The sequence below is a fragment of the Herbaspirillum chlorophenolicum genome (assembly GCF_001189955.1).
Classification (GTDB): domain Bacteria; phylum Pseudomonadota; class Gammaproteobacteria; order Burkholderiales; family Burkholderiaceae_D; genus Herbaspirillum; species Herbaspirillum chlorophenolicum.
The window spans coordinates 57,672-114,610 of the sequence record NZ_LFLT01000012.1; the positions used below are offsets into that span (position 1 = coordinate 57,672).

Annotated in this window: 51 protein-coding genes (2 of these 51 cut by a window edge); 26 read left to right on the top strand and 25 right to left on the bottom strand. The window is 61.6% G+C overall.

All coding sequences use genetic code 11. From position 1 onward, the window contains the following. A protein-coding gene (locus AKL28_RS09955) for a GNAT family N-acetyltransferase (RefSeq protein WP_050467974.1) crosses the window boundary here: on the top strand, positions 1-259 show its 3' end. 272 nt of this gene lie to the left of the window's left edge; 259 of the gene's 531 nt are visible here — the last part of the coding sequence; the start codon falls outside the window, past its left edge; its stop codon occupies positions 257-259. A 275-nt stretch (positions 260-534) separates the two neighbouring features. Here AKL28_RS09955 and AKL28_RS09960 read toward each other — a convergent pair whose 3' ends face one another. After that, positions 535-1,677 carry a branched-chain amino acid ABC transporter substrate-binding protein gene (locus AKL28_RS09960; RefSeq protein WP_050467975.1) on the bottom strand — a complete coding sequence of 381 codons (1,143 nt, stop codon included), beginning with the start codon at positions 1,675-1,677 and terminating at the stop codon, positions 535-537. A 204-nt stretch (positions 1,678-1,881) separates the two neighbouring features. Between AKL28_RS09960 and AKL28_RS09965 the strand changes: the two genes are divergently transcribed. The 3 genes from AKL28_RS09965 to rpiA all read left to right on the top strand — a co-directional run bounded on the left by AKL28_RS09965 (position 1,882) and on the right by rpiA (position 5,416). Next, a complete protein-coding gene (locus tag AKL28_RS09965) occupies positions 1,882-2,394 on the top strand; it encodes an Lrp/AsnC family transcriptional regulator (RefSeq protein WP_050467976.1) in 513 nt (170 codons plus the stop codon). Between the two features lie 547 nt (positions 2,395-2,941). Beyond that, positions 2,942-4,705 (top strand): cation:proton antiporter, encoded by a 1,764-nt coding sequence (locus tag AKL28_RS09970; RefSeq protein WP_050467977.1) that lies wholly within the window; start codon positions 2,942-2,944, stop codon positions 4,703-4,705. Positions 4,706-4,744: 39 nt separating this feature from the next. Further along, positions 4,745-5,416, top strand: a complete 672-nt coding sequence (gene rpiA / locus AKL28_RS09975) for a ribose-5-phosphate isomerase RpiA (protein WP_050467978.1) — start codon at positions 4,745-4,747, stop codon at positions 5,414-5,416. 78 nt (positions 5,417-5,494) lie between these two features. Here the strand turns inward: rpiA and AKL28_RS09980 are convergent, their stop codons facing one another. The 3 genes from AKL28_RS09980 to argA form a co-directional block, all read right to left on the bottom strand. After that, the gene (locus tag AKL28_RS09980; protein ID WP_156226289.1) at positions 5,495-8,239 is read right to left on the bottom strand and encodes a M16 family metallopeptidase; all 2,745 of its coding nucleotides are present in this window, start codon (positions 8,237-8,239) and stop codon (positions 5,495-5,497) included. A 222-nt stretch (positions 8,240-8,461) separates the two neighbouring features. Next, positions 8,462-8,734 carry an oxidative damage protection protein gene (locus AKL28_RS09985; protein ID WP_050467979.1) on the bottom strand — a complete coding sequence of 91 codons (273 nt, stop codon included), beginning with the start codon at positions 8,732-8,734 and terminating at the stop codon, positions 8,462-8,464. 90 nt (positions 8,735-8,824) lie between these two features. Continuing rightward, positions 8,825-10,138 (bottom strand): amino-acid N-acetyltransferase, encoded by a 1,314-nt coding sequence (argA, locus tag AKL28_RS09990; protein ID WP_050468031.1) that lies wholly within the window; start codon positions 10,136-10,138, stop codon positions 8,825-8,827. 343 nt (positions 10,139-10,481) lie between these two features. Between argA and AKL28_RS09995 the strand changes: the two genes are divergently transcribed. Together AKL28_RS09995 and AKL28_RS10000 are read left to right on the top strand one after the other, a co-directional pair. After that, positions 10,482-12,605 carry a TonB-dependent siderophore receptor gene (locus AKL28_RS09995; protein ID WP_169801801.1) on the top strand — a complete coding sequence of 708 codons (2,124 nt, stop codon included), beginning with the start codon at positions 10,482-10,484 and terminating at the stop codon, positions 12,603-12,605. A gap of 89 nt (positions 12,606-12,694) precedes the next feature. Beyond that, the gene (locus tag AKL28_RS10000) at positions 12,695-13,693 is read left to right on the top strand and encodes an alpha/beta hydrolase (protein ID WP_082221434.1); all 999 of its coding nucleotides are present in this window, start codon (positions 12,695-12,697) and stop codon (positions 13,691-13,693) included. Positions 13,694-13,831: 138 nt separating this feature from the next. Here the strand turns inward: AKL28_RS10000 and AKL28_RS10005 are convergent, their stop codons facing one another. Continuing rightward, positions 13,832-17,458 carry a hydantoinase B/oxoprolinase family protein gene (locus tag AKL28_RS10005; RefSeq protein ID WP_050467982.1) on the bottom strand — a complete coding sequence of 1,209 codons (3,627 nt, stop codon included), beginning with the start codon at positions 17,456-17,458 and terminating at the stop codon, positions 13,832-13,834. Positions 17,459-18,196: 738 nt separating this feature from the next. Between AKL28_RS10005 and AKL28_RS10010 the strand changes: the two genes are divergently transcribed. From AKL28_RS10010 to AKL28_RS10055, 10 genes are all read left to right on the top strand, one after another. Then, positions 18,197-19,483, top strand: coding sequence for an ABC transporter substrate-binding protein (locus AKL28_RS10010; protein ID WP_050467983.1), 1,287 nt, complete (start codon positions 18,197-18,199; stop codon positions 19,481-19,483). 147 nt (positions 19,484-19,630) lie between these two features. Beyond that, positions 19,631-20,497, top strand: coding sequence for a branched-chain amino acid ABC transporter permease (locus AKL28_RS10015; RefSeq protein ID WP_050467984.1), 867 nt, complete (start codon positions 19,631-19,633; stop codon positions 20,495-20,497). Between the two features lie 30 nt (positions 20,498-20,527). Next, a complete protein-coding gene (locus tag AKL28_RS10020) occupies positions 20,528-21,562 on the top strand; it encodes a branched-chain amino acid ABC transporter permease (protein ID WP_050467985.1) in 1,035 nt (344 codons plus the stop codon). Continuing rightward, positions 21,559-22,272, top strand: coding sequence for an ABC transporter ATP-binding protein (locus AKL28_RS10025; RefSeq protein ID WP_050467986.1), 714 nt, complete (start codon positions 21,559-21,561; stop codon positions 22,270-22,272). Before AKL28_RS10020 ends, AKL28_RS10025 begins: the two co-directional genes overlap by 4 nt. Further along, on the top strand, positions 22,272-22,979 hold the full coding sequence (locus AKL28_RS10030; protein WP_050467987.1) for an ABC transporter ATP-binding protein: 708 nt from the start codon (positions 22,272-22,274) through the stop codon (positions 22,977-22,979). Before AKL28_RS10025 ends, AKL28_RS10030 begins: the two co-directional genes overlap by 1 nt. 1 nt (position 22,980) lies before the next feature. Beyond that, positions 22,981-23,760, top strand: coding sequence for a putative hydro-lyase (locus tag AKL28_RS10035; protein ID WP_050467988.1), 780 nt, complete (start codon positions 22,981-22,983; stop codon positions 23,758-23,760). A 95-nt stretch (positions 23,761-23,855) separates the two neighbouring features. Continuing rightward, positions 23,856-24,449, top strand: a complete 594-nt coding sequence (locus tag AKL28_RS10040; protein WP_050467989.1) for a hypothetical protein — start codon at positions 23,856-23,858, stop codon at positions 24,447-24,449. A gap of 204 nt (positions 24,450-24,653) precedes the next feature. After that, entirely contained in the window at positions 24,654-25,766 is a 1,113-nt protein-coding gene (locus AKL28_RS10045; protein ID WP_050467990.1) for a porin, read from the top strand. Between the two features lie 196 nt (positions 25,767-25,962). After that, a complete protein-coding gene (locus tag AKL28_RS10050; protein WP_050467991.1) occupies positions 25,963-27,618 on the top strand; it encodes a methyl-accepting chemotaxis protein in 1,656 nt (551 codons plus the stop codon). Positions 27,619-27,776: 158 nt separating this feature from the next. Beyond that, a complete protein-coding gene (locus AKL28_RS10055; protein WP_050467992.1) occupies positions 27,777-28,334 on the top strand; it encodes a winged helix DNA-binding protein in 558 nt (185 codons plus the stop codon). 13 nt (positions 28,335-28,347) lie between these two features. Here the strand turns inward: AKL28_RS10055 and AKL28_RS10060 are convergent, their stop codons facing one another. Continuing rightward, on the bottom strand, positions 28,348-29,289 hold the full coding sequence (locus tag AKL28_RS10060; protein WP_156226287.1) for a LysR family transcriptional regulator: 942 nt from the start codon (positions 29,287-29,289) through the stop codon (positions 28,348-28,350). Between the two features lie 109 nt (positions 29,290-29,398). Here AKL28_RS10060 and AKL28_RS10065 point away from each other — a divergent pair, with 109 nt between their 5' ends. Together AKL28_RS10065 and AKL28_RS10070 are read left to right on the top strand one after the other, a co-directional pair. Beyond that, positions 29,399-30,214, top strand: coding sequence for a putative hydro-lyase (locus AKL28_RS10065; RefSeq protein ID WP_050467994.1), 816 nt, complete (start codon positions 29,399-29,401; stop codon positions 30,212-30,214). 4 nt (positions 30,215-30,218) lie between these two features. Further along, positions 30,219-31,109, top strand: a complete 891-nt coding sequence (locus tag AKL28_RS10070; RefSeq protein ID WP_050467995.1) for a DMT family transporter — start codon at positions 30,219-30,221, stop codon at positions 31,107-31,109. 73 nt (positions 31,110-31,182) lie between these two features. Here the strand turns inward: AKL28_RS10070 and AKL28_RS10075 are convergent, their stop codons facing one another. The 5 genes from AKL28_RS10075 to AKL28_RS10095 all read right to left on the bottom strand — a co-directional run bounded on the left by AKL28_RS10075 (position 31,183) and on the right by AKL28_RS10095 (position 37,002). Next, positions 31,183-32,730: a methyl-accepting chemotaxis protein gene (locus tag AKL28_RS10075; protein ID WP_050467996.1), complete on the bottom strand. Its 1,548-nt coding sequence runs from the start codon at positions 32,728-32,730 to the stop codon at positions 31,183-31,185. Between the two features lie 466 nt (positions 32,731-33,196). Then, positions 33,197-34,720 carry an FAD-dependent monooxygenase gene (locus AKL28_RS10080; RefSeq protein WP_050467997.1) on the bottom strand — a complete coding sequence of 508 codons (1,524 nt, stop codon included), beginning with the start codon at positions 34,718-34,720 and terminating at the stop codon, positions 33,197-33,199. A gap of 328 nt (positions 34,721-35,048) precedes the next feature. Then, positions 35,049-35,690, bottom strand: coding sequence for a DUF1109 domain-containing protein (locus tag AKL28_RS10085; RefSeq protein WP_050467998.1), 642 nt, complete (start codon positions 35,688-35,690; stop codon positions 35,049-35,051). A 3-nt stretch (positions 35,691-35,693) separates the two neighbouring features. Then, positions 35,694-36,335, bottom strand: coding sequence for a sigma-70 family RNA polymerase sigma factor (locus AKL28_RS10090; protein WP_050467999.1), 642 nt, complete (start codon positions 36,333-36,335; stop codon positions 35,694-35,696). A 16-nt stretch (positions 36,336-36,351) separates the two neighbouring features. Further along, complete coding sequence (locus AKL28_RS10095; protein WP_414735696.1) at positions 36,352-37,002, bottom strand: DUF1109 domain-containing protein; 651 nt, start codon at positions 37,000-37,002, stop codon at positions 36,352-36,354. Positions 37,003-37,229: 227 nt separating this feature from the next. Between AKL28_RS10095 and AKL28_RS10100 the strand changes: the two genes are divergently transcribed. From AKL28_RS10100 to AKL28_RS10120, 5 genes are all read left to right on the top strand, one after another. Next, positions 37,230-37,508, top strand: a complete 279-nt coding sequence (locus tag AKL28_RS10100) for a BufA1 family periplasmic bufferin-type metallophore (RefSeq protein ID WP_050468000.1) — start codon at positions 37,230-37,232, stop codon at positions 37,506-37,508. Positions 37,509-37,523: 15 nt separating this feature from the next. Then, positions 37,524-38,381 (top strand): MNIO family bufferin maturase, encoded by an 858-nt coding sequence (gene bufB / locus AKL28_RS10105; RefSeq protein ID WP_050468033.1) that lies wholly within the window; start codon positions 37,524-37,526, stop codon positions 38,379-38,381. Next, on the top strand, positions 38,378-39,127 hold the full coding sequence (locus AKL28_RS10110) for an HvfC/BufC N-terminal domain-containing protein (RefSeq protein ID WP_050468034.1): 750 nt from the start codon (positions 38,378-38,380) through the stop codon (positions 39,125-39,127). The genes bufB and AKL28_RS10110 overlap by 4 nt, the downstream gene beginning before the upstream one ends. An 11-nt stretch (positions 39,128-39,138) precedes the next feature. Continuing rightward, complete coding sequence (locus tag AKL28_RS10115) at positions 39,139-39,612, top strand: DoxX family protein (RefSeq protein WP_050468035.1); 474 nt, start codon at positions 39,139-39,141, stop codon at positions 39,610-39,612. Positions 39,613-39,994: 382 nt separating this feature from the next. Beyond that, positions 39,995-41,044, top strand: a complete 1,050-nt coding sequence (locus tag AKL28_RS10120; protein ID WP_050468036.1) for an asparaginase — start codon at positions 39,995-39,997, stop codon at positions 41,042-41,044. Between the two features lie 117 nt (positions 41,045-41,161). Here AKL28_RS10120 and AKL28_RS10125 read toward each other — a convergent pair whose 3' ends face one another. Further along, positions 41,162-41,944: an AraC family transcriptional regulator gene (locus AKL28_RS10125; protein ID WP_082221435.1), complete on the bottom strand. Its 783-nt coding sequence runs from the start codon at positions 41,942-41,944 to the stop codon at positions 41,162-41,164. An 83-nt stretch (positions 41,945-42,027) separates the two neighbouring features. Here AKL28_RS10125 and AKL28_RS10130 point away from each other — a divergent pair, with 83 nt between their 5' ends. Next, positions 42,028-42,699 (top strand): MSMEG_1061 family FMN-dependent PPOX-type flavoprotein, encoded by a 672-nt coding sequence (locus AKL28_RS10130; protein WP_082221436.1) that lies wholly within the window; start codon positions 42,028-42,030, stop codon positions 42,697-42,699. 31 nt (positions 42,700-42,730) lie between these two features. Next, positions 42,731-43,549 (top strand): SDR family NAD(P)-dependent oxidoreductase, encoded by an 819-nt coding sequence (locus AKL28_RS10135; RefSeq protein WP_050468002.1) that lies wholly within the window; start codon positions 42,731-42,733, stop codon positions 43,547-43,549. A 140-nt stretch (positions 43,550-43,689) separates the two neighbouring features. Here AKL28_RS10135 and AKL28_RS10140 read toward each other — a convergent pair whose 3' ends face one another. From AKL28_RS10140 to AKL28_RS10200, 13 genes are all read right to left on the bottom strand, one after another. Further along, positions 43,690-44,478, bottom strand: a complete 789-nt coding sequence (locus AKL28_RS10140) for an enoyl-CoA hydratase-related protein (RefSeq protein WP_050468003.1) — start codon at positions 44,476-44,478, stop codon at positions 43,690-43,692. 15 nt (positions 44,479-44,493) lie between these two features. Next, complete coding sequence (pcaF, locus tag AKL28_RS10145) at positions 44,494-45,696, bottom strand: 3-oxoadipyl-CoA thiolase (RefSeq protein WP_050468004.1); 1,203 nt, start codon at positions 45,694-45,696, stop codon at positions 44,494-44,496. A gap of 61 nt (positions 45,697-45,757) precedes the next feature. Beyond that, entirely contained in the window at positions 45,758-47,101 is a 1,344-nt protein-coding gene (gene paaK, locus AKL28_RS10150) for a phenylacetate--CoA ligase PaaK (RefSeq protein ID WP_050468005.1), read from the bottom strand. Between the two features lie 61 nt (positions 47,102-47,162). Next, positions 47,163-47,642, bottom strand: coding sequence for a hydroxyphenylacetyl-CoA thioesterase PaaI (gene paaI / locus AKL28_RS10155; protein WP_050468006.1), 480 nt, complete (start codon positions 47,640-47,642; stop codon positions 47,163-47,165). Further along, positions 47,635-49,176 (bottom strand): 3-hydroxyacyl-CoA dehydrogenase, encoded by a 1,542-nt coding sequence (locus AKL28_RS10160; RefSeq protein WP_050468039.1) that lies wholly within the window; start codon positions 49,174-49,176, stop codon positions 47,635-47,637. The genes paaI and AKL28_RS10160 overlap by 8 nt, the downstream gene beginning before the upstream one ends. 2 nt (positions 49,177-49,178) lie before the next feature. After that, complete coding sequence (paaG, locus tag AKL28_RS10165) at positions 49,179-49,970, bottom strand: 2-(1,2-epoxy-1,2-dihydrophenyl)acetyl-CoA isomerase PaaG (protein ID WP_050468007.1); 792 nt, start codon at positions 49,968-49,970, stop codon at positions 49,179-49,181. 23 nt (positions 49,971-49,993) lie between these two features. Next, positions 49,994-51,670 (bottom strand): phenylacetic acid degradation protein PaaN, encoded by a 1,677-nt coding sequence (paaN, locus tag AKL28_RS10170; protein WP_050468008.1) that lies wholly within the window; start codon positions 51,668-51,670, stop codon positions 49,994-49,996. A 44-nt stretch (positions 51,671-51,714) separates the two neighbouring features. Further along, positions 51,715-52,788 carry a 1,2-phenylacetyl-CoA epoxidase subunit PaaE gene (gene paaE / locus AKL28_RS10175; RefSeq protein WP_050468009.1) on the bottom strand — a complete coding sequence of 358 codons (1,074 nt, stop codon included), beginning with the start codon at positions 52,786-52,788 and terminating at the stop codon, positions 51,715-51,717. Between the two features lie 55 nt (positions 52,789-52,843). Next, a complete protein-coding gene (gene paaD, locus AKL28_RS10180; RefSeq protein WP_050468010.1) occupies positions 52,844-53,389 on the bottom strand; it encodes a 1,2-phenylacetyl-CoA epoxidase subunit PaaD in 546 nt (181 codons plus the stop codon). Next, positions 53,386-54,138 carry a 1,2-phenylacetyl-CoA epoxidase subunit PaaC gene (paaC, locus tag AKL28_RS10185; protein ID WP_050468011.1) on the bottom strand — a complete coding sequence of 251 codons (753 nt, stop codon included), beginning with the start codon at positions 54,136-54,138 and terminating at the stop codon, positions 53,386-53,388. The genes paaD and paaC overlap by 4 nt, the downstream gene beginning before the upstream one ends. A 21-nt stretch (positions 54,139-54,159) precedes the next feature. Continuing rightward, positions 54,160-54,444: a 1,2-phenylacetyl-CoA epoxidase subunit PaaB gene (paaB, locus tag AKL28_RS10190; RefSeq protein ID WP_050468012.1), complete on the bottom strand. Its 285-nt coding sequence runs from the start codon at positions 54,442-54,444 to the stop codon at positions 54,160-54,162. Between the two features lie 63 nt (positions 54,445-54,507). Next, the gene (gene paaA, locus AKL28_RS10195; RefSeq protein WP_050468013.1) at positions 54,508-55,497 is read right to left on the bottom strand and encodes a 1,2-phenylacetyl-CoA epoxidase subunit PaaA; all 990 of its coding nucleotides are present in this window, start codon (positions 55,495-55,497) and stop codon (positions 54,508-54,510) included. Positions 55,498-55,601: 104 nt separating this feature from the next. Then, positions 55,602-56,204, bottom strand: a complete 603-nt coding sequence (locus AKL28_RS10200) for a phenylacetic acid degradation protein PaaY (RefSeq protein WP_050468014.1) — start codon at positions 56,202-56,204, stop codon at positions 55,602-55,604. Between the two features lie 373 nt (positions 56,205-56,577). Here AKL28_RS10200 and AKL28_RS10205 point away from each other — a divergent pair, with 373 nt between their 5' ends. Then, positions 56,578-56,939, top strand: partial view of a TetR/AcrR family transcriptional regulator gene (locus tag AKL28_RS10205; RefSeq protein WP_050468015.1) — the 5' portion only. 259 nt of this gene lie beyond the right edge of the window; only the first 362 of its 621 coding nucleotides appear in the window; it begins with the start codon at positions 56,578-56,580; the stop codon falls past the right edge of the window.

A 56,939-nucleotide genomic window follows, 5' to 3' on the forward strand; every position in this document is an offset into this window, starting at 1 on the left:
CGATGATGCAGTCGAGATCGTGAATTTTGGTTTGCGTCCCAACTTCGTCGGCAGGGGAGTGGGGCGGGCCGCGTTGGAAGCGGCACTTGCGCACGGATTTTCCTTTGGCGTTAGCGAGATTTGGTTGCACACTTGTAGCTTGGATCATCCTGCAGCATTGTCGAACTATTACGCTCGCGGTTTTCGGTTAATTAAAGAAGGCGTGGATAACTTTTTGCCGCTCGATCCTATACCGGGTATTGTGCAATTGGCGGCATGAATATGTTCAGCACGTCTGCAGCACCAACTGACGTGCTGAAGTGATGTGCTGATGTGTAATCGCTGATTCCGTATCAGTTGCACTACCGATTGAGCTACATCAGCCAAGGGTCGTCTTCTATTAAAAATTTTAGTTTTTCCAATACGTCATCCGCATTCATTTTCAGCCCAGATGCTAAAACGCCCCCGGTGTGCACCGGGGGCGTTTTCATTGTTGCCTTGCAATCAGACTGGCTTGCCCGGTTCCCCCGAAGGGCGCCGGGCAAGGCCCAGTGATTACTTGGTCACAGCCAGCAGAGTACGTTGGCCGCCCTTGTAGGTGTACAGGGTCAGCGAACCGTCCTTGATGTCGCCCTTGGCGTCGAAGGCGATCACGCCGGTCACGCCCTTGTGGCTGATCTTGGCCAGTTCCGGCAGGTACTTCTTCGGATCGGCCGAGCCGGCCTTGGCCATGGCGTCAGCCACGGTCATGGTGGCGTCGTAGGCGTACGCAGCGTTGTAGACCACGTCGATGCCGAATTTCTTCTTATAGGCAGCGCGGAAGTCGTCCATGCCCTTCTTGCCGGCGTCGTCGACGCCACCGGCTTCAGCGCAGACCACTTGGTCGTCGCCCAGGCCGTCACCAGCCAGGCCCGGCAGCGAGCCGGTACAGATGCCGTCGCCGCCCATGAACTTGGCGGAGATGCCCAGTTGCTTCATCTGGCGCAGCATCGGGCCGCCGACCGCATCCATGCCGCCGAAGAACACGACGTCAGGCTTCTTGGACTTGATCGAGGTCAGGATGGCGTTGAAGTCGGTCGCCTTGTCGTTGGTGAACTGCTTGCCGACGATGGTGCCGCCGGCGGCTTGCGCGCCCTTGGCGAATTCTTCAGCCACGCCCTGGCCGTAGGCGGTGCGGTCGTCGATCACGGCGATCTGCTTGGTGCCCAGCTTCTGTACGGCATACTTGCCCAGTGCGGCGCCCAGCTGCGCATCGTTGGCCACCACGCGGAAGGCGGTCTTGAAGCCTTGTTGCGTGTACTTGGGGTTGGTGGCCGAAGGCGAAACCTGCGGGATGCCGGCGTCGCTGTAGATCTTGGAGGCAGGGATGGTGGTGCCCGAGTTCAGGTGGCCGATCACGGCGGAAACCTTCTGGTCGACCAGCTTGGTAGCGACGGCGGTAGCTTGCTTCGGATCGGAGGCGTCATCTTCGCCGACCAGTTCGAACTTGACCTTCTTGCCGCCGATGGTGAAACCCTTGGCATTCAATTCGTCCACGGCCATGCGGGCGCCGTTTTCGTTGTCTTTACCCATGTGGGCGTTGGGGCCGGAGAGCGGTCCGACGTGTGCGATCTTGACGACTTCCTGGGAGTAGGCTGCACCAGCGAACGCCAGTCCGATAGCTGCGGTTAGTGGAATAATTGCGCTCTTGAGTTTCATAAAATTCCTCTGTAGATTGAATTGACCATTTTTGATGTTTTGTCTCACTACTCAAGCTTTATTCAGATCCTTTTTGCGGGAATTGGGCGGCCCGCTTTTGCTTTCGTCCCCGACTTTCTGAATAATGCAGACGGTACAACATAAGATTCGGCTTCGCCAAGTTTTTTTTAGAGGCTTGCCTAAAAATTTCCATATCATTTGCCCATGCCCGCAAAACACCACACGCTCGACAAGGTTGATCGCAAACTGCTCAACATGCTGCAGAAAGACAATCAGATCTCGACCCGCGTGTTGGCTGAGAAGCTACATATTTCCCAGCCGACCTGCCTGCGCCGTATCCGGGAGCTGCGGGAGGCGGGAATCATCAGCGCCGAGGTGGCGATGGTTGACCCCTTCGCCCTGGGCTACGGCATGCTGGCCTTCCTCGAGATCTCGCTGAACAACCAGTCGGACCAGCACATGCAGGACTTCGAACAGCGCATGGCCAAGGAGCCGGAAGTCATGCAGTGCTACTTCGTCTCCGGCGAATACGACTATTTCCTGGCGGTGCATGTCATCGATATGGATGCCTATTACCAGTTCGTGCGGCGCGTCATTTCAGGGTCCGGCAACGTGCGCCATTTCCAGTCGCGCTTCCCGATGAAGCGCGCCAAGTTCACGACGCGTATCACTTTCGATGAAAAGGCTGCCGAAGTACTGGTGCGCGTACCAGGCTGAACCACCGTCGTGGCCGGTAGCCCGGCCCAATACGCGCGCACCCTGTTTAGCAGTTTTCATGCCTGCACGGAGCCGGTCTTTCCTGTCCAATGGTGTGACCAACATTTGAGTGCTTGCGATTCCATGCGGCAGGCAGTGCGGGATCATGCCTGCCGGGACGGTTTTCCCTGTGTAATGCGCCGTTGCGGCAGACAAGCCTCCTGTGTTATTTTCGGGGCATCCGATGGCGTTGCCGGGTAACTGTTCTGTCCGGTATTGTCATTCAGGCCATACGCACCAAGAGCGGACGCAGATCAGCAGAACCAATCGCCAGCCGCGCCGGCATCAGCCGAACCATCCAGTATCATCCACTTTGTGCGGCGCAACAGCCGTATCCCAAATTGCGTCAGGAGCCAGGCTCCAGATGCGGAGAGGGCGTTGCCCACGCAGTCAGCGGAAATACGGAGCGCAGGGCGCTCGATGGTGCAGCGCCGCTGCAAAATGGCGCACGTTCGGACCACAACAAATTTGGCAACCCTTATCCGAAACCGAAAGGAAACCCCGCACGATGCACGAAGTCGAGCTATTCATCCAGGACATGGCGATCATCATGCTGATCGCCGGCATCGTCACGGTGCTCTTCAACCAACTGAAGCAGCCGGTGGTGCTGGGATATATCGTGGCGGGCGTGATTATCGGCCCGCATACCCCGCCTTACGACCTGATCCAGGATGAGAAGACCGTGCACATCCTCTCCGAGCTCGGGGTGATCTTCCTGCTGTTCTCGCTGGGGCTGGAATTCAGCCTGAAAAAGCTGGCCAAGGTCGGCGCCACCGCCTTCATCGGCGCTGCCGCCGAGATCCTGCTCATGATCTGGATCGGCTACGAGATCGGCCTGTACTTCGGCTGGAAGCGCATGGATGCCATCTTCCTGGGCGCAATGCTGGCGGTGTCGTCCACCACCATCATCGTCAAGGCCTTGAACGAGCTGGGCATGAAGAACGAGAAGTTCGCCCAGATCATTTTCGGTATTCTGATCGTGGAAGACATCCTCGCCATCGGCATGATTGCGTTGCTGTCAGGCATCGCTACCAGCGGTTCGGTCAATTCGGGCGATGTCTTCACCACCGTGGGCAAGCTGGTGCTGTTCATGATCGTCTCGCTGGTGGTGGGCATCCTGGCGGTGCCGCGCCTGCTCAACTTCATCTCGCGCTTCAAGAGCAATGAGATGCTGCTGGTAGCGATGCTGGGCATCCTGTTCGGCTTCTGCCTCTTGGTGATGAAGCTGCAGTACAGCGTGGCGCTGGGCGCCTTCCTGGTCGGCGCGGTGATGGCCGAATCGCGCCAGCTGCACCGCATCGAGCGCCTGGTCGAACCGATCCGCGACATGTTTTCCGCCATCTTCTTCGTCGCCATCGGCCTCATGTTCGACCCCAACGTGCTGGTCAAGTACTGGCAGCCGATTACCGTCATCACGATCGCGGTGGTGTTCGGCAAGCTGATCAGTTGCGGCATGGGTACCTTCCTGGCCGGCCAGAGCGGACGCACGCCGATGCGCGTGGGCATGGGGCTGGCGCAGATCGGCGAGTTCTCCTTCATCATCGCCGCGCTGGGGGTGAGCCTGAAGGTCACCAGCGAATTCCTGTACCCGATCGTGGTGGCGGTTTCCGCCATCACCGCGCTGCTGACGCCTTACCTGATCAAGGCCGCCGACCCTTTGTCGGCCAAGGCGATCACGCTGGTGCCATCCAAGGTGTCCAATTTGCTGGGCATGTATTCGCGCTGGCTGGAAAGCCTGCAGCCGCAGGGCGACCGCGCCGAACTCTCCAAGATCATCCGCCGCATCCTGATGCAGGTGCTGGTCAACCTGGCATTGGTGATCGCGGTATTCCTGGCCGGCGCGTTCTTCGTCGATGGGCTGAGCAAGTACTTGTCGGACTGGACGCCTGACCCCGATGTGCAAAAGGCCATCATCTGGGGCTGCGCGCTGGTGATTTCGCTGCCGTTCCTGATCGCCACTTACCGCAAGCTGCAGGCCCTGGCCATGCTGCTGGCCGAGGTCGGCGTCAAGCCGGAGTTCGCGGGAGCGTATACTTCGGGGGTGCGGCGCATCATTTCCGAGATCCTGCCCATCATGTCGATCGTCGGCATCATGCTGCTGATCTTCGTGCTCTCCGCCAGTATCCTGCCGCCGCTGAACCTGCTGGCCTTTGTACTGGCGGGTGCGGCGGGCCTGCTGTGGCTGCTGTGGAGCAAGCTGGTCAAGCTGCATTCGCGCCTGCAGATCGCCCTCTTCGAGACGCTGGACGAGCAGCCCGAGGACGTGCACTGACGCCGCCATACAAAGAATTTATTACCTGACTGAAAAATCATGACGCAAGACGAACTGAAACAGGCGGTCGCCAAGGCCGCGATCGAATACGTGGTCGATGGCGAGATTATCGGCGTGGGCACCGGCTCCACGGCCAATTTCTTCATCGATGAGCTGGGCAAGATCAAAGACCGCATCAAGGGCGCCGTGGCCTCGTCGGAAGCTACGGCGGAACGCCTGCGTTCGCATGGCATCAAGGTGTTCGACCTCAATGACGTTGACACCATGCCGGTCTACATCGACGGCGCCGACGAGATCAACGCCGCCGGGGCCATGATCAAGGGCGGCGGTGCGGCCTTGACGCGCGAGAAGATCGTCGCCTCGGTGGCGCAAAAGTTTGTGTGCATCGCAGACGGTTCCAAGCTGGTGGACGTGCTGGGCAAGTTCCCGCTGCCGGTGGAAGTGATCCCGATGTCGCAGGCGGTGGTTGCCCGCAAGCTGGGTGCGCTGGGCGGCGAGCCGCGCCTGCGTATCAAGGACGGCAAGCCGGTGGTGACCGACAACGGTTGCTACATCATCGACGTGCTGGGTTTGTCCATCACCGAGCCGGCCGATATTGAAGACAAGATCAACAACATTGTCGGCGTGGTCACCAATGGCCTGTTCGCGCGCCAGGGCGCCAATGTCTGTTTGTTGGGGACTTCGGAAGGCGTGAAGAAGCTGGAGTTCTGAAGCGCTTTCTCGTCGTTGTCGGAATTAAAAAAGGCCGTGTCCTCAGGGACACGGCCTTTTTCATTGTGAAGCAGAGGCTTATTTGGGCGACGCAGCCTTGGCCTCGTCGCGCGCCACCACCACACTCATCTTCGCCGGATCGAAGTACTTGCGTGCCGCTGCATTGACCTGTTCCAGCGTCAGGCCGGCGATCTTCGAGTCCATCTGCTGCTGCCAGCCATAGGTACGCCCCAGGTTCAGCAATGAAGTCCAGCCGCTGGCGATGCCTGCATCCTGCGCGCGCTGCTGGTTGCGTTGCTGCAGGATGCCGGACTTGGCGCGCAGCAGCTCGTCCTGGGTAAAGCCCTGCGTGACTACGCGCGCGATCTCTTCGCGCACGGCGGCATCCACCTTGTCCAGGTTCTGCGGCGCGGCGATGGCGCGCACCACGACATTGCCGGCATCGCTGACGGCGCCCACGTTCAGTCCGGAACCGATACCGTAAGACAGGCCGTCCTGCTGCCGCACGCGGTCGGCCAGGCGCGACTTCAGGCTGGCGCCGCCCAGCAGGTAGTTGGCCACGGCCAGCGCCGGGTAGTCCGGATCGCTGTCGAGCAGGCGCACGTTCTGGCGCGCGTAGTACACGCCGTTTTCCTTGTCGGGGGTGTTGACCGCCTGGCGCGTGGCGGGAATGTCGGCCCAGGTCGGCAGCACGCGCGCATAGGGCGAAGCGCTGTTCCAGCCGCCGAAGCCCGCGTCGATGGCCTGGCGCGCCACGGCCGGGTCAAAGTCGCCTACCACCGCCAGCTCGCCGTTGGAGGCGCCATAGAAGTCGCGATGGAAGTCCTTGACCTGCTCCAGCGTCACGGCCTGGATGGCGGCGATGCGTTCATCCAGCGTCTGTGCAGCGCGCCAGTCGCCCGCCGGGTAGTGGTTGAAGTGCTGTGCCACCGCCTCGGCCGCGCGCGCTTCAGGTTCATTGCGCGAGGCTTCCAGCGACACCAGGGTTTCGTTCTTCAACTGGCTGAATTCGGCGGCGTCGAAGCGCGGATGGCGCAGCACATCGGCGACCAGCTTGATGGCCGGCGCCAGGTTGTCGCGCGTGGTCTGGAAGTTGTAGACACCGCCGCTGATCTTCAGGCGAGTGAATTCGTCGGCGAGCTGCTGGCGGTTGAACTGTTGGTTGCCGCGCATGAGCATGCCAGCGGTCAGCTGGGCGATGGTTTTCTTGCCGAACAGCGTTTTTTCGTCGCCAAACTCCAGGTTCAGCCGTACCGAGACCGTGGCCCCGCGCGACTTCTTCGGCAGCAAGGCCAGTTTCAGCGCGGTGTGTGGCGGGCTGCCGGGCGGCACCAGCGTGGTGCGCTGCTCGATGTTGCCGGGTGCCGGATCGAAGGCTTCGCCTGCGGCCACAGGCGGGCGCGGCTTGTACTGCGCCAGCAGCGAGTCGACCGAAGGCGCGGCCGGCACGTCGGTGCGTTCCGGCTTGTCTTCAGGCAGGTACAGGCCGACGGTGCGGTTGTCGCGGCGGAAGTACTTGGTTGTCGCAGCGGCGACTTCGGCCGGGCTTACCCGTTGCTCGTTATCGCGGTCGGCGAACAGCAGCCGCCAGTCGCCCAGCGCGATGGCGCCGGACATGGTCACCGCCAGCTGTTGCGGATTGTTCTGCAGCTTTTCGAAAGCATTGGCACTTTCGCGGCGCAGGCGTTCCATCTCTTCGGCGGTCGGCGGCGTGGCGGCGAAGGATTCGATGGAGGCGACCAGTTCCTGCTTGACCGGCTCGATATCCGCTCCGGCCTTGACCACCGCAGCGATAATCTGCAACCCCGGCGCTACGCCGTTCAATTGCATGTGGTAGACCGCGCTGGCCTTGCCGCTTTCCACCAGCGACTTGTGCAGGCGGCCATTGGGCGTGTCGGCCAGGATGGCGCCGGCGAAGGCCAGGGCGTTGGCATCCGGATGCAGGCTTGAAGGAATCTTGTAAGCCACTGCCACCAGTTGGATATCGCCCTTGCGGCGGATAGTGAACTGGCGCTCGCCATCCTGGGTCGGCTCCACCGTCCAGAATTCCGGCAGCACGCGCTTGGGTTTGGGCATGCCTCCGAAACTCTGGCTGACCCATTGCAGCACCTTGGCCGGTTCGAACTTGCCCGCCACCAGCAGCACGGCGTTATCGGGCTGGTAATAAGTGCGGTAGAACGCTTGCAGGTTCTCGATCTTCACATTCTCGATATCGCTGCGGTTGCCGATCGTGGAGCGGCCATAGCTGTGCCAGTCGTAGGCCACGCTTTGCATGCGTTTCAACATCACGCTGGTGGGCGAATTCTCGCCGCTTTCGAACTCGTTGCGCACCACGGTCATCTCGGTGTCGAGATCTTTCTTCGCAATGTTCGAATGCAGCATGCGGTCGGCTTCCATGGCGATGGCCCAACGCAGGTTGTCTTCGCCGGCCTGGAAGGTTTCGTAGTAATTGGTGCGGTCCAGCCAGGTGGTGCCGTTGAAGTTCATCCCGCGCTTGCTGAACTCCTGCGGGATCGCCGGGTAATTCGGCGATCCCTTGAACATCAGGTGCTCCAGCAGGTGCGCCATGCCGGTTTCGCCATAGTTTTCGTGGCGCGAGCCGACCAGGTAGGTGATGTTGACCGTGACGGTAGGCTTGGAGTCGTCATGGAACATCAGCAGCTTGAAGCCATTGGCGAAGCGGTATTCGGTGATGCCCTCGGCAGAAGGACCTTGCGTGACGCCGGGCGGCAGTGCCGCCGCCTGTGTGTTTTTCCCGGGTGAGGTTTGGACTACAGCCGCGTCGGCAGCATAAGAAGACGGGATGGAAAGGCCCGACAGCATGGTAGAGAGACTGAGGGCGACGATGAACATGCGCGATGCACGGAAGGGCAAATTCTTCTCCTGCGGTGAGGTGGCGGTGAAATGCTGGCAAAGCAGCCATTGTATTACCTGATAACCTGTTTCCCGGCGAGATAGTGAACAGGTTCCAAGCAAACTCGGGGCAATAAAAAACGCCGCAGCAGGCTATCCCACGGCGGCGTTTTTCCCGGAAGAAGGCGCAGCTTACTCGCTCGGGGGCACATAACCCTGTGCGGCATCGGCGCCTTCGCCGAAGAAGTGCTTCTCCATTTGCACGGCCAGGTACTTGCGCGCGCGGGCATCGGCCAGCATCAGGCGGTTTTCGTTGACCAGCATGGTCTGGTGCTTGAGCCAGGCGGCCCAGGCTTCCTTGGAGACGCTCTCATAGATACGCTTGCCCAGTTCGCCCGGGTACGGCGGGAAGTCCAAGCCTTCGGCTTCCTTGTTCAGTTTGATGCAGTGGATCATGCGTGCCATGTCGATTCCTTGTTCGGTTGGGGTTGTTGCACCGGAGGCGGCGGCTCTGCGATCTGTTGTGCGTCGAGCCTGCCCGCGTCCCGGGAAAATTCAATACAGGTTCTTGATCAGCACCTGCGACTTGCGCTGCCAGTTGTAGATCTGCTGGCGGTCTTGCGGCAGGTCGTTGACGCCCGCCAGCACGAAGCCGCGCCTTAAGAACCAGTGCGAGGTGCGGGTGGTGAGCACGAATAGCTTGGTCAGTCCGGCTTCGCGCGCACGCGTTTCGATGTGCTTCAGGATACGGTCGCCGTCGCCCTGGCCTTGCACTTCGGGATTGACGGTGAGGCAAGCCATTTCGCCCATCTTTTCCTTGGGGAACGGATAGAGCGCGGCACAGCCGAAGATCACGCTGTCGTGCTCGATCACCGAGAAGTAATGGATCTCGCGCTCGATCAATTCGCGGCCGCGCTTGACCAGGGTGCCGTCGGCCTCCAGCGGTTCGATCAGCTTGAGGATGCCGCCTACGTCCTCGATGGTAGCCTGGCGCAGGCTTTCCAGGTTTTCGTAGGTGACCATGGTGCCGATGCCGTCGTGGGTGAACAGCTCCAGCAGCACCGAGCCGTCGGTGGCGAAGGGCACGATGTGCGCGCGCGACACGCCGGCGTTGCAGGCCTTGACCACGCTGCCCAGGTAGAAGGCGGCGTCAGCCGGCAGGAAACCTGCCGACAGCACGGCCTCGGCCTGGTGTGACGACAGTTCGCGGATATCGGCGTCGCCGGCATCCTTCATCAACGGCGTTTCAGACAGGAAGATCAGCTTTTCGGCGCGCAGCGCGATGGCGGCCGACACGGCCACGTCTTCCATGGTCAGGTTGAAGGCTTCGCCGGTGGGCGAGAAACCCAGCGGCGAGAGCAGTACGATACCGCCCGCATTCATGATGGGCTGGATCACGTCGGCGGCGATTTTGCGCACCACGCCGGTCAGTTGCAGGTCGACGCCGTCGATCACGCCCATCGGGCGCGCGGTCACGAAGTTGCCTGAAATGACACGGATGGCCGAATGCGCCATCGGCGTATTGGGCAAGCCTTGGCTGAAGGCGGCCTCGATATCCAGGCGCAGTTCGCCGGCAGCTTCCTTGGCGCATTCCAGGGCCGCGCTGTCGGTGACGCGCAGGCCATTGTGGAAGTGCGCCTCGACGTTGCGCAGCGCCAACTGTTCGGCCACCTGCGGGCGCGACCCGTGTACCACCACGATACGGATGCCCAGCGCATGCAACAGCGACAGGTCCTGGGCCAGCACTTGCAGGCCACCGGCCGTCACCAATTCGCCCGGAAAGGCGACCACGAAGGTCTTGCCGCGGAAGGCGTGAACATAGGGCGCGACGGAGCGCAGCCAGTTGACGAATTCGGTCTGATTTTCCATGACGCGCATTATAACCAGCGTAGCCGCCGACTGCCGGTGGCGATGTTGCGGCCGGCGCACGCCGTACCGCAGGAAAATCGGATGGATTCTAGATACTTGAGAATAAATATCATTAATAATTGACTCCTTCGAGCGTAGGCCTCCGCGCCTGCGTACCGAACTCTTGCCCCGCGTTTGGCTATTTCCGGCTACGCCACGCACCTCCGGCATCTCGTTTCCGATCCGCCTCCCGCCAGTTTCCCGGTAACGACGTCTTGATTCCTGCACCTGTCGGCGCAGGTTCGGCACGCCATGGTCGTGGCTTGCATACGCAATGGCCTTGCTTTCTACCTGAAGGATGAAGATGGAACCTGCAGCAACAATCACACCCGGGCGGCTGCGCCGCCGCAAACGCTGCGCCGGCAGCCTGATGGCTTGCGGCCTGAGTGTGCTGGTGCCCCAGGCGATCGCGGAAAGCGGCGAAGCGGCCGGCCAGAACCTGCCGCACATTGAAGTGCTTGAAAACGGCGAATCCGATGACGTGCGAGGATTCGTGGCCCGCAAGGCAGGGCAGACGATCAGGTCGGACGCGCCGCTGGTGGAAACGCCGCGTTCGGTCAGCGTACTGACGCGGGAATTGATGGATTCACAGCAGACCACTACCGTCACCGAGGCGCTGCGCAACGTGGCCGGCGTGGCGCCGGGTTCCTACGGGCGCCGCGGCTGGGATGACATGATCATCCGCGGCCAGCGCACGACCGAATCGATCATGGTGGATGGTTTGCCGATGCTGACTTACTGGCTGGCGCAGGAACCGTTCGGTTACGAGCGCATCGACGTGCTCAAGGGCGGGGCATCGGCCATGTTCGGCAATGCCCAGGCCGGCGGCCTGGTCAACATGATCAGCAAGCGTCCCATGGCGCATGCCTTCACCGACATCGGCGCGAGCTATGGCAGCTACGACTTCAAGCAAGTCACGCTCGACATGGGGCGGCCCCTGGATGCCGAAGGATTGTCGGCCTGGCGCCTCAATGCGCTGGTGCTGGATCGCGCCGATCCTACCAATGGCGTCTACCAGCGCAATTACTGGATCGCCCCGTCGGCGCGCCTGAGACTGGGCCGCGATACCGACTTGACGCTGCTGCTAAGCCTGAACCAGCGTGAATACATACGGCAGCAAGGCCTGCCGCCGCAGGGAACAATCCTTCCCAATCGTAACGGCCAGCTTCCCTCAAGTCTTTTTACCGGCGAGCCGAGCGCACAGCCTTATCAGGGCAGCCAATTGCGATTGGGTTATGAACTGGAACACCGTTTCGGCAATGACTGGAAGCTGCTGCAGAGTTTTCGCGCCCAGCAGACTGAGCTGACGGGAACGGGCGTGTTCAACGAGAATTTGGCCACCAATCAGCGTACCCAGGGACGTAGCGCCCGTAAGCAGGATTTCAACGTGACCTCGCTTCAGGCGGATACGGCTTTGTTGCACACCTTCGAAGCCGCAGGTCGGCATGAGATGCGCGTCGGCGTCGATTTGGCGATGTCCCGTCATCGGGTTCAGCTCCGCAATTGCCGCATTGCCGCGATCGACTTGTTCCAGCCGCGCTATGGCATGCCGCTGTCCTGCACGACGATGAATCAGGACCGCCTCGTCAACAGCTACGCGAGCGGCGTTTATGTGCAGGACTATTACAAAGTCAACGATGCGTTGTTGGTGCAGGCGGGATTGCGCTACGACATCGTGCGCAGCGATCAGGATGACTATATGCGCCGCACGCAGCGGTCGCAGACCGACAGCGCATGGAGCGGCAATCTCGGACTGAGTTATCGGTTGCCTTACGGCTTCGTTCCCTATGCCAGCTATAGCACTTCCTTCTCGCCTACCGTGGATGAAGTGTCCGTCGATGGCAAGCCTTTCGTTCCCGATACCGGCCGCCAGGTCGAAGCCGGGGTGAAGTGGGCCAGTGCCGACCAGCAGATCACAGCCAATCTGGCGTTTTATGATCTGGTGCGGCGTAATGTCACTGCCAGTGACCCGCTCAACAGAGGTTACAGCCTGCAGGTCGGCGAGCAGAGAACGCGCGGTGCCGAGATCGAGACGACGGCCAGCTTTGGCCGCTGGCAATGGACTGCGGCTTATGCCAATACCCTTGGCAAAGTTACTCAAGGCCTGCCGAGCCAGATCGGCAAGCCGCTGGACAATGTTCCGCGCCAGAGCTTGAGCTTGTGGGCTACCTACCGCTTCCGGCCCGAATGGACGGCCGGCTTGGGCGGGCGTTATGAATCCGCGAAACGGGGATACAGCTATCCCTACACGATCCCAGCCTATACAGTGCTTGATGCTTCCATCAGCTATGCCAGCGGAGCATACAGGCTGGGCTTGAACGTCAAGAACCTGGCGGATCGGCGCTACTATGCAGGAGGCATCAACGACCGCGCCCTGACGGTGGGGGACCCGCGCACGGTGCTGCTGACCGCCGGCTATCAGTTCTGACGCGAGGGACGGAAAATGGCGGCGGAAGAGGGAGGCCGCCGTCATCTTGGTGTTTAACGATTTGACGTTTTCTTTGCAATTAATGAAGAATGGCGAACGCAGGCAAAAAGAATGAATGGGCCTCCCCCCTTTCCCCGTATCGCGCCGCGAACCTTCATCCGCATGCATCCTTCATTTCATCAGGGACGATGACAAGAATATTGGTCAACCTGCTCTTCAAACTGTGGTTCAAGCCGCTTTGGCGTGCCGTCCCGCCAGTTTCCAGCGTCCGTGCAAGATTCCTGTGGGCTGACCGGATGGCTTCATTGGGGCGGAAGAAAATCACGCCGCAATACCGGGACATCGGCGGCGTGCCGGTGGAGTGGATCGGCGCCGAAGGGGCAATGCAAAAGGGAGTGGTGATCTATCTGCATGGCGGCGGTTTTGCGGTGCGGGCAATATATTCAGACAGAAGGTTTTGCCGGGACATCTCGCTCCGGTCCGGTTTGCCGGTTGTTCTCGTCCCATACCGCCTCGCCCCGGAATACCCTTATCCGCACGGTCTCAACGATTGCTGCCGCGTATATGAAGGGCTGATCGGAGAGGGTGTTCCCGCTGGCAGCATCGTCATCGTCGGACACTCTGCGGGCGCCAGCTATGCGCTTGCCTTGTTGATGCGCGCACGGCAAGAAGGGCTTCCCCAGCCGGCCGCCGCCATCGTGCTGTCGGCCCCGACCGACATGACCGCCCAAAGCCCTTCCATCGTTGCCAATGCCCGGCGCGATGCCATGCTAGGGCCCAACATTTGGCCGTGGGCGCGCAAGATATACGTGGGAACCATGCCGTTGTCGCATCCCGAGATCTCGCCCCTGTTCGGGGATTGGTCGGGACTCGCGCCTATCAGTTTCCACGTGTCCGATTCGGAAATGCTCCTCGACGATAGCCGGCGCGCCGTCGAGCGGGCGCGGGAGAGCGGGACGCAAGCGGATCTCTCGATCTGGAAAGGGCTTCCCCACAACTTCTATTTCCTTGATTTCTTGCCCGAAAGCAGGCAATTCCGGGAACAGATGCTGGGTTTCATCGAGAGGGCGCTGGCGCGTACGGAATGAGCCCGGCGGGGAGGGCGCCACGGATTTTCATTCTTGAGCGGACACGAAAAAAACGGCATCGACCCCGCCACGAGGACGGAGAAGATGCCGCAAGGTCACACTACCACCAGAGAGAACTACTCTTTACATGGGAGGCGCTTAACGCGCAGGGCCGTAGCCTCCGCCTCCCGGGGTCTCGATGACGAACACTTCACCGGCCTGCATTTCGGTGCTCGCCACAAAACTCAACTGTTCCACCTTGCCGTCGTTGCGGATGGCGTAGTTGCGTCCGCACTTGCCGGGTTCGCCGCCGGCCGCGCCGAATGGCGGGATGATGCGGTTATTCGACAGGATCGACGCCGTCATCGGTTCCAGGAAGCGGATCTTGCGGACGCCGCCATTGCCGCCGTGCCATTCGCCCGTGCCGCCCGAACCCTGATTGATTTCATAGCTTTCCAGGCGAACCGGGTAGCGCCATTCCAGGATTTCGGGATCGGTCAGGCGCGAATTGGTCATGTGCGTCTGGACCACGTCGGTGCCGTTGAATCCCTTGCCTGCACCGGAGCCACCCGAGATGGTCTCGTAGTACTGGTACTGGCCGTTGCCGAACGTGAAGTTGTTCATCGTCCCCGGGGCCGAGGCCAGCACTCCGAGCGCGCCGTACAGCGCGTTGGTGATGCAGCTGGAGGTTTCCACGTTGCCCGACACCACCGCCGCCGGATAGCGCGGGTTGAGCATCGAACCTTCGGGGATGATCACGTTGAGCGGCTTCAGGCAGCCGGCATTGAGCGGGATCTCGTCGTCCACCAGGGTGCGGAAGACATACAGCACCGCCGCCATGCAGATGGCGCTGGGCGCGTTGAAGTTGTTGTTCAATTGCGCCGAGGTGCCGGTGAAATCGATGTCGGCGGTGCGTTCGGCATGGTTGACGCGGATCGCCACCTTGATCACCGCGCCGTTGTCGAGCGGGTATTCGTAGGCGCTGTCCTTGAGCAGGGTGATCACGCGGCGGACCGCTTCTTCCGCGTTGTCCTGCACGTGGCCCATGTAGGCCTGCACCACTTCGATGCCGAAATGGTCGACCATCTTCAGCAGTTCGTCGACACCCTTCTGGTTGGCGGCGATCTGCGCCTGCAGGTCGGCCAGGTTCTGGGCCACGTTGCGCGCCGGGTAGGGGCCGGAACTGAGCAGGTCGACGGTTTCCTTTTCGAGGAAACGGCCGCCGCGCACCAGCTGGAAGTTGTTGATCAGGATGCCTTCCTCTTCCACCACCGTGCTGTTGGCCGGCATCGAGCCCGGCGTGATGCCGCCGATGTCAGAGTGGTGGCCGCGCGAACCGACGTAGAACAGGATGTCCTTGCCGGCCTTGTCGAAAGCCGGGGTGATCACGGTGATGTCGGGCAGGTGCGTGCCGCCGTGGTAAGGGTCGTTGAGCATGAAGACGTCGCCCGGCTGCATCTTGCCGGCGTTCTCGCGGATGATGGTGCGGATGCTTTCGCCCATCGAACCCAGGTGCACCGGGATGTGCGGCGCGTTGGCAATCAGGTTGCCGTGGGCGTCGAACAGCGCGCAGGAGAAGTCCAGCCGTTCCTTGATGTTGACCGAGAAGGCGGTGTTTTGCAGGCGCAGGCCCATCTGTTCGGCGATGCTCATGAACAGGTTGTTGAACACTTCCAGCATCACCGGGTCGGCGCTGGTGCCGATCGCCTTGCGCTGCGGGCGCGCCAGGTAGCGCTGCATCACCAGGTGGTTCAGCGGCGTGACTTCGGCCAGCCAGCCCGGTTCGACGATGTTGGTGGCATTTTTTTCCGCGATGATGGCGGGGCCGTGCACCACGTCGCCGGGACGCATGTCTTCGCGCAAGTAGAGCACGGTCTCGTGCCACTGGCCGCCGGAGAACAGCTTGACCGTTTCGGTGGGCGTGAGCGCACCTTCGCGCAGCGGCAATTGCTCGGGCTTCTCTTCGCGGTCTGCCGAAACGCCGATCGCTTCCACCGAAATGGCTTCGATGATCATCGCCTTTTCCGGCATCAGGAAGGAATAGCGCTTTTTATAGGCGGACTCGAACTGGGCCACCATGTCGGCGATATTCCCGAATGTCACCACGATTACCGAGTCGGTGCCGTCGTAGCGCAAGTGGACGCGCTTGATCACGTCGATCTGGCTCGGCGTCACGCCTTGCGACAGCAGGTCGGCGGCGGCTTGTTCGGACAAGTTGTTGAGTTCGGCATCGAGCCGGCCGATCGATTCGCCCGACAGAAGCAGTTCCATTGCCTGCTCGCGCATTGCGGTCTGGTCGGCCAGGCCCATGCCGTAGGCCGAGAGCACGCCGGCGAACGGGTGGGCGAACACGCGCGTCATGCCCAGCGCATCCGCCACCAGGCAGGCGTGCTGGCCGCCGGCGCCGCCGAAGGTGGTCAGCGTGTAGTCGGTGACATCGTGGCCGCGCTGCACGGAAATGAACTTGATCGCGTTGGCCATGTTGCCGACGGCGATTTCGATGAAGCCCTCGGCCACTTCCTCAGGGGTGCGGCGGTTGCCGGTTTCCTGGAAGATGCGGTCGGCCAGCTCGGTGAACTTGCGCACGACGGCGCCGCGGTCGAGCGGCTCGTCAGCGGCCGGGCCGAACACTTTCGGGAAGTAGGCCGGCTGGATCTTGCCCAGCATGACGTTGCAGTCGGTGACCGCCAGTTGGCCGCCGCGCCGGTAGCTGGCCGGGCCGGGATTGGCGCCGGCGCTGTCCGGGCCGACGCGGTAGCGGGTGCCGTCGAAATGCAGGATGGAACCGCCGCCGGCCGCCACGGTGTGGATGCTCATCATCGGCGCGCGCATGCGTACGCCCGCCACCTGGGTTTCGAACTCGCGCTCGAATTCGCCGGCATAGTGCGACACGTCGGTGGAAGTGCCGCCCATGTCGAAACCGATGATCTTGTTGAACCCGGCTGTCTCGGCCGTGCGCACCATGCCGACGATGCCGCCGGCCGGGCCGGACAGGATCGAGTCCTTGCCCTGGAAGCGATGGGCGTCGGTCAGGCCGCCGTTGCTTTGCATGAACAGCAGGCGCACGCCATCCATCTCGCCGGCGACCTGGTCGACATAGCGGCGCAGGATGGGCGACAGGTAGGCGTCCACCACCGTGGTGTCGCCGCGGGAGACCAGCTTCATCATCGGGCTGACCTCATGCGAAACGGAAATCTGCGTGTAGCCGATATCGGCGGCGATCTCTGCCAGTTTTTCCTCATGGGCGGTATAGCGGTAGCCGTGCATCAGCACAATGGCCACCGAGCGGTAGCCCTGCGCATGCAGGGCCGCGAGCTGCTGGCGCGCCGAGGCGGCGTCCAGTGCTTGCACCACTTCGCCGTGCGCGCCCAGGCGTTCGTCGACTTCCACCACTTTTTCAAACAGCAATTCGGGCAGGACGATATGGCGGTCGAACAGGCGCGGCCGGTTTTGGTAGGCAATGCGCAAGGCGTCGCGGAAACCCTTGGTAATCAACAGGACGGTGGGGTCGCCCTTGCGTTCCAGCAGCGCGTTGGTGGCCACGGTGGTGCCCATCTTTACCGCTTCGACCACGCGCGGGGAGATCGTTTCTTCGGCTTTGAGCCCCAGGAGGCGCTTGATGCCGGCCACCGCCGCGTCTTTATATTGTTCCGGATTTTCCGACAGCAGCTTGTGCGTCAGGAGTGTGCCATCGGGCTTGCGCGCCACGATGTCGGTAAACGTGCCGCCACGGTCAATCCAGAACTGCCAGCGTTGCTCTCCCAGTGAGCTTTGCCCTTCTTCCATGATTCTCCACCTTTTCAGAAATGATTTTATGAGTGCATTTTGTTTATGAATTGTCGATATGGTGCACATGAATCGTGCAATAACGACGTCAGTTTTCCTAAGGCAACATCGCGAAAAATCTTTTCATATCGCCGGAAAGCCTTGCAGCATCAGCATTTGCGCCTGTTTTAAATCTTGTTTGAAAAATTGGCACGCAGTTTGCTAATAAATCGGTGACGATTATGTTGGTATTTAATTCTCTTAATGTAAATAATTTATTGACATATTATCGATTAAAAATATAGGATTCAACAAAAAAATAAAAGGAGACGAAAAATGGAAAGAGAAGTAAAAAGAGAAGCAAATAGAAAAGGAGCGGAGCGCATGTCAAATGCAGCCCGCCGCCATTTTTGAGTGAGTCCTGAGCGCCGGTGATGCCGGCGCGCGGTAGCGTAAAGCAGGGCGGAGCTCGACGAATCCCGAGTCCGACAAGTCGATAGAAGTCAACGCAGCACTAGTAACGCCCGAATATGTGGCGGTAATGCCAGGAGGCCATCAAAGGCCGCTTGGGTTCCGTATGCAGGCAAGGGTATTGCTATGAATCCGATTGGTTATCCAACCGGAGTGGTTTGGCACAACCTTCATCTCTGGTGAAGGCGATTGGCAGCATGCAGTAACGATTTTTGGGTAGCTCCCGCTAAAGACGTTATGCAGTGGGGGAAATTTGGTGTCATTCAATACAATAAGGAGCGTCTCATCATGTCAGGTCTCATCTCCAACAGCATCAAAACCATCCGCAAGGCGGGTTTGGTCATGTCCTTCTGTATGGTTGCCTACTCGGCACATGCCCAGCAGCAGGAAATCAAGATTGGGGTCATCTATCCCCTAAGCGGCGCCGCGGCCTCGACCGGCGCTGAAATGAAGGATGCCCTCGAACTGGCGGCCGACATCATCAACAATGGCGCCAAGGGCGTGCCGAACCTGCCGTTTTCCGCAGGTGGCGGCCTGCCAGCGCTCAAGGGCGCAAAGATCAAGCTGGTGTTCGCTGACTCCCAGGGCAACCCCCAGGTCGGCGCTACCGAAGCCGAGCGCCTGATTACCCAGGAGAAGGTCGTGGCCGTGGTGGGCGCTTACTTCAGTAACGTCACCGCCACCACCAGCCAGATCGCAGAGCGCTACAAGGTGCCTTACCTGAACCCGGAGTCGTCGTCGGCATCGCTGACCCAGCGCGGCTTCAAGTGGTTCTTCCGCACCACCGCGCACGATGACCTGTTCGTCACCAATTTCTATGAATTCTTCAAGGAAATGGAAGCCAAGAAGGGCATCAAGGTCAGCAAGCTGGGCGCCTTCAACGAGAACACCCTGTGGGGCAACGAGACCACCAAGCTGGAAACCAAACTGTCCAAGGATCGTGGTTACGACCTGGTCAAGACCGTGGTCTACCCGGCCAAGAGCACGCAGCTGACTTCCGAAGTCCAGCAGCTGAAAGCGGCCGCGCCGCAAGTGGTGCTGCAATCGTCCTACCTGGGCGATGCCATCCTGTCGATGAAGACCTACAAGGAGCTGGGCTTCAACCCCGACATGATCCTGGCCAACGATGCCGGCTTTATCGACACCGAATTCGTCAAGACGCTGGGCAAGGATGCCGACTACATCATCACCCGCGATGTCTGGTCGCTCGACCTGGCTGCCAAGAACCCGTTGATCAAGCAGGTCAATGACCTGTTCTACGGCCGCTACAAGATCAACTTCACCGGCAACTCGTCGCGCACCTTCACTGGCCTGATGACACTGGCCGACGCCATCAACCGCGCCGGTTCCACCGATGCGGAAGCGATTCGCAAGGCATTGGCCGAGACCAATATCCCCGGCGACAAGCTGATCATGCCGTGGAAGGGCATCAAGTTCGACGAGCACGGCCAGAACACCCTGAGCTCGGGGATCCTGCTGCAGATCGTCAATGGCAAGTACTACACCGTGTGGCCGTTCGACATGGCCACCCGCGACGTGGTGTGGCCAATGCCGAAGTGGGACCAGCGCAAGTAATCCGGGTTCTCGCTTTATATAGGCAGGAGGAGGCCGGTTGCGGCGCAGTGCCGGCGAAAGCCGGAGCGGCCGGCCTCCTGACAGGGAAATTTTCATCGCAGGCGGCTGATTAGACGGTGCGTGAATAGTTCGTAAAAGGGAAAACTTATGTCTTGGGATATTCTGGTGCAGACCCTGGCGTCCGGCTTGCTGATCGGACTGATTTATGCGCTCGTAGCAATCGGCCTGACGTTGATCTTCGGTGTCATGGACATCGTCAATTTTTCGCATGGCGAATTCCTGATGTTTGGGATGTACTCAAGCTTCTGGCTGTTCGCGCTCTATGCGCTCGATCCAATCTTCACCCTGCCGCTGACGGCGCTGTTCCTGTTCGCGCTGGGTGCCTTGCTGTACAAGCTGGTGATCCGCAAGATCACCAACGCGCCGATGGTGTCGCAAATCTTCACCACCTTCGGCTTGATGATCCTCTTCCGCGGCATCGCCCAGTTCTTCTGGAAGGCCGACTTCCGCACCATCGAAAACTCGATGGTGAGCGGGCAGGTATCGATCGCTGGCATCCAGATCGGCATGCCGCAGCTCACCGCGGGCATCGGCGCCATCATCGTCACCGGGGTGATCTACCTGTTCCTGACCCGTACCCGATTGGGTGCGGCGCTGGAAGCCACCGCCGCCGACAAGGAGGCGGCCCAGCTGATGGGCATCGATTCGCAAAAGATGTTCGCCCTGGCATGGGGTATCGGCGCGGCCTGTGCCGGCGTGGCCGGTGCGCTGCTGTCGACGTTCTTCCCGATTTTTCCTGAAGTCGGCGCCAACTTCATCCTCATCGCTTTCGTGGTGGTCAACCTGGGCGGCTTCGGCAGCGTGGTCGGTGCCCTGATCGCCGGCGTGCTGGTCGGCCTGATCGAAGTGATGGGCGGCTTCCTGCTGGGGCCGCAATACAAGATGCTGATCGTGCTGGCGCTGTTCCTGGGGATGCTGATGTTCCGTCCGCAGGGCCTGATGGGCAAAGCCTGAGCGCGCCACCGACTTAGAGAAGAGGACATTATGCTCAAAAATACATCCAGTCTGGTCATGACTGCTCCCCCCACCGGCGCCGGTGCGAACAAGATGCGCGTGGCGCTGGCGGGATTGCTGGCAATGGCCTTGGCGTTGCCGCTCCTGGTGACATCACCGACCCACCTGAACCTGGCCATCCTGATCCTGATGGCGGCGCAGATGGGCGTGTCGTGGAATATCGTCGGCGGCTATGCCGGCCAGGTGTCGCTGGGCCATGTGGCTTTCTACGGCATCGGCGCCTATACCTCGGCCATCATGTTTTCGATCTGGGGCATCAACCCGTGGATCGCCATGCTCACCGGCGGCATCATCGCCGCCGCCATGAGCCTGGTGATCGGCTGGTCTTGCTTCCGCCTGAAGGGACATTACTTTGCGATGGCAACCATCGCCGTGGCCGAGATCATCCAGATCATCTTCACCAACTGGGACTTCGCCGGCGCAGCGGTCGGCCTGACCATCCCGATGAGCGAAGAAGGCTGGTCGAAGATGATCTTCAGCACCAAGGAGCCGTACTACTACATCGCGCTGGGCCTGCTGCTGGCGACGCTGCTGGCCAATGCCTTCATCGAGCGCAGCTACCTGGGCTATTACTTCCGGGCCATCAAGGACGAGCCTGATGCCGCGCGCAGCCTGGGTGTCAGCCTGTCGAAGTACAAGCAGATCGCGTTCGTGGTGAGCAGTTTCTTCACCGCCATGGGCGGCAGCCTGTATGCGCAGAAGGAGCTCTATATCGATCCCGCATCGGTATTGGGCACCGGCACCTCGATCAAGATGGCGCTCGTCTCCATCCTGGGCGGCATCGGTACCCTGTTCGGCCCGGTGGTGGGCGCGGGTGTGCTGACCTTCATCGAAGAAGGCACCCGCACCATGTTCGGCGGCACCGGCCGTGGCACCGATCTGATCGTCTATGCCGGGCTGATCATCGTCATCGCGGTGTATTACCCCAACGGGATCGTCGGCTACGTCAGAAGTGTCTTCGCCCGCCGCAAAGCGGCCAAGGCACGCAAGGAGGAGGGCAAATGAGCTTGCTTCGCGTTGAGAATGTCTATAAGAAATTCGGCGGCCTGACGGCCAACCAGGATGTCTCCTTTACGGTCCAGGCGGGCGAAATCGTCGGCTTGATCGGCCCCAATGGCGCTGGCAAGACCACCATGTTCAACTGCATCGCCGGGTATTCGCCGCCGACCACCGGGGACATCTGGCTGGAAGACGTGAAGATTTCCGGCATGAACCCGGAACAATGCGCCCGCATCGGTATCGGCCGGACCTTCCAGGTGGCGCGCACTTTCACCAGCATGACGGCGCTGGAAAACGTGATGGTTGGCGCATTCCTGAATGAGCACAAGGTGGCGACCGTGCGCCGCACCGCGCAAGAGCTGCTCGAATTCGTCAATCTCGGCCGCTTTGCCGACAAGCCGGCCGGCAGCATGACCATCAGCGAACAGCGCCGGCTGGCCGTGGCGCGCGCGCTGGCGGTCAAGCCCAAGCTGCTGCTGATGGACGAAGTGATGGCCGGGCTCAATCCGACCGAGGTGCGCGAGACCGTGGACGTGGTGCTCAAGATCCGCGACCAGGGGATTTCCTGCCTGATCGTCGAGCACGTCCTCGAAGGCATCATGCCTATCGCCAACCAGATCGTGGTGCTGGATTACGGCAAGAAGATCGCCGACGGCCCTCCACTGGAAGTGTCCAATGATCCGCATGTGATTGCCGCCTATCTGGGAGACGAATGATGTTGCAGGTAAAAAATCTACGCGCCAGCTACGACGGCGTGCTGGCCTTGTCCAAGGTAGACCTTGAGGTCAAAGCCGGCAGCATCGTGGCGTTGGTCGGCGGCAACGGCAATGGCAAATCCACCACCTTGCGCACCATCGCCGGCCTGAACAAGCCGGATGCCGGCGAGGTCGTGTTCGAGGGCCGCGATATCGGCAAGATCCCGTCGTTCGATCGCGTCAAGCTGGGCTTGTCGCTGGTGCCGGAAGGCCGGCGCCTGTTCCCGCGCCTGACGGTGCAGCGCAACCTCGAGCTGGGCGCCTACACCCGCTCCGACAGCAGCGAGGTGAATGCCTCGGTCGATGAGATGTATGCCACCTTCCCGATCCTGAAGGAGCGCCGCCACCAGTTGGCCGGCACCATGAGCGGCGGCGAGCAGCAGATGCTGGCCATCGCCCGCGGGCTCATGGCCAAGCCGCGCCTGCTGCTGCTGGATGAGCCGTCGTGGGGGATCGCACCCAAGTTCGTGACCAAGGTCCTGGATACCATTCAGCAAATCAATGCCAAGGGCGTATCCATTTTGCTGGTGGAGCAGAACCTGCACAAGGCGCTCGCCATTGCGCACTACGGCTACGTGATCCAGACCGGCCGCATCGTGATGGAAGGCAGCGGATCTGAGCTGCTGCATAACGAAGACATTAAGAAGGCTTACCTCGGAGGACTGTGAGATGAGGACGAATGCCGTAACCAATCATCCTGCGGCGGCACTGCGCGCCTTGTGCCGGACGGGCGATTTCACCGGCTCGACCGCCGGATACGCCGATGGCCATGTGCAGGCCAATCTGATGATCGTGCCGAAGGAATACGCCTTCGACTTCCTGCTGTTTTGCCAGCGCAATCCGAAATCCTGTCCGCTGGTGGAAGTGCTGGAGCCGGGCAGGGTCGAGCCGCGCGGCACCCCCGGCGCCGATCTGCGTACCGACCTGCCGGGCTACCGCATCTTCGAGAACGGCCTGTTGAAACAGGAAGTCACGGATATCTCCGCCTATTGGCGCGATGACCTGGTGAGCTTCCTGATCGGCTGCAGTTTTTCTTTCGAGAGCGCCTTGACCGAGGCCGGCATCCGGTTGCGCCACATCGAACAGCAGCGCAATGTCGCGATGTACAAAACCACCATCCCATGCCTGCCGGCGGGGCGCTTCAAAGGGAATAGCGTCGTCAGCATGCGGCCGGTAAAGAGCCGGGACATCGCGCGTGCCGTGGAGATCACTGCCCGGCTGCCGCAGGTGCATGGGGCGCCGGTGCATATCGGCAATCCGCAAGCCATCGGCATCGCCGACCTGGCGCGTCCCGATTTTGGCGATGCCGTCGAGATCATGGACGATGAACTGCCGGTGTTCTGGGCCTGCGGCGTCACGCCGCAGTACGTTGCCGAACTCAGCAAGCTGCCGTTCTGCATCACCCATGTGCCGGGCAAGATGTTCGTGACCGACCAGCTCAACGAATAGGCATGTAAGCGCCTCTTCAGCGATGGCCGCGGCTGCGGCCATCGACTACCCGAACCCCAAGCGGCGGCATCGTCCGCCATGAACCAAGGATTTTTATGTTAACGCATAAATCCCTGTTGGAAGCGTACGTCCATGCGAAAGACAAATGCTGTCCTTCGCTGATCCGGGACATCTACGAGCCTGACGCGGTGCTCAACATCTCGACATCGGAAAACTCGGTGGCCTTTCCGCCATTGGTGGTCGGGACGGATGGCATCGCCCAGACCCTGGTGACGGATTTCTCCAGGCGTTTTACGCAATGCCGCACGTACTACGTTTGCGACCAGCTGGCGTCGAAGGAAGACCGCATCGACCGATTGCCCTGGCTGGTGCTGATGCGTGAGAAAGAGAGTGCATCGCTGCGCATCGGGCGTGGACATTACAACTGGACATTCACCCGGCGCAGGGAAGAAGGCGCGCGCGTCAGGGAAATGCATATCTGCATCGACCACATGATGCTGATTGCCGATATCGCCGGCGATCTGTTGCCGACGATCCAGTCGTTTCTGCCGTATCCATGGCTGCCCCCGAAAGTGCTGGATACGTCGTTTGGCTTCATTGGGGAGTGCAACCCGTCGTTTGCTTTTCTGAAGGAGTTCAGGACCGATAGATTCGGGTTGCAGCATGAGCGGCTTGCGCCGACGGCATGAGCCGCCCGTGCAGTAAGGATGGAGACGTGCAGCAGGGGAATGGCTGTGCGTCCAGTAGTTCTCTCTGATGGCGGCAAGGGAATCGGCCAATTGCCTGGCCGCTTGGGAGAGCAGGCGCATATCGGTCAAGGGGAGAGCGCGCAAGAACTTCGCCGGTAAGCGATTTTTGGTGTGATGCAGTTTCAATTTATTTGGGGAGTTCCAATGAAACATAAAGTCTTGGCTGCCGCGGTGTTTGCCGCGGTGGGAATCCAGGCAATACCTTCGTACGCGCAGTCGTCCGTGACGATCTATGGCTTGATCGATACCGGTTACGTCCTTGAGACCGGCGGCCTGGCCGGCAAGGTCAGCAAGCTGACCAGCGGCATCAGCGGCGGTTCGCGCATCGGCTTCAAGGGAACGGAAGACCTGGGCGGCGGCATGTCGGCGGTGTTCCTGCTGGAAGCCGGCTTCAACAACGACACCGGTGGCGTCGGACAGGTTTCGGCCAGCAATCCGACTCCGTTGTTTGGCCGCCAGAGCTATGTCGGCCTCAACGGCGGCTTCGGCTCGGTCCTGGTCGGGCGCCAATATACGCCGCAATACCTCGTCATGGCGGCGATTGATCCGTTCGGCACCGGTTATGCCGGGGACGCAGCCAACCTGATGCCCAATACCGGCAACGCAGCAAGCCGTATGGACAATACCGTCAAATACCTGACGCCGAATTTCTCTGGCTTTACCGGTGAGTTCGCGTATGGCTTCGGCGAAACGGCGGGCAGCACCAAGACAGCCAGCCAGATCGGTGCGGCGTTAGGTTATGCGAACGGCCCACTGACCCTGAAGCTGGGTTTCCACAGCCGCAATAACGATACGGCAACTGCGCAAAACAGCTCCGCCCGTAACACGCTTTTCGGCGGCATGTACGACTTTGGCGTGGCCAAGCTGCACGCCATGTACGGCATCGACAAGGGCGTCAACAGCTCGCCGTTGCGCAATGCCGGAACGGTGGTGGGCACAAGCACGGTGGGCCTGTATGGCGTGCCGCTGACTCCGTCGACCGACAGCACCGACCTGCTGGTTGGCGTGACGGTTCCGTTCGGTGCTGTCCATAACGTCATGGCTTCCTATATCCATAAGAACGACAAGACGTCGCGGAACCAGGATGCCGACCAGTATGCCGTGGGCTACCGCTATTCGCTGTCCAAGCGTACCGACCTGTATGCGGCGTACGCGCATATCCGCAACAAGAACGGCGCCAATTACACGGTGGGCAGTTCGATCGAAGCGGGTTCGGGGAGCAGCGCCTGGAACCTTGGCATGCGCCATACGTTCTAGGCGCTTTTTCCGGTGGGCGGAGTCTTGAGGGGGATAGCCGGCTAGGGCCCTGGAACCTGGACGGCTAGCTTTCCGCTCATCGGGCCTGATTGCCGGCGACTCGAAGTCTTGAGGGGAGTCGCCGGCCAGGTGCAGAGGAGACGCAGGTAAGCAGTGATCGCCAATACAGCATTTATGTCTTTCTAAGGGGTATCAAATGATGAAATTGACTGGCCTGAATATCGGGCAAAGGCTTGGCATCGGCTTCGGCGTCGTCATCCTGCTGATGCTGGCGTTGACGTCGATCGGCGTACTGCGCCTGAACCAGATCAACGGCAGCATACGCAATATCGCCAACGACTATTATCCGCGCACGGTCATGGCGAACAGCATCAAGAGTGCGCTGGATGAGACGGCGCGCAGCATGCGCAATTTGCTGTTCATGAGCACCGTGGACGAAATCAAGGGCGAACTCGATACCATCGACCGCGCCGGCAAGACCATTGACGCTACGCTCAAGCAGTTCGCCGCCAGCACCTCCTCCGAGGATGGCCGCCGTATGCTGCAGGCAGTAACCGCAGCGCGCGGCCAGTACACGCCGGTGCTGAATAATTTCCTGGCTGCGGTCAAGGACGGTCAGGTGGAACAGGCGCGCGACTTGATCCTGCCTGAAATCGGCCCCTATCAAGTTGCCTATTTCAAGGCGCTGGACAACCTGATCGCCTATCAGGGCGGCCGGATGGAAGAAGGTGGACGCGAGGCGGAGCAGGTGGCCAATGCCGCCAGCATGCTGATGGCCGCCATGGCGGCCATCGCCACTCTCCTGGCGGTCCTGGTTGGTTACTCGGTGATGCGAAGCATCACGCGCCCTTTGAATGCCGCCATCAATATTGCCGAGCGGGTCGCCGGCGGCGACTTGTCCGTGCGCGTGGACATTGCCGGCCGGGACGAGACCGGCAAGCTGCTGGCCGCGCTGCAGCACATGCGCGATGGGCTGGTGCGGGCCGTGACGCAGGTGAGGGATGGCTCCGACGCCATCTCCGTGGCGGCGCGCGAGATCGCCGAAGGCAATGCCAACCTGTCGGCGCGCACCGAGTTGCAAGCCAGTACCCTGGAAGAAACCGCCAGTTCCATGATGGAGCTGACCGAGGCCGTCAACCACAACGCGGAAAGCGCCCGGCAAGCCAACCGGCTGGTGCTGAACGCTTCGCAAGTGGCCACCGAAGGCGGCGAGGTAGTGACGCAAGTGGTCAACACCATGAAGGAAATCAAAGACAGTTCACGCCAGATCGTGGAGATCATCAGCGTGATCGACGGGATCGCCTTCCAGACCAATATTCTTGCCTTGAACGCAGCGGTGGAAGCGGCACGCGCCGGCGAACAGGGGCGCGGGTTCGCCGTGGTCGCGGCCGAAGTGCGCGGCCTGGCACAGCGCAGCGCCTCGGCGGCCAAGGAGATCGCCAGCCTGATCCAGAACTCGGTCAAGAAAGTCGATGCCGGGAGCAGCCTGGTCGACCAGGCGGGGCAGACCATGGAAAACATTGTCAGCAGCGTCAAGCACGTCGCCGACATCATGGTGGAGATATCGGCTGCCAGCGATGAGCAGAGCACAGGCATACGCCAGATCAACGATGCCGTCGAGCAGATCGACGATATGACCCAGCAGAACTCGGCGCTGGTGGAGCAGGCCGCCGCCGCCGCGCAATCCATGCACGACCAGTCGATGGCGCTGGTGCGGGCGGTATCGATTTTCAAGACGGATATCGTCGATCCGGCGGTCAATGGCGCACCGGCCGAATTACGGGTATTGAAAATGTCCGGCGGCAACAAACGCGGGCTGTTGTCGTCTGCGGGAAGCAGCCCGGCACCGTAGTTTTCCCGGATGACAGTTGGTGTACAAAGGCAATGAAAAATGGGGTTTAATATGGGCAGCGAATGATGACCTAGGGAATTCCTGCGCCTCTTGGCAGGATCGTTTACGGTCGGAGATTCCGAAATCGTCCCGTCATATCCTCTTTTTTTGAATCCAACATGCCGACCGAAAAGAAAAGCCCAAAAGCCAATTTTGCCCAGCCAAGCGGTAGCAGCAAGGTACCCATCGTATCTTCACTGCACCTGGCCTCCGGGAGGAGTAAGGAATTGAGCGAATTCGAATTCGGCATGATCATTGCGAGCAATGCCTTCAACCGCTGGATGATCCGCTGCATTTCGGCGGCCGGCATGAAGGACATGACGGCCACCGATGTTCTGGTATTGCATCACATCAATCATCGCGCGCGCGAAAAGAAGTTGGCCGATATCGCCTTCATCCTCAATATCGAAGACACCCACGTGGTGAATTACTCCCTCAAGAAACTGCATTCATTGGGGCTTGTCAGTACCGAGCGCCGCGGCAAGGAAGTGCTCTATTCAACCAATGAAGCAGGGCAGGACATTTGCAAGCGGTACTACGAAATCCGCGAACAATTGCTGGTTTCCAGCCTGACCGGCGATGACACCGAAAGCTACGAATTGGAAGAGTTGGCCCGGTTCCTGCGCGTGTTGTCCGGGCTCTATGAACAAGCCGCCCGCTCGGCGACGTCGATGTAAAGCAGAAGAGGTCTTAGTTTCCTTGATTATTTGCAACGACATGGTTCTTGCGCCGGCCGTGGACCAGCCCGCATTCGGTAAACACGGTTCGAGCCAGCGGCAACAACTGCTCTTGGACCATCGGCGCCATTTCCTGGAGGTAGGAAACGTAGTAGCCGATAGGTGGCACTTCGGGGCTGACCTTCAATAGTTTTAACGCCCCGCTGTCGCGGGCTTCGCGCGCTACCGGCCCCGGCATCAGTGCGATACCGTGGCCACCCGCGACCAGTTTGGCGATCAAGGCCATCGAGTTGCAGGTCCCACTGGCTTGCAGCCGCGTCGCATGTATGCCGAACCAATTGATGGCGGCGGAGTGCAAAGACGAGGGGGCCGGCAGGCTCAACACGGGACATGCTGCAAGTTCCACCGGTGTTGCCGCAGGCGATGATGGCTGGAACGATAATGGCGCTATCCACTGCAAATCGACGCTGCCCAATGGATAATCAACGATGTGTGTGGCAGAAATCGGGCTGCTGAGGATCGCCATGTCCAATTCGCGTGCATTTAGCTTGCGGCTAAGTTCGCTGCCGATGTCGACATGCAGTTGCACGGCCAGGCCGGGAAACTGCTCGCGCATGCGCGACAGGAAGGTTGGCAGGCCGATCATGGCAGACGATTCGTTGGCTCCCAGACGCAGCAGACCCAGGCCGGGCGCGCCATGATCGATGGCGCCTGAAAAGCGGTCGGCCAGTGCCAGTATCTGTTCGGCGAGATCGAACAGTTCGCGTGCCTGCGCTTTCAGTTCCAGCTTGTAGCCGCCGCGGTCGAATAGCTGGTCGCCGACGACTTCTTCCAATTCACGCAGGCGTGCAGTTATTGCCGGCTGGGTCAGGTTTTGATGGCGTGCGGCGGCATGGACGCTTCCCAGGCGCGCCACCCAATAGAAGCTTTCCAGTTGTTGCAGGCTTGGACGCATGATCAATATTTTTTATTGAATAGTATCTAAATCGTAATTATCTTTAATTATGTTCTGGGTCTAGAATTTTTTCCATCGGTATCCCCTAATCCTTTCCTGGAGAAATTTCATGCAGCCCATGGCGTTCCATGGTTCCACTCTCAATGCCCAGTCCAGCGCCGCCGATTGCCGCCATCTGATCCGCAGCGGTGCCTGGGGAGGGCTTACCGCTGGCTTGGCTGCCCGATACGTCCAGGTCAACCTGGTGATGCTGCCCGCCGCCGAAGCGGGGGACTTCCTGCGCTTCGCGCAACGTAATCCGAAGCCTTGCCCTGTGCTGGCAGTGAGCGAGCCAGGCGAGTTTGCCTTGCCAGAAATGGGCGATGACATCGATCTGCGTCGCGACGTCCCGCGTTACCGCATTTTTGAAGACGGCCAATGCATGGCGGAAGTGGGCGACATCGTTGAAATCTGGCGCGACGATCTGGTGACCTTCGCCATTGGTTGTTCCTTCACGTTCGAACACACACTGCTCGAAGCCGGCATTGCCATCCGTCACCTTGATGAGGGACGCAACGTGCCGATGTATCGCACGAGCATCCAGACCCATCCCGCGGGTAGATTCGGGGGCGGCATGGTGGTCACAATGCGTCCGTTGAAGGCGGTCGATGCCATCCGGGCCATCCAGATTACTTCGCGCTTTCCAGGCGTGCATGGCGCCCCGGTACATCTGGGCGACCCGGCGCTGATCGGGATCGCTGACCTGTCGCGTCCGGATTTTGGCGACGCCGTTACAATAGCCGCCGATGAACTGCCGGTATTCTGGGCCTGTGGGGCCACGCCACAGATAGCGCTGTTGCAGGCAAAGCCTTCCTTGTGCATTACCCATGCACCGGGACATATGCTGATAACGGATCGTCTTAATCACGATTACGCCACGTTATAAAACCATGATCACATCGCTCTTCTATGGAGTCCTAGTCGCCCTGATCTGGGGCGTCCAGCCGGTGATTTCCCGTTATGGATTTCAGGCCGGGCTGTCGGCGCAAGACGCGACCCTGGTACGTTACCTGGTCAGCGGCTTGCTCATGCTGCCCTATGCGTACAAACGGGGCCTGGCCAATGCCTGCGGTATCGGCTGGCGGCGTGCGCTCTTGCTGTTCTTCTTATCGGGGCCGTTGTTCAGCCTGGTCCTGATCGGTGGCGTCAGCTTCGCGCCTGCTTCGCACGGCGCGTTGATCCATCCTGCGCTCACGCCGCTGTTCGGGGCGTTGATCAGCAGGTTCGCGCTCAATCGTCCGGAACGTTTCTCGCTGTTCGGCATGGCGCTGCTATTGGGCGGGGTGTGCCTGATCGGAGGAGACAGCTTGCTTTCCACCGGGACCGAGACGCCGGCCGGAGCGTGGCGCGGGGACCTGCTGTTTGTCACCTCGGCATTCATGTGGGCCTGGTACATGGTGCTCAACAAGGCGTGGAACATGAAGCCGCTGGATGTCGTCGCGCTGGTACAGGTGCTGTCCCTGAGTTACGTGCTGCCTTATCTGGCGCTGAACGGCATGAAAACCTTCGACCATCCGGCGAGCGCACTGCTGCTGCAGGCGGCGTACCACGGTGTGCTGGTAAGCATCGTCGGTGTCGCCTTGTTTAATTGGGTGGTGGCGCGGCTGGGGGTAAAGGCGATGATGTTGAGCGCGCTCTCGCCGCTCTTCGGCGTGGCCGCATCGGCGCTGGCATTGGATGAGCCGCTGCGGATCTCTGTGCTGATCGGGGCGGTTGCAATCGTCGCCGGCCTGGCATGGTCGCTGCGCGGCACATCCACTCCCCGTGTTCTGGAAACGTAAAGGGCTTCAAGCTACGCGGCAATCAGTTCAAATGCATGGAGAGGGCGGAGATGCTCTCCATGCATCGGGCTGATCATTCGAGCTTGAATCTCCCCACGACCAATGCCAAGTTGCTCGCCTGTCCTTTTAATGAATCGGCAGCAGCGGCGGCCTGTTCGACCAGTGCTGCATTTTGCTGGGTGGTCTGGTCCATCTGGGTGATGGCTCGGCTGACTTCATTGATTCCACCGCTTTGTTCTTGTGTCGCGGCGGTAATTTCACTGACGATGTCGGTCACGCGCTTCACACTGGCTACCACTTCCGTCATTGTCGATCCGGCACGTTCGACCAGCGTGCTGCCGGCGCCCACCTTTTCCACGGAGTCATCGATCAGTTCCTTGATCTCCTTGGCGGCGGCTGCCGAACGTTGCGCCAGCGAGCGTACTTCCGACGCTACCACTGCGAAGCCGCGCCCCTGTTCGCCGGCGCGCGCCGCTTCCACTGCGGCGTTCAGCGCCAGGATGTTGGTCTGAAAAGCGATGCCGTCGATCACGCTGATAATGTCGGCGATTTTGCGGGAGCTTTCGGTGATGCCCTCCATGGTCTGCACCACCTGGCCCACCACCTCGCCGCCCTGGCTGGCAATCTCGGAGGCGGACACCGCCAGCTGGTTGGCCTGGCGTGCGTTGTCGGCGTTCTGTTTGACCGTGGAGGTCAGTTCCTCCATGGCGGAGGCGGTCTCTTCCAGCGAACCCGCCTGCTGTTCGGTACGCGACGAAAGATCAAGATTGCCGCTGGCTATTTCAGACGAGGCCGTGCTGATGGTGTCGGTCCCCCGGCGTACCTCGTTGACGATATTTCGCAGGCTTTCGTTCATCGCGCGCAGCGCGTCCATCAACCGGCCGGTCTCGTCGCGGCCATTGGCGCGGATATGCACCGTCAGGTCGCCCTTGGCCACGCGTTGCGCGATTTCAACCGCATCCTTCAGCGGACGCGACACATTGCGCCCCACGACAATCGCCAGCACGAACCCGATCAAGACGGCAGCCGCCAGCAGGCCGAAGATCAGGATCCGGGCCACGTCATATACGCGATAAGCGGCCTGATCGGCGCGCGCGCTGCCTTCGCCGTTGACTTTCACGATCGCCTCGAGATTGGCGACCATGCTGCGAAACAGCTTGTTGGAGTCGCCGTTGAACAGCGCCCGCGTCTCATCGTATTGCTGGTTGGCTGCCATCTCGGCCAATTGCTTGTCCATTTCAATATAGGCGGCGAGGTTCTTGCTGAACTGCGCGTATTGGGCTTTTTCTTCCGGTTGCGAGATCCGTTTCTCGTAGACGGCCCGCTGCTTGGCGAGAATGTCAAGGCGCGCCTTGATGGCCTTGTTTGCGGCGTCGCGCTCAGCGGGCTGTACCGCCGTCACCAGCTCCAATTCGGAGATGCGCATGAGCGGCAGCGAACTTTGTATCTCCCTCGCCGCTTCAATTGACGGCATCCATTTGCTGACGATTTCGGTGGATGCTTTGTTAACCTCCTTGAGTTGGCTAACCGAAAATAAGCCGAGCATCATTGTCAAGGCGATCACTACCGTGAAGGAAAATGCCAGTTTTTTTGCGATGTTCAGATTCTTGAACCAGTTCATGTCAACCTCAAATTTCGATTTATATAGTTTTTTGGAGGGGTGATTCCAGGCTTCCTGATGAAAGCCTTATTGGCGAACATATCGACGGCGCAAGGCTATGTCGGAACTGCGTTCGAGTATTTTTGGGCGCCTGTTCCCGGCCTCCGGACGAGCGTCGGGCCGCCGTTGAAAGCAATGGAGAGTCTCGCGGAAATGGGCCAGATTGATGCACGCGTTCTGGCTTGGCATGCCCCGGTGATCCGCTCGGGTTTTATGCCATGCCGCTCAGGAGATGATGTCCCCAGAAATGCAATCTCCCGTGTTGAGCCGAAATGCAGACGGCGCAAGTTGGAATGACCAAGCGCCTTCGCCCCATGATTTCCTAAACGTATCTAAATAGGAGGGAATATTAAATATTCGAACGATGTCTTTCCAATGAATTAAATCGCAGATCCAATGTGCAATTTGATATCGGATTCTCTTGCTCTCAAGCCTTGCCGAACCATCGCGAAGCAGCGCGGGCGAGCTCTTCTTCGTCAGCCGGGCCATCGCTGGCCCAGGCGACGATGCCGTCGGGGCGTACCAGAACGGCGCTTAATCCGAGCCGGTCTTTTGCGTCGCTTGCGACATACGTGATGCGGCCGTTCCATCGGTGCGCCAATGCGCGCAAAGGCGCGCCGGCATCAAAGTCCAGCAAGAGCCCTTTTCCATTGCGCAGATGCCGGCCGAGCCTGGCGCCGTCGGCCAGCTCGAAATCGGGGGTGCTGCGGCCGGCCAGCGGGTGGCCGCCGTCGAGGTCGTAGCGCAGCGACAGGCCCCAGATGCGGTCAGCGAAATAGGTGGCGCCGTCTTGCGTCTGGATCAGGTCGCGGATGATGGCTTCAAGCGCGCGCGAACTTCGGCTCGGCCGCATGAGGGCAACCTGGGCGCGCGACCAGTCGAGTATCTGCGCACCTACCGGATGCCGTTCGGCATCGTAACTGTCGAGCAGGCCGGCCGGCGCGTCGCCGCGGATGGTGGCGGCCAGCTTCCAGCCGAGATTCATCGCGTCGCCGAGTCCGAGATTGAGCCCTTGGCCTCCCAGCGGAGAATGGATGTGAGCCGCGTCGCCGGCGAGCAGCACGCGTCCCTGGCGGTAAGTCGTTGCCTGGAATGCGCGGTCGGTCCAGGTGGCGGCGAGTTTGAGGGCGGTCACGGTGACGTCGGTTTCGCAGACGCGCCGCAACACCGACTGTATGTGCTCCCGGGTGATCGGCTGCACGCGGTGAAAGGCGCCGCCGTCAAAGTCGACCATGCCAAGCGTGCCGGATTGCTGGTAGGTATACATGCCGGCGGAGGTGTAATGACGGCCCGGGGCAAGCTGATTCGGATCGGCCAGTTCGATTTGCGCCGAATAGCCGGTGAACTCGGGTTCGGTGCCGGTGAACCCGAAATTACCGGCCTTGCGCACGGTGCTGCGGCCACCGTCGCAGCCGACCAGCCAGTGCGCGCGAAAGGTCTGGTGGCGGGAGCGGATGCGCACCTCTTCGTCGGACTGGTCGAAACCGTCTACTCCGGCGCCGCGCCTGATATCGGCACCCATCGCGACGGCACGGGCGCTCAGGACCGATTCGAGGTGCGCCATGTCGCTCGCCATGTTGGTGTCGCACGGCCCGTCCAGGCGATAGGGCCATTTAGTGTAGTCGACCTTGTCGCGGTAAAACTGGATGCCGGCAAAATGGCCGCCTGCTTTGCGCGCCTGTTGCGTCCAGTGCGCGGTCGCGGCAGCGGGATCATTCTCCGTTTGCGGGGTTGCGATGGCATCCAGCAGGCCGCGCCGGTAGAAGGCTTCGATGGAGGGGGCGGACAGGCCGCGCATTCCGAACGGAAGGCGTTTCAAGGGCGAGTGCGGCTCTTCGGCTTGTTCCAGCACCAGCACCGAAAGGCCGGCGAGGCGCAACTCGCAAGCCAGGAATAAGCCAACCGGACCTGCGCCGGCAATAACAACGTCATAGAGGGATGTATCGTGCATGAAGACTCCTTGATGGTCGTTCGACCAGGACGGTTCGTTGTCTTGAGAACCGCACGGACGAACAGGAAGCGCCTGGATGGCGCCGGTGTTCGTCGTGGGACTCATGCACGGGCAGAGCATGGACAGAGCTTCCGTTTACGGAAGGACTTGGGCTGGACCACACCAAGTCTGCCTTTTTCGACGTGCGTACTATAGCCGCCGGGGGAGCGGCATGCAAGGGGGCGGCTATGGTTTTGGCGGCAGTGGGGGCGGGGGCTTTTCAGGGCCACCGCCGGTTTGGCTGAAACATTGTCCTATTGCTGTCCTGGAGCAGAAGTCTCCAAGGGATTTACCAGCGCAGCAGGCGAGGTCCCAATAAAAAGCCGGCCACGGCAGGGATCAGCATGCCGAGGAAATACCACAGCCCCCAGAACGGTACGCCCATTTCCGGGCAATGCAGGCAATACACCATGGTGGCAGTGGCGCCGGCCAGAAGCCCGGCGATGGCGCCGGATAAGCGCAGCTGCGTCGGCGCCATTGCGCGCACCGCCCAGATGATGGTGACGAACAGCGGCAACGAGAGCAGTGCGATGCTGAAAGGGCAGGTGCGCCAGGTGAATCCCATCAGCAGCGGAATGCGTTCGGTCGCCGGGGCGGACAGCAGCACCAGTGCGCCGGCAATCCAGATCGCTGCGCTCGGCGCGGCGATGCCGCTCCAGCGCAAGCCGACCCGCAGGCCGGGGCGCAGCAGGCGGCGCAGCACCAGCAACGAACCCGCCGCCAGCGCGGTGGGAAAGGCCAGCTTGATCCAGAACAGCGGCACCGACAGCATCGCTGTCAGGTCCGGGCGCACGCCGAACAGCAGGAGCATCAACGCCACGGAGCCTGCTATGCCGAAGGCCAGCGCCTGCGCCATGCGGCGCGCCGGCAAGCCGCGGTCAACCGGGGCGACGCCGGCGGCCATCATCGATATCAGGTCATCGGTTTTCATGATTCACAATTTCTCTCGAATTTTCGCGGCCAGTGCTTTGAGGCCGCGATGGATTCCCACCTTGACCGCCGACTCCGTCATGCCGGTCAATTGTGCGGTTTCCGCTACCGACAAGCCTTCCAGCTTGACGTGTACGATCGGCAAACGCTGCTTGTCGGGCAACTGTTCCAGGAGCGAGCCGACATCGCGCCGCGCTTGCGCCGGTTCCTCGTCGCAGGCGGCGAACAGCTCATGCTCGTCGTCCAGCGGATCGTTGAAGGCTTCACGGCGCGAGCGTGCGCGCAGGAAATCCATCAGCTTGTAGCGCGCGATGGCGTATACCCAGGCCGTGAGCGGCTGGTCGGCGCGGTAGGTGTGGCGCGCGTTGTGCACGGCCAGCAGGGTTTCCTGGACAATGTCCTCGACCTCGTCCTGCATGTGCTGCAGCCGCTTGCGCAGGAAGGCGCGCAGGCGGCCGCTCAGTTCGGACAGGAAGTCGCGGTAGGCGCCCGCGTCGCCTTCCAGCCCAGCCAGGAGCAAGGCCCGGAGGCGCTCCTCGGTCGGATAGGCAGGCTCCTTGCCGGCCAGCGGTTTCATGGCGCGGCCGGCCGCATTGTCCTCGAAGGAGGACAATTCATGGGCAAAGAACGGTTGGCTTTTTGTCATGGGGCATGCCGCAGGTTCACCAGCGCAGGAGTACGGGGCCGAGCCATGCGCCCAGCAGCGTCGGCGCCAGCACACCCAATACGTACCAGACGCCCCAGAACGGCGGCGCCATTTCCACGCAGTAGAGCGAATAGACTAGCACGCCCTGGGCGCCGGCCACCAGACCGGCGATCGCGCCGGCAGCCGCGAGCCGGGTCGGGGCCAGGCCGCGCATGAACCAGAACATGGACGCCAGCGTCGGCAAGGACAGCAGGGCGACGTTGAGCGAGCAGACTTCCCAGGTCGATCCCAGCAGCAATTCCAGGCGCTGCGAGGGCGGCGCCAGCGCCAGCCAGCCGGCGCCGGCCAGCCAGAGTACCGCAGGCGGCAGCAGCAGGGCGGCGGCGGGGCCGACGCCGATGCGCATGCCGGGTCGGGCCAGCCGCGCCGCCGCCGCCTGCGCCGCCAGCAGTACCGCCAGCGGGAACGACACCTTGAGCCAGAACAGCGGCTGCAGCAGCAGTTCCGGCATGTCGCTGCGCACACCGTAGATGATGGCCAGCAATAGCGCGGAGCCGCCCAGGCCCGCCGCGAGCGCCACCGCCATGCGGGTACCCGCGCCGCCGGGCAGGCGGCGGCTGCCACCGGTACCGGCAGCCAGCATGTCGACCAATTCCATCGTCTTCATTCGATTTTCCCTTTTGCTATTGGCGCAGCGGGCGCCGCTTTCCTATCTATTCGTTTGCGGGGCCGATTCGGTTACAGCATGCGCAAAAAATATTTTTCCGGAATTTTGGCCGCGTACTGTAACCGCGGCGCATCGGGCGGCGAAATAACGTACAGATCGGCAGCAACGGCGCGGCAATGATGGCGCCGCCGGTCGTATCCACTTTCAACCACATAAGGAGTCACACCATGAATACCCGTACCTTCGCTACCGCCGCCTTCACCCTCGCAACCCTGGCCTCCGGCGTCGCCATGGCGCAAAACCAGCAGCCTGCCGCCAAGACCGCCGTCGAAAAATGTTATGGCGTCTCGATGGCCGGCCAGAACGATTGCAAGGCCGGTGAAGGCACCACCTGCGCCGGCACCGCCAAGATGGATTACCAGGGCAACGCCTGGAAGAACGTGCCGGCCGGCACCTGCGCCTCGATCAAGACCCCGCGCGGCATGGGCTCGTTGAAGCCGTTCTGATCCGGAGCCATGTACATGGAAGCGACCCCCGTGCCAGCCGGCGCCGGACTCGGCCTCAAGCCCCAGCATTTCGATGCGGCGCTGTCCTGCGCGGCGCCGGGCTTATGGTTCGAGGCCCATCCGGAGAACTACATGATGGATGGCGGCCCAAGGCTGGCCTGGCTGGAGGCCGTGCGCGGCCGCCATCCCATCGCGCTGCACGGGGTGTCGCTTTCACTGGCAGGGCCGGATGCGCCGGACGCTGCCCATCTGCAGCGGCTGGCCAGGCTGGCGGCGCGCATCGAACCGGTGCTGGTGTCCGAGCACCTGGCCTGGTCGCGCGCCGATGGCCGTTATTTTCCCGATCTCCTGCCGGTGCCGCGCACCGGCGAAACGCTGGCGCGCCTGGCGGCCAACATCGCGCGCACGCAGGATGTACTCAAGCGCCGCATCGCGCTGGAGAATCCGTCCCACTATTTGCACATGGATTGCCACGCATGGAGCGAGCCCGAGTTCCTGGGCGAGCTGGTGCGCCGTACCGGCTGCGGCCTGCTGGTGGACGTCAACAACGTGCACGTCAGCGCGGCCAACCTGGGCATCGACGCAGCGGCTTACCTGGCGCAACTGCCGGCCGATGCCATCGAGGAAATCCACCTTGCCGGCCACAGCAGCGACCACAACCTTCCCGGCCTGCTGGTCGATTCGCACGACGCCGCGGTGGCGCCATCCGTGTGGGCGCTGTATCGCACACTGGTGGCGCGCATCGGCCCGAGGCCGACGCTGATCGAACGCGATGGCAACGTGCCGGCTTTCGATGAGCTGCTGGCCGAGCGCGATACCGCGCAGGACATCCTTGCCGCCAGCAGGCAGGTGCAGGAGGAGTGCGCGTCGTGAGCGACCATGTCTATTTCAGCCAATTCCTGCATGCCGTATGGCATGGCGAAAGCGGCCATCCGCTGGTGGCTTCGCTGTTGGCACAGCCCGCCTTCGCGGTCTATCGCAACACGATTTTCAAGGGCTGCGTCGACGCTTTGTCGGCCAATTATCCGGCGGTGCTGCGGCTGGTCGGCGAACCGTGGTTCCAGGGCGCGGCGCTGGCCTATGCGCGCCGGCACATGCCCGACGACGCCTGCCTGATCGCTTATGGCGACGGCTTCCCGGATTTCCTCGACAGTGTCGACGCGGCGCGCGAACTGCCTTACTTGCCGGGCGTGGCGAGGCTCGACCGCTACTGGAGCGAGTCGCACCTGGCAGCGGACGATGCGCCGCTCGATGTCGCCGGCTTGCATGCAGCGCTGGCGGCTGGGCGCGACGTGTGCCTGGCGCCTCAGGCGGCGGCGCGCTGGCACTGGGAGTCGGCGTATCCGAGCTATTCGATCTGGGATGCCAACCGCAGGCCCGGTGTCGAGCTGCCATCCGAACTCGGATGGCACGGCGAGGGCACGCTGCTGACCCGGCCGGAAGGCCAGGTGCAATGGCAGCGGATCGGCCATGGCGCCTGCCGTTTCCTCGACGCCTGCCGTGCCGGTATGGGCGTGGCCGAGGCGGCCGGCTTCGCATTGGAAGGCGAACCGGGCCTGGATGTGGCCGCCATGCTGGGCAGTCTGGTGCAGGCAGGCGTCTTCACTTCTTTTCATTGATGGAGAACGACATGAACAACCCCACCCTGATCCGTACCGGCGAGGCGAGCCGCCGGGATTCCCTTTGGTCGCGCGGCGCCGGCTTGGCCGAACGCCTGATCGGCGATTCGCTGCTGGCGCTGGTGGCGCGCGTGGCGGTGGCCGCGATCTTCTTCCTGTCCGGCCGAACCAAGGTCAGCGGTTTCCTGACGATCAAGGATGGCACTTACGTGCTTTTCCAGGAGGAATATCGCCTGCCGCTGGTGCCGCCTGACATCGCTGCCCACCTGGCTGCCTATGCCGAACACCTGTTCCCGCTGCTGCTGGTGCTGGGCCTGTTCACGCGCGGCGCCGCGCTGGCGCTGCTCGGAATGACAGCGGTGATCGAGATCTTCGTCTATCCGGACGCATGGCCCACGCACCTGTCATGGGCCGGCCTGCTGCTGTTGCTGGTGGCGCGCGGCGGCGGCGCGTGGTCGCTGGATCGCCGTTTCGGCATCCGCTGAGTTGGCGTCGGATGCGTGTTTCTTCAGGTGATGCTTTTTTGCGGAAAGCCGGACATCCCCGTTCGGCAATTCCGGATTTCCGCAATCTCCCTGCAGCGGCAACGAAAAAGAAGCAATGAAATCAACATGTTGCAGTTCCCGGCGTGAGCGCCACCGCTTGGCCCGATGTTTGCTGTATGTTTCCCGGGCTAGGTCTGGAAGACGATATTCATGGCAGGCAACGTGGTTGCCGCCCCATGAATCGAATCCGCAGCGCCGAAGCCATTTCCAGCAGCGGGCGCATTCGCTGCACATGTTGATCAATAAAAAATGAGGAGACACCATGAATTACTCTGAAATGTATCGGCCGGAAATCCTTATCGCCAAACTCCGCCGCATCCTGATGCCGAAGCGTTCCGCCGTGGCGCTGTTGGCCTGCTGCCTGGTATCGGGCGCGGCGCTGGCACAGGGCAAGCCGGTCGTGCAGTTCATCGCCACCGGCGGCACCATCGCCATGAAGGTCGATCCTGTGACCAAGGGCGTCGTCCCGGCAATTTCCGGCGACGACCTGATGAAGACTGTGCCGGATGCCGCCAAATTCGCCACCATCGAAGTCAATAACTTCTCCAACATGTCGGCCAACTATGTGGAGCCGAAATGGTGGTCGCGCCTGACCAAGGCAGTCGATGACGCGCTGGCAAGGCCGGAAGTGGCTGGGGTGGTGGTCTCGCAAGGCACCGACACCATGGAAGAGACCGCTTACTGGCTTGACCTGACCGTGAAATCCGACAAGCCTGTGGTACTCATCGGCGCGCAGCGCAACGCATCCGAATCCGACTTCGATGGCCCGCGCAACCTGCTCAACGCCATCCGGATCGCCACGACTGCGGAAGCCAAGGGCAAGGGCGTGATGGTAGCGATGAACAACCAGATCAACGCCGCCCGCAGCGTGACCAAGACGCATACCGGCGATGTGGAAACCTTCAAGTCCGGCGACTTCGGTTTCCTCGGCGAAGTGTGGGATGACAAGGTTGTGTTCTCACGCGCGCCGTTGCGCCGCCAGCACATCGATATCGGCGCGGGCGACATGCCGCGCGTGGAAATCCTGTCCATGTTCGGCGGCGCCGACGGCTCATTGCTGCGCTACGCGGTAGACCAGGGCGCCAAGGGCATCGTGGTGCAGGCGGTAGGGATGGGGAACATGAATGTCTCCATGTTCGAGGCCGTGAAGTATGCCTTGTCCAAGAACGTACCGGTGGTCATCTCGACCCGCGTATATAACGGCCGCACCATGCCGGTTTATGGATTCCCCGGCGGCGGCAAGACCACATTCGATGCCGGCGCCGTGATGGCCGGGGATTTGAGTCCGCAAAAAGCGCGCTTGCTGCTGATGTTGCTGCTGCATCAAGGGAAGACGAGCAAGAACGAACTTCAGGCTGCGTTCGACTATTGAGCTGGGCTGCTGTTGTGTAACCAAGGCTAAATGGAAAGGTAATTTCCTGGTGCCGAGATAAAAAAGGGCTTACGTCAAAACGTAAGCCCTTTTCTTTTTCTTCTTCGGCTGAGAGGCCTAATTCCCTCGCAAATACTGGGTGGGTGTGACGCCGAAGCTACGCTTGAACAATGCGATGAATGCACTGATGTTGCTGTAGCCAAGTTCAAGCGCGGTGGCGGTGACGGAGTATCCCTCGGCCAGCAGTTCGAGGGCGCGCAGCAGGCGCGCCCGCTGCCGCCAGGCGCCCAGGCTGTAGCCGGTCTCCACCGGAAAGCGCCGATTCAGCGTGCGCGGGGAGACATTCACCAGCGCCGCCCAGTCATCCAGCGAGTGCTCCAATGCCGGCTCCTTCAGCAATCCTTGCGCGATCTTCACCAGCGGCGCGCTGGTTGGCATCGGCAGGTTGAGCGCCTCCGCAGGCAGCGAACGGACTTCCTGCACTACAACTTGTTCGAGCAGGTCGCGCATGGTGTCCGCGGAGGTTTCCTGCAGGGACTCGAGCCGGCGCAAGGCTTCGCGCAACAGGGCCGAGAGGCGCAGTGTGGTCGGCTGCGTCGGCAGGCCCTCGCAAGCGCTCGCGCGTACATACACGCTCCAGCCGTCGACTTGGCCATGCGTGTTCGCCCAATGCAACTGCCCGGGCGGAATCCAGACCGCGTGCACATTCGGCACCAGCCATTTTCCGGCGGCGGTGCCCAGCGTCATCAGGCCTCCCCAGACACCGAGCAGTTGCCCGCGGCCGTGGCTGTGCGGATCGACAAAAGTGTGTCCTTCGATGCATTGCGAAGCGACGACGAGCAAAGGGCCGGCGTCGTCATCCTTCGGATCGATGAGCCCGGGCGGGTAGGGTGGAAGCATGGCGCAAATGGGGTATCGATTGACCTGAATAACATAGCTGCGCCACCAGCGTAGACCTAACATGGCCTTTCATCAAGGAGAAAATGACCATGCGATATCCCAGTGTTCCTCCCGAAGGTGCGGCGGATCTCCTCGCGCATGCGGCTCAGCAGGAATATGTCGATCTCGACGCGCTGTATGCGGCTCCGTCGTCAATGATCCAGAAAGCGGTGACCAGTCGCCTCACCGAATACCATCGCGCCTATCTGGAGATCGCGACTTTCTTCTGCCTGGCTACCGGGCGCCAGGATGTCGGCCTGGACGCTTCTCCGCGCGGCGGACCGGCAGGCTTCGTACGCATGCTGGACGAGACCACGCTCGTCTTTGCGGACTGGCCCGGCAACAACCGCATCGAATCCTTTCGCAACCTGCAGAACGACGACAAGGTTGCCATGCTCTTCCTGTTCCCGGGGCTGGAAGTATTCATGCGCATCAACGGTCGCGCTCGACTCTCTACGGCCTCCGAACTGCTGGCGGAACTGGCGGAAGGAGAGAAGCGGCCCAAAGCCGCCATCGTGGTGAGGGTTGAGGAAGCGCTTTTCCATTGCGGGAAGGCCGTCAACCGCGCACGGCTGTGGAATCCGGCATCGCATGTGGATCGCGCAAGCCTGCCCAGCGTCGGCACGGTGCTGGTCGCGCTGGCCGGCCTCAACGACGTTTCTGCGTCGGCGCTGGATGCCAGGTACGACGTGGCGGTCAAGCAAGAGCTGTACTGACATCGAACATCAACACGGAAGGAAAAAAATCATGACATCCAAGGTTTGGTTCATCACGGGCGCTTCCCGAGGCTTCGGTCGCGCATGGGCGCAGGCAGCGCTGGAGCGCGGCGACAGGGTTGTCGCAACGGCGAGGTCTCCGGAGGCGCTGCAGCCGCTGGCCGAACAATATGGCGACGCGGTGCAGCCGCTGGCGCTCGATGTCACCGATCGTGCCGCGGTGTTCGCGGCTGTGGATGCGGCCAAGGCGCACTTTGGCCGGCTTGACGTGGTCATCAGCAATGCCGGCTACGCGCTGTTCGGCACGGTCGAGGAAAGCACCGAAGCGCAGGCGCGTGCGCAGTTCGAGACCAATCTGTTCGGAACGCTGTGGGTGGCGCAGGCTGCATTGCCGCACCTGAGGGAGCAAGGCGGAGGACACCTGCTGGTGACCTCCAGCATTGCGGGAGTGATCACCTTTCCCACCGCCGGTATCTACAACGCAACCAAATGGGCCGTCGAAGGGCTCATGGAAACCCTCGCTTCGGAGGCGAGCGCCTTCGGTATCCGCGTGACGCTGATCGAGCCCGGCGGCTACGACACCGACTGGCGCGGAGCATCGGCCGCCACTACCGTGCCGATGAGTGTCTACGACGAACTGCGCCAGAAGATCAAGGCGCTCAGTGCGGGCCGGGTATTGGGCCAGCCTTCCGCCACATCGGCTGCGATCCTTGCGGTTGTCGATGCACAGGAGCCGCCATTGCGGCTCTTCCTCGGAAAGGCCTGCCTGCCTTCTGCGAAGCAGGCCTATGCGCAGCGGCTGTCGGTCTGGGAGGCCTGGGCCGCGGAGTCGGACGCGGCCCAAGGGTAAACGTTGGTGTGGCGCGGCGATCTTTGCCGCGCTTGCCGGACGCATGGAAAAGAAAAAGCCCCCGCATCGTCGATGGGAGGGCTTAAGTCCAATTTGAGGAAATTGGAGGAGACGAATAATTGTGAAGGGATTGACTAGCCCTAGCGGCCGGTAAATGCCGCCGGGCGCTTGGCCTTGAAAGCCTCGATTCCTTCCCTGCGGTCATCGCTGGCAGCCAGGAGGGAGAACGATTTGCGTTCGAACTGAAGCCCGGCGTCAAGGCCAAGCTCGTAGGACTTGAGCATGGACTCTTTCGCCAGCCGCAAGGCCAGCGGAGATTTGGCCGCAATCGTATCGGCCAACGCAAGAGTGCGCGCCACGGTAGCTTCGTCCTCCGTGACTTCCGCAATGAGTCCCGCGGCAAGCGCTTCATCCGCGCTGATAAATTCCCCGCTCAGGACCATTTTCATGGCCAGCGGTTTTCCTACCGTGCGGATGAGGCGCTGGGTCCCTCCGGCGCCCGGAATCGTTCCCAGGTTGATCTCGGGCTGGCCGATTTTGGCGCTGCGGCCGGCAATGGCGATATCCGCGTGCATCAGCATCTCGCAGCCGGCCCCCAATGCATAGCCATTGACGGCGGCCAGCAGCGGCTTGGAAAAACCGGCGATGGCGCGCCAGTACTGCGGCCTGACATCCAGTTGGGTATCGATGGCGCTGAGCTGGGCCATCTCGTTGATATCGGCGCCGGCGGCGAAGGCTTTCCCGTTGCCGCTGATGACGACTGCACGGATCGAGTCATCCATCTCGGCGTCGCCCAGCACCCTGGTGATTTCCAGCAAGGTATGGTTGCGCAGGGCGTTGCGCACGTCCGGACGGTTCAGCGCGATGTGCAGCACGGCGCTGCCGTGCCGTTCGATCAGGATGTCCTGGAAGTTGTTCTCTTGGTTCATGATGGCTTGCGGCGATTAAACGCGCTCGATCACCAATGCGATGCCTTGGCCGACGCCGATGCACATGGTGCACAGCGCATAGCGGCCGCCGATGCGTTCCAGTTGGTTCAGCGCGGTGGTGACCAGGCGTGCGCCCGAGGCGCCCAGCGGGTGGCCGATTGCGATGGCCCCACCGTTGGGATTCACGTGGGCGGCATCGTCTGCGAGGCCCAGGTCGCGCGTGACCGCCAGGCCTTGCGCAGCGAACGCTTCGTTGAGTTCGATCACGTCCATTTGGTCCAGGGTGAGGCCCGTTTGCTGCAGCACCTTGCGCGTGGCCGGCGCCGGTCCGAAGCCCATGATGCGCGGCGGTACGCCGACGGTAGCCATGCCGAGCACGCGGGCGCGGGGCTTGAGCCGGTACTTGTCGATCGCGGCAGCCGAAGCCAGGAGCAAGGCGCATGCGCCGTCGTTGACTCCCGAGGCGTTGCCGGCCGTTACCGTACCGTCCGGGCGGACGACGCCCTTGAGTTTGGCGAGGGACTCGACCGTCGTGTCGGGACGCGGGTGCTCGTCAACGCTGACTACCTTGGGATCGCCCTTTTTCTGGGGAATGGAGACCGGCGCGATCTCGCGCTGGAAGAACCCCGCTTCTTGCGCCGCGGCCCAGCGCTGCTGGCTGCGCACCGCGAAAGCATCCTGGTCGGCGCGGTTGACGTTGAAGTCGGCCGCGACGTTTTCGGCCGTCTCGGGCATGGAATCGACGCCATACTGCGCCTTCATCAAGGGATTGATGAAGCGCCAGCCAATGGTGGTGTCGTAGATGGCGGCGTTGCGCGAGAAGGCGCTGTCGGCCTTGCCCATGACGAAGGGCGCGCGCGTCATGCTCTCGACGCCGCCGGCGATCATCAGCTGCGCTTCTCCTGCCTTGATCGTACGCGCGGCAAGTCCAACCGCATCAAGTCCGGAGCCGCACAGGCGGTTCAGGGTCGTGCCCGGCACTTCTATCGGCAAGCCGGCCAGCAGGGCGGCCATGCGGCCGACGTTGCGGTTGTCCTCGCCGGCCTGGTTGGCGCAGCCGTAGATGATGTCGTCCAGCTGTGTCCAATCGATGCCGGAATTGCGCTGGATCAAAGCGCGGATAGGGGCTGCTGCGAGATCATCTGCTCGTACACCGGCGAGCGCACCGCCGAAGCGGCCGAAGGGGGTGCGAATTGCGTCACAAATGAATGCGTCCATGTGAGTCCTTTAAGAGGTCGGCCCGCCGCAAGGGCGAACCGTTGATGCAGTAGAGGAGGCCTTATGCCGCAGCAACAGGTGCCGGCTGGGTGATCTTGGGGCGCTGGTCGATGACGCGCCTGGCTTTGCCGACGGCAGTGCGTTCGATTTTCCCGGCATCGACCACATTGACCTTGGTGGAGATGCCCACATAGGTCTTGATGCAATGCTGCAGATCTTTCTGCAGGGATTCAATCTGATCGGGCGGCAGCACGAGGCCGGGACGGAGTTCGGCAACCACGGACAGGGTATCGAGATGGCCGTTGCGGTCGACCAGCAGTTGATACTGGGGAGCCAGTTGGGGCATCTTCAGGATCAGCTCTTCGATCTGCGTCGGGAAAACGTTCACGCCGCGGATGATCAGCATGTCGTCTGAACGGCCGGTGATCTTGCCGATGCGGCGCATCGAGCGCGATGTCGGCGGCAGCAGGCGCGTCAGGTCGCGGGTGCGGTAGCGGATGATCGGCAATGCTTCCTTGGTCAGCGAGGTGAACACCAGTTCGCCCTCGGAGCCGTCCGGCAGCACTTCGCCGGTATCCGGATCGATGATTTCCGGATAGAAGTGGTCTTCCCAGATCACCGGGCCGTCCTTGCTTTCGATGCATTCGCTGGCCACACCGGGGCCCATGACTTCCGACAGGCCGTAGATGTCCACCGCATCGATGCCGGCGCGCGCCTGGATCTCCTGGCGCATGGCGTCCGTCCACGGCTCCGCGCCGAAAATCCCCACGCGCAGCGAGCTGGCCGCCGGGTCCAGGCCCTGGCGCTGGAATTCCTCGATCACATTGAGCATGTACGAAGGCGTCACCATGATGATGCTCGGCTTGAAGTCCTGGATCAGTTGCACCTGTTTCTCGGTCTGTCCGCCCGACATGGGGATGACCGTGCAACCGAGTTTTTCGGCGCCATAGTGGGCGCCCAGGCCGCCGGTGAACAGGCCGTAGCCATACGAGATATGGACGATGTCGCCGCGGCGGCCGCCAGCGGCGCGGATCGAGCGGGCCACCACCGTGGCCCAGGTATCGATGTCTTTTTGCGTATAGCCGACAACGGTCGGTTTTCCGGTGGTGCCGCTGGAGGCATGCACGCGCACGACTTGCTCGCGCGGTACGGCGAACATGCCGAACGGATAGTTGTCGCGCAGGTCCTGTTTGCAGGTGAACGGGAACTTGGACAGGTCGGCCAGGGTTTTCAGGTCGTCCGGATGCACGCCCGCCGCGTCGAAGGAGGCGCGGTAGTGCGGAACATTGTCATAAGCGTGCTTCAGGGTCCATTTCAGGCGCTGCAGTTGAAGGGCCTGCAGTTCGTCCGTGCTGGCGGTTTCGATGGGATCGAGGTCGCCTGCTTGAGGTTTTTGGGTGGGCATGATGGTCTCCAGAGGGATTTTTCTACGGCTTTTTGTTTCAGAATAGCGAGTTATTGCGGGGTTATGTAGCCGATGCGTGCAGCCCGGCAATCACTTCGCCCTTGATCCGGTAGGATTTGCCGCGGAAGAACGCGATCTTCTTTCCATCCTGGTTGGTGACGGTGATGTCGTATACCCCGGTGCGCCCGGCAAGCGCCTGCTCCACCGCTTCCGCCGTGAGCACATCGTTGACGAATGCCGGCGCCACGTAATCGATGGTGCAGCCGGCCGCTACCGTGTTCTGGTTGCGGCTGTTGCACGAGAAAGCGAATGCGCTGTCGGCCAGGGAGAAGATGAAGCCGCCGTGGCAGCTTGCGTGGCCATTGAGCATGTCGCTGCGAACGAGCATCGACAGCCGCGAATAACCGGGCCGGACTTCCAGGATCTTCATCCCCAGGGATTGCGTGGCGTTGTCGCGCGCATACATCGCCTTGGCGGTAGCCTCGGCGAGCGCCTGGGCCTGTTCGGGCGTCATTGCCTCGACAATTGCGATATCAGCCATGGAAAATCCTTCCGCTTGCTTGGTAGCGTTGAATGAGCGGCGAGACGCGATAGCGGTCTTCGCCGTAGGTCAGGGACAGTTGCCGCAATACGTTGGCGACCGTTCCGATGCCGATGTCATCGGCCCATGCCAGGGGGCCGCGTGGGTAGTTGACGCCCTTTTGCATGGCCATATCGGCATCGGCGATCGTGCAGACGCCTTGGTTGACGGTGTCCGCCGCTTCATTGGCCAGCATGGCCACCGTGCGCATGACTGCCAGCCCCGGAACGTCATCCAGCCGGGAGATGGCATAGCCGGCCGCTTGCAGCAGGCCCACCCCGGCGCGATATGCGTCATCGCCGCACTGATCGGCGTGCGCGACGGCCAGGCGTTTGGCGCTTGCGTAGTCCAATGCCAGGTCGACAACAATGATGTCAGGGAGATTGAGGTCTTCCGCCCGCTGGGTCGCGGTACGGCCATCTGTTTGGTAAATGCGGGCCGAACCGGTCTTGATCAGCAGGCCGTCCGGCCGGGCCGGGTTTTGCTCGATGCGGCTATCGGAAAGACGCTCTTTGACGACCAGGCAAAGCGGATGCTCGCCGAACAATTGCACGATCTCGTCGGGGCGCTCGTACAGCGGCTCCGTTGCCGGATCGGGGATCGGCTGGCTGCCATCGTAGCGATAGAAGCCGCGGCCGCTCTTGCGGCCGAGGAAACCGGCGTTGACCAGTTCCTGCTGGATCAGTGAAGGGGTAAAGCGCGGATCTGTGAAGTAGGCCTGGAAAACCGATTGCGTCACGGCAAAGTTGACGTCGTGGCCAATCAGGTCCATGAGCTCGAACGGGCCCATCTTGAAGCCGCCGCTCTCGCGCAGCACGGCGTCGATGGTCGAGGGCTGTGCGGCCTGCTCATTGAGGATGCGCAGTCCTTCGGCGTAATACGGGCGCGCAACGCGGTTGACGATGAAGCCCGGCGTGGACTTGGTGTGTACCGGGATTTTTCCCCAGCCGAGCGCGGTGTCATAGACCTGTTGCGCGACTTGCGCGTCGCTGGCCAGGCCGCTGATGATTTCGACCAGCGCCATCAGCGGCACCGGATTGAAGAAGTGCATGCCAACCAGGCGCTGCGGCGCACGCAATGCGGCGCCAATGCTGGTGATCGAGATCGACGAGGTGTTGCTGGCGAGAATGCAGGCGTCGCTGACGATGGTTTCCAGCGACGAGAAGAGCTGGCGTTTGGCATCCAGGTTCTCGACGATGGCCTCGACCACCAGCGAGGCGTCGGCAAGTTCCTCCAGTTTGGTTGCGGCTTGCAGCCGCTTGCCGGCCGCGCTTGCTTCCTCGGCTGTCATACGGCCTTTGCCGGCCAGCTTGTCGAGCATGGCGCGGATATCGGCAATCGCCTTGTCCACTGTGGCGGGACGGTTGTCGAACAGCTTGACGGTGTGTCCTGCCACCGCTGCAACTTGCGCGATACCGGCGCCCATGGTGCCGCTGCCGATGACGGCAATGATGCCGGACTTCGGCAATGCGCTGTCTTTGCCGGATTGGGACATGGTCATTCTCCAGTGAAGGCAGGGGTGCGTTTTTCCAGAAAGGCCGATACGCCTTCACGGTAGTCGCGGCTAAGGCCCAGGGCGCGCATGCTGTCGCGTTCCAGGTCGAGTTGCTGTTCGAGCGTATTGGCGGGGCTTTGGTAGATGGCCGCCTTGGTATGCGCCAGCCCTTTGGTCGGCGCCTTGGCGAAGTGCAGGGCCATTGCGCGGGCTTGTTCCTGCAGCTTGTCGTCGTCGACGCACTTCCAGATCAGCCCCCACAGTTCGGCCTGTTCGGCCGTGATCTTGTCGCCTAGCAGCGCCATGCCCATGGCGCGTGCCGTGCCGACCAGGCGGGGCAGGAAGTAGGTGCCGCCGGTATCCGGGATCAGGCCCAGCTTGCAGAACACTTCCACGAAGCTGGCAGAGCGGGCGGCGAGGACGATGTCGCAGGCCAGCGGGATATTGGCGCCGGCGCCGGCGGCCACGCCATTGACGGCGCAGATCACGGGGAAAGGCAGGGCGCGCAGGGATTTCACCAGCGGGCCGTAATACTTGTCGATGGATTCGCCCAGGTCGACTGCCGCTTCGCCGGGCTTGACGGCGCGGTCGGACAAATCTTGTCCGGCGCAAAAGCCGCGGCCGGTGCCCGTCAGCAGCAGGACGCGCACGCTCGCATCGGCCTGCAGCTTGCCGATGGCATCGCGCAACTCCAGGTGCATCGCCACCGTGAAGCTGTTCAGCTTGTCGGGCCGATTCAGGGTGATGACGGCCACGCCGTCATTGTTTTCAAAGAGGATGGATTCGTAAGCCATGATGGGATGGGCGTGATGGTGGATTAGTTGGCGGCGGGGGCGCTAACGGGCTCGCGCGTCTGTACGACGCGGAAGCGGTCGGCGACGAAGGCGGCATCGGCCAGGGCAGCGTTCGCGGCCGGATTGGCGCCGGTGCCGTGGTAGTCGCTGAACGCGGCCGACTGGTTGACGAAGACGCCGCCGGTCAGGTTCAGCGACAAGGCCACGCCGGCATTGGCGGCGGCATCAGCCAAGGCGTCTTTGACCTGGGGATCGGTGCTGTAGCCGGAGAGCGTCAGGGCGCCATGCCGTTGCGCGGTGCGCTCGGCCAGCGTCACGGCCATCGTGGTGTCGTCGACCGGGATAACGAAGCTGACCGGGCCGAAGAATTCTTCCGTGATGGCCGAGTTGGCTTCAACCTGCACCACCAGCGGCGTGCGAATGCATGCTTCGGCAAACTGCGGATGCTGCAGGGCGATGCTGTCCAGCAGGACCTTGCCGCGGGTGCGCGCGGCCTCGATCTTCTGGCGTACGCCATCATTCTGGATGGCGCCGAGCACTTCGACCGCCTTCGCGGCATCGCCGGTGAGCCTGGCGATGGCATCGGTAATCGCTGCCGTCACGGCTTCGAAGCTGGCATGGCCTTCCGGCGTGCGGATGCCGTCCTTGGGGATGTAGATGTTCTGGGGCGTCGTGCACATCTGGCCCGAGTACAGGCAAAGCGAGAAGGCGATATTGCGCGCCATGCCTTGCAAGTCGTCGGTGCTGTCGATGACGATCTGGTTCACGCCGGATTTCTCGGTATAGACCTTCGCCTGGAGGGCGTTGCGTTCCAGCCAGTTGCCATTTGCGCTGCTGCCGGTGAAGTCGATCAGGGCGATTTCCGGCCGCAGGGCGAGTTCACGGGCGACGGCATCATCGCGATCATGGGCGAACAGGGTAACGATGTCCGGGTCGAACCCCGCTTCGGCGAGCACTTCCCGGGCCACTTCAACGGTGATGGCCAACGGCAGGATGGCTCCGGGGTGCGGTTTCACGATCACGGCGTTGCCCGTTGCCAGGTTGGCAAACAGGCCCGGATAGCTGTTCCACGTCGGGAACGTGCAGCACCCGATCACCAGGCCGATGCCGCGCGGGACGATGCGGTAAGACTTGCGCATCTGCAGCGGGGCATGCTTGCCCTGGGGCTTTTCCCAATCGGCCGTGGCGGGGACCAGGCTCATTTGCTGCCAGGCGCAGCCGATCGCTTCCAGTGCGCGGTCCTGGGCATGCGGGCCGCCGGCCTGGAAGGCCATCATGAAAGCCTGGCCCGTGGTGTGCATGACGGCGTGGGCGATCTCGAAGCTACGGGCATTGAGGCGGGCGACGATCTCGAGGCTGACGCCGGCCCATGCCTTGGGGCCGGCGCGGCGCCAACTGGCCGCGGCCGCCGACACCGCCGGCAGCAATTGCCCGATCACGGGTTTGGGGTAGGTGATGCCGAGATTAAAGCCGTACGGGGAGGCCTCGCTACCGGCAAGGCCTGCGCTTGCGGCCTGGGCCAGTTCGAATGGCCGGTTCAACCGTGCTTCATACGCTGCTTTCCCTGTGTCTGCGGCGGTTTCGCCATAGACGCGCGGGCTGGGAGACTCGCTAAACTGGCTCCAGTAGCCGCGGCTTTGCAAGGCCTGTACGGCTTGCTCGAGGGTGGCGCGGTGCCGTTCAAAAAAGGCGATGCTCATGAAAGTCTCCAAAGAATGATGTCGGGGCGGCGAGGTCGCGCCAATCAGGTGTCCTGATCGAAGTCGAGCAATAACTTGTCGGTGACAGGAAAGCTCTGGCAGCTAAGAACGAAGCCGCGCGCGATCTCGTAGTCCTCCAGGCAGTAGTTGGCATCCATGTCGACCTTGCCCTCGATGACCTTGCAGCGGCAGGTGGCGCAGACGCCGCCCTTGCAGGAATAGCGCATGTCGATGCCATGCTTGAGGCCGGCATCCAGCAACGATTCCTTCTCTTTTTCCATCGTGAACACCGTGTGATAGCCGTCGACGATGACGGTCACCTCGCATTCCTGGTTGCCGACGACGGGGCGCGGCGCCGTTGCCTTGTGCTTGGGGGCGCTGGCGGCAAAGAGCTCCGTCTTGATGTCGGGCTTTTGCATGCCGTGGGCCTGCAGGGAATCCGAGACGGCATGCAGCATCTCTTCGGGGCCGCAGAGGAAAGCGGTGTCGATGTCTTTCAGGTCGATCCAGGAGGCGAAGAACTGGTCGCATTTCTCGCGGGTGATGCGGCCATTGAACAAGTCGACGTCTTGCTGCTCCCGGCTCATGACGTAGACCACATTCAGGCGTTCGAGGTACACATCCTTGAGGTCGGTCAGCTCTTCCTTGAACAGGACGGACGAGGAGGCGCGATTGCCGTAGACCAGCGTGAAGCGGCTTTGGGGTTCGGCGGCAAGAGTGGTCTTGATGATCGACAGCATGGGGGTGATGCCGCTGCCGGCGGCAAAAGCCAGGTAGTGCTTGCGGTTCCCGCTGTCGAGGGGCACGTTGAAGTGGCCCATCGGCGGCATCACCTGCAGGCTCTGGCCGGCCTTGAGATGTTCATTGGCCCACGTGGAGAAAACGCCGCCCGGCGTACGCTTGATGGCCACGCGCAGTTGCCGGTCCTGTACGGCGGAGCAGATCGAATAGGAGCGGCGCAGGTCTTCGCCTTCGATCTGGGAACGCAATGTCAGGTGCTGGCCCTGTTTGTACTGGAAGGTCTCCTGGAGATCGTCGGGGACGGCAAAGGAGACGACGATGGTGTCGCGGGTCTCTTGCTTAACGTTCGAGATGGTCAGTGGATAGAATTTGCTCATGGTGTCGTTGCGATCTGTTCTGATGTTCTCGGGGGGCGGCGTTCTGGGAACGGCCTCAATGCGCCTTGAAATAGTCAAATGGCTCCATGCAGTCCTTGCATTGGTAGAGCGACTTGCATGAGGTCGAACCGAACTGGCTGACGCATATCGTGTTGCTTGAGCCGCAGTGCGGGCACGCCACGTTGGGCGCCTGCAGGCGCTTGCGGCTGATGCCGCTGATATCGATGACCCGCTGGGCGGGCGGGGCGATGCCATAGCCTTTCAGTTGCTGCTTGCCGGTCTCGGTCATCCAATCCGTGCTCCACGCCGGCGATAGCTGGGTCCTGATCTCCACCTGCTGCAGGCCATGCCCATTGAGTGCGGCCACAATCTCGCTGGCGATGACACCCATGGCCGGGCAGCCGGAGTAGGTCGGGGTGATCACAATGGTGCAACGCGCCTGGCCATCGGGGCGGCCGTCTCCTTCCGTCACCTCGACGCTACGGACGATGCCGAGATCGACCACTGAAATCACGGGGATTTCAGGGTCGGAGACCTGCTCAAGCCACTGCCATATCCGGGCTTGCAGCGGCGTTGCCGATGGCTGGGCGCGGAGGTTCACCAGCTTGCTCCCGGATAGGCGCGCTGCAGGAATTGCATCTCGGCCAGCAGATAGCCCAGATGCTCGCTGTGCCTGCCCTGCTTGCCGCCGCTTTGCATCCATGCCCCGGCCGCCGGCGACTGGAGCGTCGCTTCGGCCAGGGCCTCTTCGACGTGCTGCAACCACTTTTCTTGCAGCCCGGACAGGTTGGGGGCGATGCCCTGGTCGGACATGGCGGCATCCAGCGCATCGGCGGCGAACATTTCGCCGGTGTACATCCACAGGCGGTCAATCGACTGCTGCATCATCTTGTGGCTCATGTCGGTGCCGTCCCCCAGGCGCACCACCAGGTCCGCGCTGCGGCGCACGTGGTAGGTCACTTCCTTGATGGATTTCTGGGCGATCTCGGCGATGCGGGCATCGCTGGACGAGCACAGCGCTTCCAGCATGAAGTAGTGCCAGACATCGAAGAAGAACTGGCGGACCAGGGTGTCCGCATAATTGCCATTGGGCTGCTCCACCAGCAGCAGGTTGTTGAACTGGTGTGCATCGCGCAGATAGGCAAGCTGGTCTTCAGTGCGTCCCTTGCCTTCCAGTTCCCCGGCGTAGGTGAGCCACATGCGGGCTTGCCCGATCAGGTCCAGCGCGACGTTGGTCAGGGCCATGTCCTCTTCCAGCGCCGGCCCCTTGCCGCACCATTCGGACAGGCGTTGCGAGAGGATCAGGGCGTTGTCGCCCAAACGGCGTACATAATTTGCTTTGTCCGACATGTCGGTTCTCCAGTGCGCCCGTTAAAGGTTCTTCACTTCTTCCGGCATGGGGAAGAAGGTGGGATGCCGGTAGACCTTGTTGTTGGCCGGTTCGAACAGCGGCACTTTGTCGCCCGGGCTGCTGGACACGATATCGGCCGCGCGCACCACCCAGATGCCGACGCCTTCGTTGCGGCGGGTGTAGACGTCGCGCGCATTGTTGATGGCCATTTCGCCGTCCGGCGCATGGATGCTGCCGACGTGCTTATGGGCCAGGCCGTGCTGGCTGCGGATGAAGACTTCCCAGAGGGGCCATTCGTTGCTCATGCTTTTTCCTTGTTGGCGGGCCGGTAATGCCGGCCACTGGCGTGGTTTATGGATGCGGTTGGGTCATGCGGCCTGGCGGGCGCCCTGGTGCTTGTCGGCATGTGCCTGCAGGCCGTCGCGGAACCATTCGCCATCGTCGTAGGCTTGCTTGCGGACCTGCAGCCGCTGGCGGTTGCAGGGGCCGTTGCCCCGCAGGACATTGTTGAATTCTTCCCAGTCGATGGCGCCGAAGTCGTAGCTCCCTTTGGCCTCGTTCCATTTCAGGTCGGGATCGGGAATCGTCAGCCCCAGGTACTCGGCTTGAGGCACGGTCTGGTCGACCATGCGCTGGCGCAATTCATCATTGGAGAACAGCTTGATGCGCCACTGGGCGGACTGGGCGCTGTTGACGGAGGCTGCGTCGGAGGGGCCGAACATCATCAGTGCCGGCCACCACCAGCGGTTGAGCGCGTCTTGCGCCATCTGCTTCTGTTCGGCAGTGCCGCGGCACAGTGCCATCATGATGTCGTAGCCCTGGCGCGCATGGAACGACTCTTCCTTGCACACGCGGACCATGGCGCGCGCGTACGGTCCATAGGAACAGCGGCACAGCGGGATCTGGTTGATGATGGCCGAGCCATCCACCAGCCAGCCGATGGCGCCCATGTCAGCCCACGAGAGGGTGGGGTAGTTGAAGATGCTGGAGTACTTGGCCTTGCCCGAGTGCAGGTCGTTGAGCAACTGATCGCGGGAAACGCCCAGGGTTTCGGCAGCGCTGTACAGGTACAGGCCATGGCCCGCTTCGTCCTGGATCTTGGCCAGAAGAATGGCCTTGCGCTCCAGCGTCGGGGCACGGGTGACCCAGTTGGCCTCGGGCAACTGGCCGACGATCTCGGAGTGGGCGTGCTGAGAGATCTGGCGGACGAGCGTTTTACGGTACGCCTCGGGCATCCAGTCCTTGGCTTCGATCTTGATGCCCTCATCAATGCGCTGTTGGAACGCGCGTTCTTCCGGAGCCATTTCTTCCAGGTTCTGTATCTTGGAAAGGCCTGTTTCTACGAGCTGTGCATACATGGTTTCATCTCCATGAAAGTGGTTCTCTCTGGTGCAGGGGCGAACAAGATCCTGGCCGCCGGCCCGTTCCAGATGGATGTTGCTGATGGATTACGTTTTCTGCGCTAAGCCTGTTTGGCCGTTATCAATGGTTCAACGGATGGCGCCGCCAGCACCGGCCGGTTCTTTTCGATCTTTTCCAACGGCTGGACCTCCTGCATGCTGGCCAGGCATCGCTTGGTCAGATCCTGGTAGGTGTGCGTACCTTCCTGCTTCCAGGCGATCTCCTGGTCGCTCAGTTCGCGTACCGTTTTTGCCGGCACGCCGGCCACCAGGGTGCGCGGCGCAATCTTCATTCCCGCGCGGACAAATGCACTGGCGGCAACGATGGCCTGTTCTCCGACTTCGGCGTCGTCCATCACGACGGCATTCATGCCGACCAAGGCATCGCGGCGGACGATGCAGCTATGCAATACCGCGCCGTGGCCGATATGGCCGTTTTCTTCAATGATCGTGTCGTGCGCCGGGAAGCCGTGGATCACACAAGTGTCCTGAACGTTGGAACCCTGGTGCATGACGATGCGGCCGAAGTCCCCGCGCAAGCAGGCTGCCGGCCCGATGTAGCAACCAGGCCCGACGATGACATCGCCGATCAGCACGGCGGTCGGATGTACGTAGGCGCTTGGGTCGACTACGGGGATCACGCCTTCTATCGAATAACACGGCACTTTTGTCTCCTTGATTGCGATGCTGCCCGACTGCTGAGTGGCTTGCTTTTGGCGGTCAGGCTGATGTTTTTTGGCATCCGGGGATGCTGAAAAAATTATTTGCCTGAAGCCGCGTTTTAGGGAATAATAAATTCGACCGACCGGTTGGTCAATAATGTTTTGAGATTTTTTTTTGTGTGTTGTGCAGCCGGTCATCGTGGAGCAGCCGTCAACAGATGGCAGCGACGGTCACTTCAACATTTCAGCAAACAGCGACAACCGGGATGCCGGGCTGGGTAGCGGTTAGAGAACGCTGCACGCACGGTGATGTCGCGGAAAGGCCATGATTTGCGGCACAATCATGTGTTTCGGAAATGTTGAAAGGAAGAAGCCTATGCCACGCAAGCGTGCAGCAGGATTTGACAACCAGCGCGAACAGATCATTGAGCAGGCCGCGGCCTTGTTCGCGCGCAACGGTTTCGTCGGAACCTCGATGAATGAAGTGGCGCTGGCCTGCGGGTTGTCGAAGGCAGCCTTGTATCACTACGTATCGGACAAGTACGAACTGCTGATGTACATCTGCGAAGGGCACATCGAGAGGCTGTGTGCGCTTGTGGATGAGGTCGGCAAGCAGGATCTGGAGCCGGAACCCCGTTTGCGCCTGATGGTTGAGCGCTTCGTCGAGGAGTATGCGGATGCCCAGAACGCGCACCGCGTGCTCACCGAAGACGTGCGCTTCCTTGAGCCAAAAGATCA

What these genes read in the sequence shown, in the direction of transcription:
- AKL28_RS09960 (WP_050467975.1), bottom strand. Translation starts at nt 1,677, where the DNA reads ATGAAACTCAAGAGCGCAATTATTCCACTAACCGCAGCTATCGGACTG.
- AKL28_RS09965 (WP_050467976.1), top strand. Translation starts at nt 1,882, where the DNA reads ATGCCCGCAAAACACCACACGCTCGACAAGGTTGATCGCAAACTGCTC.
- AKL28_RS09970 (WP_050467977.1), top strand. Translation starts at nt 2,942, where the DNA reads ATGCACGAAGTCGAGCTATTCATCCAGGACATGGCGATCATCATGCTG.
- rpiA (WP_050467978.1), top strand. Translation starts at nt 4,745, where the DNA reads ATGACGCAAGACGAACTGAAACAGGCGGTCGCCAAGGCCGCGATCGAA.
- AKL28_RS09980 (WP_156226289.1), bottom strand. Translation starts at nt 8,239, where the DNA reads ATGCTGTCGGGCCTTTCCATCCCGTCTTCTTATGCTGCCGACGCGGCT.
- AKL28_RS09985 (WP_050467979.1), bottom strand. Translation starts at nt 8,734, where the DNA reads ATGGCACGCATGATCCACTGCATCAAACTGAACAAGGAAGCCGAAGGC.
- argA (WP_050468031.1), bottom strand. Translation starts at nt 10,138, where the DNA reads ATGGAAAATCAGACCGAATTCGTCAACTGGCTGCGCTCCGTCGCGCCC.
- AKL28_RS09995 (WP_169801801.1), top strand. Translation starts at nt 10,482, where the DNA reads ATGGAACCTGCAGCAACAATCACACCCGGGCGGCTGCGCCGCCGCAAA.
- AKL28_RS10000 (WP_082221434.1), top strand. Translation starts at nt 12,695, where the DNA reads ATGGCGAACGCAGGCAAAAAGAATGAATGGGCCTCCCCCCTTTCCCCG.
- AKL28_RS10005 (WP_050467982.1), bottom strand. Translation starts at nt 17,458, where the DNA reads ATGGAAGAAGGGCAAAGCTCACTGGGAGAGCAACGCTGGCAGTTCTGG.
- AKL28_RS10010 (WP_050467983.1), top strand. Translation starts at nt 18,197, where the DNA reads ATGTCAGGTCTCATCTCCAACAGCATCAAAACCATCCGCAAGGCGGGT.
- AKL28_RS10015 (WP_050467984.1), top strand. Translation starts at nt 19,631, where the DNA reads ATGTCTTGGGATATTCTGGTGCAGACCCTGGCGTCCGGCTTGCTGATC.
- AKL28_RS10020 (WP_050467985.1), top strand. Translation starts at nt 20,528, where the DNA reads ATGCTCAAAAATACATCCAGTCTGGTCATGACTGCTCCCCCCACCGGC.
- AKL28_RS10025 (WP_050467986.1), top strand. Translation starts at nt 21,559, where the DNA reads ATGAGCTTGCTTCGCGTTGAGAATGTCTATAAGAAATTCGGCGGCCTG.
- AKL28_RS10030 (WP_050467987.1), top strand. Translation starts at nt 22,272, where the DNA reads ATGTTGCAGGTAAAAAATCTACGCGCCAGCTACGACGGCGTGCTGGCC.
- AKL28_RS10035 (WP_050467988.1), top strand. Translation starts at nt 22,981, where the DNA reads ATGAGGACGAATGCCGTAACCAATCATCCTGCGGCGGCACTGCGCGCC.
- AKL28_RS10040 (WP_050467989.1), top strand. Translation starts at nt 23,856, where the DNA reads ATGTTAACGCATAAATCCCTGTTGGAAGCGTACGTCCATGCGAAAGAC.
- AKL28_RS10045 (WP_050467990.1), top strand. Translation starts at nt 24,654, where the DNA reads ATGAAACATAAAGTCTTGGCTGCCGCGGTGTTTGCCGCGGTGGGAATC.
- AKL28_RS10050 (WP_050467991.1), top strand. Translation starts at nt 25,963, where the DNA reads ATGATGAAATTGACTGGCCTGAATATCGGGCAAAGGCTTGGCATCGGC.
- AKL28_RS10055 (WP_050467992.1), top strand. Translation starts at nt 27,777, where the DNA reads ATGCCGACCGAAAAGAAAAGCCCAAAAGCCAATTTTGCCCAGCCAAGC.
- AKL28_RS10060 (WP_156226287.1), bottom strand. Translation starts at nt 29,289, where the DNA reads ATGCGTCCAAGCCTGCAACAACTGGAAAGCTTCTATTGGGTGGCGCGC.
- AKL28_RS10065 (WP_050467994.1), top strand. Translation starts at nt 29,399, where the DNA reads ATGCAGCCCATGGCGTTCCATGGTTCCACTCTCAATGCCCAGTCCAGC.
- AKL28_RS10070 (WP_050467995.1), top strand. Translation starts at nt 30,219, where the DNA reads ATGATCACATCGCTCTTCTATGGAGTCCTAGTCGCCCTGATCTGGGGC.
- AKL28_RS10075 (WP_050467996.1), bottom strand. Translation starts at nt 32,730, where the DNA reads ATGAACTGGTTCAAGAATCTGAACATCGCAAAAAAACTGGCATTTTCC.
- AKL28_RS10080 (WP_050467997.1), bottom strand. Translation starts at nt 34,720, where the DNA reads ATGCACGATACATCCCTCTATGACGTTGTTATTGCCGGCGCAGGTCCG.
- AKL28_RS10085 (WP_050467998.1), bottom strand. Translation starts at nt 35,690, where the DNA reads ATGAAAACCGATGACCTGATATCGATGATGGCCGCCGGCGTCGCCCCG.
- AKL28_RS10090 (WP_050467999.1), bottom strand. Translation starts at nt 36,335, where the DNA reads ATGACAAAAAGCCAACCGTTCTTTGCCCATGAATTGTCCTCCTTCGAG.
- AKL28_RS10095 (WP_414735696.1), bottom strand. Translation starts at nt 37,002, where the DNA reads ATGAAGACGATGGAATTGGTCGACATGCTGGCTGCCGGTACCGGTGGC.
- AKL28_RS10100 (WP_050468000.1), top strand. Translation starts at nt 37,230, where the DNA reads ATGAATACCCGTACCTTCGCTACCGCCGCCTTCACCCTCGCAACCCTG.
- bufB (WP_050468033.1), top strand. Translation starts at nt 37,524, where the DNA reads ATGGAAGCGACCCCCGTGCCAGCCGGCGCCGGACTCGGCCTCAAGCCC.
- AKL28_RS10115 (WP_050468035.1), top strand. Translation starts at nt 39,139, where the DNA reads ATGAACAACCCCACCCTGATCCGTACCGGCGAGGCGAGCCGCCGGGAT.
- AKL28_RS10120 (WP_050468036.1), top strand. Translation starts at nt 39,995, where the DNA reads ATGCCGAAGCGTTCCGCCGTGGCGCTGTTGGCCTGCTGCCTGGTATCG.
- AKL28_RS10125 (WP_082221435.1), bottom strand. Translation starts at nt 41,944, where the DNA reads ATGCTTCCACCCTACCCGCCCGGGCTCATCGATCCGAAGGATGACGAC.
- AKL28_RS10130 (WP_082221436.1), top strand. Translation starts at nt 42,028, where the DNA reads ATGACCATGCGATATCCCAGTGTTCCTCCCGAAGGTGCGGCGGATCTC.
- AKL28_RS10135 (WP_050468002.1), top strand. Translation starts at nt 42,731, where the DNA reads ATGACATCCAAGGTTTGGTTCATCACGGGCGCTTCCCGAGGCTTCGGT.
- AKL28_RS10140 (WP_050468003.1), bottom strand. Translation starts at nt 44,478, where the DNA reads ATGAACCAAGAGAACAACTTCCAGGACATCCTGATCGAACGGCACGGC.
- pcaF (WP_050468004.1), bottom strand. Translation starts at nt 45,696, where the DNA reads ATGGACGCATTCATTTGTGACGCAATTCGCACCCCCTTCGGCCGCTTC.
- paaK (WP_050468005.1), bottom strand. Translation starts at nt 47,101, where the DNA reads ATGCCCACCCAAAAACCTCAAGCAGGCGACCTCGATCCCATCGAAACC.
- paaI (WP_050468006.1), bottom strand. Translation starts at nt 47,642, where the DNA reads ATGGCTGATATCGCAATTGTCGAGGCAATGACGCCCGAACAGGCCCAG.
- AKL28_RS10160 (WP_050468039.1), bottom strand. Translation starts at nt 49,176, where the DNA reads ATGTCCCAATCCGGCAAAGACAGCGCATTGCCGAAGTCCGGCATCATT.
- paaG (WP_050468007.1), bottom strand. Translation starts at nt 49,970, where the DNA reads ATGGCTTACGAATCCATCCTCTTTGAAAACAATGACGGCGTGGCCGTC.
- paaN (WP_050468008.1), bottom strand. Translation starts at nt 51,670, where the DNA reads ATGAGCATCGCCTTTTTTGAACGGCACCGCGCCACCCTCGAGCAAGCC.
- paaE (WP_050468009.1), bottom strand. Translation starts at nt 52,788, where the DNA reads ATGAGCAAATTCTATCCACTGACCATCTCGAACGTTAAGCAAGAGACC.
- paaC (WP_050468011.1), bottom strand. Translation starts at nt 54,138, where the DNA reads ATGTCGGACAAAGCAAATTATGTACGCCGTTTGGGCGACAACGCCCTG.
- paaB (WP_050468012.1), bottom strand. Translation starts at nt 54,444, where the DNA reads ATGAGCAACGAATGGCCCCTCTGGGAAGTCTTCATCCGCAGCCAGCAC.
- paaA (WP_050468013.1), bottom strand. Translation starts at nt 55,497, where the DNA reads ATGTATGCACAGCTCGTAGAAACAGGCCTTTCCAAGATACAGAACCTG.